Origin of the sequence: Streptomyces sp. NBC_00016 (assembly GCF_045040885.1) — a bacterium.
In the GTDB taxonomy this organism is placed as follows: domain Bacteria; phylum Actinomycetota; class Actinomycetes; order Streptomycetales; family Streptomycetaceae; genus Streptomyces; species Streptomyces coriariae.
Window position 1 is genome coordinate 3,498,036 of sequence record NZ_CP108304.1, and the last position, 57,102, is coordinate 3,555,137.

Genomic DNA, 57,102 nt, shown 5'->3' on the forward strand with positions numbered 1-57,102 from the left:
TTCACCCTCTTCATGGAGGTATCGCCATGCCCCTGCGTACCGCTCTCACCCGCCTCGCCATACTCGCCGCGGCCGGCACCCTCGCCGCCACCGCGGCCGTCGCCCCGGCCATCGCCGACGACTGGGACGGCGACAGCCTCACCACCCAGGACGACGGCTCGTCCGACTGGCTGAACCAGGGCGGCGAAGACGGCCAAGGGAACCAGAACCAGGGCGGCGGGGACGGCCAGGGCAACCAGAACCAGGGCGGGGGCCAAGGCAACCAGAACCAGGGCGGAGGCCAAGGCAACCAGAACCAAGGCGGAGGCCAGGGCAACCAGAACGGCCAGGGCAACCAGAACCAAGGTGCCGGCCAAGGCAACCAGAACCAAGGCGGAGGCCAGGGCAACCAGAACCAGGGCGGGGGCCAAGGCAACCAGAGCCAAGGCGGAGGCCAGGGCAACCAGAACCAAGGTGCCGGCCAAGGCAACCAGAACCAAGGCGGAGGCCAGGGCAACCAGAACCAGGGCGGGGGCCAAGGCAACCAGAACCAAGGCGGAGGCCAGGGCAACCAGAACCAGGGCGGGGGCCAAGGCAACCAGAACCAAGGCGGAGGCCAGGGCAACCAGAACCAAGGTGCCGGCCAAGGCAACCAGAACCAAGGCGGAGGCCAGGGCAACCAGAACCAAGGCGGGGGCCAAGGCAACCAGAACGGCCAGGGCAACCAGAACGGAAGCTGGCAGTCCGGCGGGGGTGACTGGCAGTCCGGTGGGGGCGATTGGCAGTCCGGCGGGAGTGACACCAACTGGCAGTCCGACGGGGGTGACTGGCAGTCCGGCGACGGCAACCAGAACGACTCCCGGCTCTACCGCGGGCGCGTCACCGCGAGCGAACTGCTCCTGCGCAGCGCGCCCACCCGAGCCAGCCAGGTGATCCGTGTGGCCCATCGCGGCGAGATCGTCTCGATCTTCTGCAAGACCCCGGGCCAGAACGTCCAGGGCGACTCCCTCTGGTACCTGCTCACGGACGGCACCTGGGCCTGGGGCTCGGCGCGTTACATCGACACCATCGGGACGGCACCTCGCTGGTGCTGATCCGGCACTGACACGAAAGCATCCAAGGCCCACAAGGGGTCATATTTGGGTAGGTTCCGGACATGACGAAAGCCGGAGTCGGACCAGGGACGGGAGCGGGAGCCGGGACGGGAGCCGGGACGGGAGCCGGGACGGAATCAGGGACAGGAGCAGGAGCCGGTGCGGGCACCACCAGCGCCGGAACCACCGTGGCGGCGGCCGACGCGCCCGCCCCCGCGGCGCTCCTCCCCCGGCGCCGAGGCGTCGAACTCTCCCTCATCGTCCTGGCCGTGCTGCTCTCCGTGTACGGCTACTGCGCTGTCGGCCTCGCGAAGGACGGCACCGTCCCGCCCGGCGCCGCCGGTTACGGCGCCGGGCTCGGCGTGCTCGCGCTGCTGGCGCACCTCGCGGTGCGGCTGCGCGCCCCCTGCGCCGACCCGCTGCTCCTCCCCATCGCGGTACTGCTCAACGGGATGGGCCTGGTGCTGATCTACCGGCTCGACCTGGAGACGCCGGGCGACCGGGCGGCACCCACCCAACTGGTGTGGTCCACGCTCGGGGTGGCCCTGTTCATCATGGTCGTCGCCGCGCTGCGCGACCACCGTCTGCTCCAGCGGTACGCGTACGTCTGTGTGGTCGCCGCGCTCGCCCTCCTCGCGCTGCCGATCCTCTTCCCGGCCGTGAACGGCGCCCGTATCTGGATCCGGATCGCCGGGTTCTCCATCCAGCCGGGCGAGTTCGCGAAGGTGCTGCTGGCGGTGTTCTTCGCCTCGTACCTGGCGGCCAACCGCACGGCGCTGGCGTACGCGGGCCGCAAGATCTGGCGTTTCGAACGGCTCCAGCTGCCCACCGGGCGCGTCCTCGGCCCGATCGTCACGATCTGGCTGCTGAGCGTCGGCGTGCTGGTGCTGGAGCGGGACCTCGGCACGTCGCTGCTCTTCTTCGGGCTGTTCGTCGTCATGCTCTACGTCGCCACCGGCCGCACCGGCTGGATCGCCGTCGGGCTGCTGCTCGCCTCGCTCGGGGCGGTCGCCGTCGGCCGCCTGGAGCCGCATGTGCACAGCAGGGTCGAGGACTGGCTGCACCCGTTCGCGACGATCGAGGCCGGTGAGGGCCCCAACCAGCTCGCGCAGTCGCTGTTCTCCTTCGCGGCCGGCGGGATGTCCGGCACCGGGCTCGGCCTCGGCCACTCCGTCCTCATCGGCTTCGCCGCGAAGTCGGACTTCATCCTGGCGACGGCGGGCGAGGAACTGGGCCTGGTGGGCCTTTCGGCCCTCTTCCTCCTCTACGGCCTGCTGGTGGAGCGCGGCTACCGGGCGGGCCTCTCCCTGCGCGACCCCTTCGGCCGGCTGCTGGCGACCGGCCTCGCCTCGATCGTGGCGCTCCAGGTGTTCGTGATCGCGGGTGGGGTGACCGGGCTGATCCCGCTGACCGGCATGGCGATGCCGTTCCTGGCGCAGGGCGGCTCCTCGGTCGTCACCAACTGGGCGATCGTGGCGCTGCTGATCCGGGTGAGCGACTCCGCGCGGCGGCCGCGCCACGCCGCCCACGACGCGCCGCGCCGGACCCCGCACGGCACACCGCACCCCACACCCCACGACCCACCCCACGCCCAACTCCACGCCACACTCCACGACGAGGACCCACGGAGGCCCGGTTGACCCGGCACATCCGGCACGCCGCCGCCTTCTGCGCCCTGCTGCTGGTGGCGCTCCTGGTCAACGCCCTGCGCGTCCAGGTCGTCCAGTCCGGCAGGTACGACGACAACCCGGCCAACCGGCGCGACTCCATCGCCCGTTACGCCCAGCCGCGCGGCGACATCCTGGTCGACGGCGCCCCCGTGACCGGCTCCCGGGACACCGGTGAGCAGCTGCGCTACGAGCGCACGTACCGCGACGGGCCGCTGTACGCGCCGGTGACCGGCTTCGCCTCGCAGGTGTACGGGACGACGCTCCTGGAGCACACCGGGGACGACGTGCTCTCGGGTACCGATCCGATGCTCTCGCCGTTCCCGCTGTGGAACGACGTCACGCACGGCCGGCCGCCCGGCGGCAACGTGGTGACGACCCTGAACCGCCGGGCCCAGCAGGCCGCGTACGAGGGGCTGGGCGGGCGCAAGGGCGCGGTGGCGGCGGTCGAGCCGTCGACGGGGCGGGTGCTGGCGCTGGTGTCCAGTCCCTCGTACGACCCCGCCGTGCTGTCCGGGAACGACGCCGCGGCCGAACGGGCCTGGGTGCGGCTGAACGGCGATCCGGACAAGCCGATGCTGAACCGGGCGGCGCGCCAGACGTATCCGCCGGGATCGACGTTCAAGGTGGTCACCGCGGCGGCGGCACTGGACGCGGGGGTGATCACCGACCTCGACGCGGCCACCGACTCCCCCGCCCCCTACCGGCTGCCCGGGACGACGACGGGCCTGACGAACGAGGGCCCCGGCTGCGAGGACGCGCCGCTGCGGGACGCCTTCGAGTGGTCGTGCAACACGGTGTTCGCGAAGCTCGGCGTGGACACGGGACTGGCCCGGATGACCCGGACGGCGCAGGCGTTCGGTTTCAACGACGCGGACGTGCGGATCCCGTTCGCCGTCGCGCCGAGCACCTTCGACACCTCGCTCGACCAGGCGCAGCTGGCGCTGTCCTCGATCGGCCAGTTCAACACCCGGGCGACCCCGCTGCAGATGGCGATGGTGTCGGCGGCCGTGGCCGACGGGGGGCAGGTGCGCACGCCGTACCTGGTGGAGCGGACGACACGGCGCGGCGGGGCCACGGTGGCCACGGCCGGTTCCCGCCCGTCCCGCCAGGCGATGCACCCCTCGACGGCGCGGTTGATGCGGGAGCTGATGGTGGACGTGGTGCGGGAGGGCACCGGCACGAACGCCGCGATCCCCGGCGCGGTCGTCGGCGGCAAGACCGGCACCGCCCAGCACGGTCTCGGCAACGCCGGGATCCCGTACGCCTGGTTCGTCTCCTGGGCGCGGGGTGAGCGGGACATGGAGCCGAGCGTGGCGGTCGCGGTGGTGGTCGAGGACGGGTCGGCCCGCCGCGGGGACATCACCGGGGGCGGGATGGCGGCGCCGATCGCCCGGGCGGTGATGGAGGCGGTGCTCAAGTCGTGAGACGGGGGGTACCGGGACCGCACAGGGGCGTCCTACGGTTCGCTCATGACTGCCACGAGAGCTGAGAACGTCACCGATACCGCCGCTTTCGAACTCGCCCAGGTCAACATCTCCCGCCTCAAGTTTCCCTTGGACTCACCGGAGTTGAAGGACTTCGTGGACGCTCTCGATCCGGTCAACGCCACCGCGGAGGCGGCGGACGGCTATGTCTGGCGGCTCCAGTCCGACGGGGGCAACGCGACCGACATCCAGGTCTTCGGGGACTCCTGGCTGATCATCAACATGACGGTGTGGCGGGACATCGACGCCCTGACCACGTTCATGTACCAGGGGCAGCACCGCGAGCTGCTCTCGCGCCGCCGGGAGTGGTTCGAGCGGGTGGCGGAGGCGATGACGGCCCTGTGGTGGGTCCCGGCGGGCCACCGCCCGACGGTCGCGGAGGCCGAGTCCCGCCTCCTCCATCTGCGCGCGAACGGCCCGACCCCGTACGCCTTCGGCCTGCGCACGGCCTTCCCCGCACAGGGCGCGGAGCCGACGACATTCTCGGTACCGGAGGACCTGGGCTGCTCGGTCTAGCCGGTCGGCCGGACCCGTCGGCCGGACCCGTCGGGCGGAGCAGCTGGGCGCCGGCCCGGCTGTTCCCCCGCCGGCCGGTCGGCCCGGCCGCTCCCCCGCCGCCGTTCGGCCGGCCGAGGGGCCAGGGGCCAGGGGCCAGGGGCTAGGGAAGCTCGATCCGGAACGGGCCGCCGGGCCGGGGCCTGTTGTGGCCGCAGTCGATCTCGTTGCCGTCGACGTCCCCGACGTAGGCGGGCAGCACCTCGGCGTACACGGTCACCGTCCCCGGACTGTGGTCCACTTCGAACGCCTCGGACGTCCCGGCCGCCTCGGACACCCCGTCGCCCGGCCACCCGAGCGTCCAGATCACGAAGGTCTCGCCGGGTCGCATCCAGTGATCGCTGCCGTACGGCTCGAGGATGAGTTCGAGCAGCTCACTGCCGGAGTTGCGCACCCGGAGCGCGGCAATGGGCTGCACCTCGGCGGTCATCGGTGCCCCGCCTTCCCGGGCAGGGGTTCCCGGCGCTCCAGCCACGCTGCGGGGACGGCGTCGACGCCGGTACGGGCGGCCACGATGCCGCCGGTGATGGCGCAGGTGGTGTCGACGTCGCCGAAGCCCTCGGCGGTGGCCCACAGCGCGGCGACGAGGTCGTCGGGATGGCGGGCGGCGCACCAGACGGCGAAGGGCACGGTGTCGTCGGCGCGGATGCGCTGGCCGTTGCCGAGGAGGTCGGAGGCCTTCCACGGCTCGGTGGTGAAGGGGAGTTCGGCGGCGCGGGCGAGGCCGTCGCGGGTGGCGCTGTCCGGGGTCAGCTCGGCCACCGCGGCGATGCTCAGCCGCCGACGCGTGGAGAGCGCCGCCGCCACCGCCACGGCGACCGCGCCCGCGATGCCCTCCGGGTGGGCGTGGGTGACCTCGGCGGAGCGGGTGGCCTGCTCGACGACCCGGCGAAGACTGGAGCGGAACCAGGCACCCAGCGGCGCCACCCGCATCGCGGACCCGTTGCCGAGGCTGCCCTCGCCGCCGAAGAGCTCGCGGCTGAACTCGGGCCACCGGTCGGGTTCCTGGAGCAGTCGGGGCAGCAGCTGGTGCATGCCGTGGCCGTAGCCGCGGGCCGGATCGGCGTCGAAGCCGAGCGCGAAGGCGAGGGCGAGGTCCCGCTGCCGCACCTCCCCGTACTGGTCGAGCACCCGGACGAGGCCGAGGGCCATCGCCGTGTCGTCGGTCCAGTGCCAGTCCGGTTCCTCGGGCATCCGGCGGGCGCGGACCTCCTCGTACGCCTGCCGGGGATCCCGGAAGAGCGGGAACCAGCGCTCCCCGAACGCGTCCCCGAGGGCCAGGCCCTCCAGACTGCGGCGGGCGGCGGCGCGGTCGGCGTCGTTTCCGTGCGCGGAGCTCAAGTCGGTTCCCCCTACGGCTCGTGGGGGCCGATTCTCGCAGACACCCGTTCGGGACCCGGATCAATAAATGGTGCGTGAGGGATTGACGGCCTTGCTGACAAGCAGTCTCATAAGAGCCATGACGACCCTCACCGATGCCGACGCGCTGGAAGGGCTGCGGGACGCGCTGGGCCTGCTCAAGGACCGGGAGCAGGTGGCCGAGCGGCTGCTCGCGTCCTCCGCCAAGCACTCGTTCGACCCAGACAAGGAGCTGGACTGGGACGCCCCCTTCGAGGAGGGCAAGTGGTTCTGGCCGCCGGAGCTGGTGTCGCTGTACGACACGCCGATGTGGCGGCGGATGAGCGAGGAACAGCGGATCCTGCTGTCCCGGCACGAGGCCGCCGCGCTCGCCTCGCTCGGGATCTGGTTCGAGCTGATCCTCATGCAGCTGCTCGTCCGGCACATCTACGACAAGGCGGCGACGAGCGCGCATGTGCGGTACGCGCTGACCGAGATAGAGGACGAGTGCCGTCACTCGAAGATGTTCGCCCGGCTGATCACCCAGGGCGGGACGCCCTACTACCCGGTGAGCCGCGCCCACCAGAACCTGGGCCGGTTGTTCAAGACGATCTCCACGACCCCCGGCTCCTTCACCGCGACCCTGCTCGGCGAGGAGGTCCTCGACTGGATGCAGCGGCTGACCTTCCCCGACGAGCGGGTCCAGCCGCTGGTCCGGGGCGTCACCCGGATCCACGTCGTGGAGGAGGCCCGGCACGTGCGCTACGCCCGTGAGGAGCTGCGCCGCCAGATGATGACGGCGCCGAAGTGGTCCCAGGAGTTCACCAGGGTCACGTCGGGCGAGTTCGCGCGGGTGTTCTCCGTGGCGTTCGTGAATCCGGACGTCTACACGAACGTGGGCCTGGACCAGCGGGAGGCCGTGGCGCAGGTGCGGGCGAGCGGGCACCGGCGGGAGGTCATGCAGACGGGATCCAAGAAGCTGACGGACTTCCTGGACGACATCGGGGTGCTGCGGGGCGTCGGGCGGCGGCTGTGGAGGTCGTCCGGACTGCTGGCGTGACCCGGCGGCGGGCACGGGGCGGGGGTGGGCGATTACGCTGCACGTCATGACCCCCGCCGCCCCCGCCTACCGTCGCCTCAGCGTCGAGGAGCGCCGCAGCCAGCTGCTCGAGGCCGCGCTCTCGCTCTTCGCGCACCGCGTCCCCGAGGACGTCTCGCTGGACGACGTGGCGGAGGCCGCCGGGGTGTCCCGGCCGCTCGTCTACCGGTACTTCCCCGGCGGCAAGCAGCAGCTCTACGAGGCCGCCCTGCGCTCCGCAGCCGAGGAGCTGCACCACTGCTTCGACGAGCCCCACGACGGCCCGCTGCTCCCCCGCCTCGCCCGCGCCCTCGACCGCTACCTGACGTTCGTCGGCCGTCACGACGCCGGCTTCAGCGCCCTGCTCCAGGGCGGCAGCGTCGTCGAGACGTCCCGGACGACCGCCATCGTCGACGGCGTACGGCGGGCCGCCGCCGAGCACATCTACAGCCACCTGGGGGTCCCGGATCCCGGGCCGCGGCTCCGGATGACCGTACGGATGTGGATCACCGCGGTCGAGGCGGCCTCCCTCATCTGGCTCGACGAGGACAAGCAGCCGCCCGCCGACGAGCTGCGGGACTGGCTGGTGGACCAGTTCGTGGCCCTCCTCACGGTGACCGGGGCGCGGGACGCGCAGACCGCCGAACTGGTCCGGGGTGCGCTCGCGGCGGAGACCTGATCGACACTGGTGCGGTGAAGAGCCAAGACACCCCCTTCGAGGGCGGCCCCATGGACGGCCGGGTGCTGCCCGTGCTGCTGGGCCCCACCGGGCACCCGCCGAAGACGTACCGCATCCCCGTCCCCGACGCGGCCGGCGGGCCGCCCACCGTCCTGGTCTACCGGCGCGTGCCGCGCGGCCACAGCAGGAAGCTCGGACTGCCCCAGGGCTGGAAGTACGAGTTCGCCGCCGAGGGCGACAAGGGCGCGGGCAGGTGGAGCGGCGGCCCGAGCGGACTGAAGTGGCCGTGGTCGAAACCCGGCACCACGTCCGGCACCGAGTCCGACACCACGTCCGGCACCGCGCCCGACGCCACGCCGGGCGGACGGCGGGACGACGCCGACGAGTGACCCCGTTGCGCCGAACCGCGCACCTCCAGCGCGCGGGCCGCGCACGCGCGCCTGATGCTCGCCCTACGGGATGGAGGGGCCACCCCGCAGCGGAGGTGATGGCGTGTCAGGAAGACTGCTGCGTCTGGCCTGTACGGTCGCGACGGCTGCGCTCGCCGTACAGGCCGTCCTGGGCCCCGGGCTCGCCGTGGCGGCACCGGAGCCCCCGGAGCCCGGCGCACGGACGGTGACGACACCGGAGAAGCCGGAGACACCGGAGAAGCCGGAGAAGCCGGACCCGGAGGAACCGTCGGCGGCCGCGACGGACAGTCCGGACGGCCCGGACGACGAAGAGCGGACCGTTGCCGAACTCCTGACGGAGCTTCAGCGGCTGTACCAGGAGGCCGAACGGGCCACCGAGGCCTTCAACGCCACCGAGGAACAGCTGAAGCGGCGGCGGGCCGAGACCGGGCGGCTGGACGCCGCCCTGGTGAAGGCCCGGCTCTCCCTGCACCGGAGCCGGGGCGCGGCCGGACGGCTGGCCCGCCAGCAGTACCAGGGCAGCACCGACATCTCCCCGTACGTACGGCTGCTGCTCGCCCGCGATCCGCAGCACGCCCTCGACCAGGGGCATCTGATCGGCCAGTTGGCGCGCGAACGGGCCGGGACGGTCGGACGGCTGGCGAGCGGCGAACGCCTGGCCGACGGGCTGGCCCGCAAGGCCCGCGCCGCACTCGACGAACAGCTCACCCTCACCGAACGCCGGAAGAAGGAGCGTGACGACGTGACCCGGCGCCTGGCCGACGTCGAGGAACTCCTCGCCTCCCTCACCGCCGAGCAGCTCGCCGCCCTCGCCGAACTGGAACGGAACGGCGTGGCGCGGGCGCAGGAGAAGCTCATGGCGTCCGGCGCGCTCGACGAGGACCACAAGCCGTCGAAGGAGGGCGAGAAGGCCGTGCGGTACGCCGTACGGCAGATCGGGAAGCCGTACGAGTGGGGCGCGGAAGGCCCGAGGTCGTACGACTGCTCGGGCCTGACGTCCGAGGCCTGGGGGCACGCCGGGACAGCGATCCCGCGGACCAGCGAGGAGCAGTGGGCGCGCCTGCCGAGGATCCCGCTGACCCGGCTGCGCCCCGGCGACCTGGTGATCTACTTCCCCGAGGCCACTCATGTCGCGATGTATCTGGGCGCGGGCAAGGTGGTCCAGGCGCCGCGAACCGGCGAACAGGTCAAGATCACCGAGATCGCGGCCCAACCGGTCCTCGGAGCCGTACGCCCGGACGCGCCGCCCGCTCCCGCTCCCGCTCGGGCTCCCGTCAAGAGCCCCGCTCAGGCCTCTGCTCAGGCCTCTGCTCAGGCCTCTGCTCAGGCCTCTGCTCAGGCTCCCGTGACCGAGGCCAGATAGGCGCCCGTCTTCTCGGGCTCGTAGAAGAAGTTCTCGAAGTCGGCCGGGTCGTTGAAGGCGTTGGCGAAACGATCAGCCACGGGGGGCAGCTGCCCGGCCGCGCCCAGCAGGTTGATGATGTGCTCCGGCGGCGGGGCCAGCATCGCGTTGGTCCACTTGGTGACGTGCTGGGCGGTGTCCCAGTACCGGTCGAAGGTGGCGCGCATCCACTCCTCGTCGAACTCCTTCTCGCCGCGCTCGAGGATCGAGGAGAGGTACGCGGCCGCGCACTTGGACGCCGAGTTGGAGCCCTGCCCGGTGATCGGGTCGTTGGCGACGACGACGTCGGCGACGCCGAGCACCAGACCGCCACCGGGGAGGCGGCCGACGGGGTTGCGGACGGTGGGCGCGTAGCGGCCGGCCAGGGTGCCGCCGGCGTCGGTCAGTTCGACCTTGGTGGCCCGCGCGTACTCCCAGGGCGTGAACTTCTCCATGAGCTCCAGGGTCAGGGAGAGGTGCTCGGCCGGGTCCTTGACGCCCTTGAAGGCGTCCAGCGGGCCGCCGGGTATGCCCTCCCAGAACAGGATGTCCGCGCGGCCGGAGGTGGTGAGCGTCGGCATGACGAACAGTTCGCCGACGCCGGGGACGAGGTTGCAGCGGACCGCGTCCAGGTCCGGGTGCTCCGGGCGCGGGCCCAGTCCGTGCACGTAGGCGACGGCGAGGGCGCGCTGCGGCTCGCTGTAGGGGGAGCGCTCCGGGTCGCGGCCGAACATCTGGACGAGCTCGCCCTTGCCGGCCGAGACCATGACCAGGTCGTAGGCGCGGGAGAAGTAGTCGAGGTCGGAGACCGCCGCGCCGTGGATCACCAGCTGCCCGCCGCGCTGGGCGAACGTCTCCATCCAGCCGGCCATCTTCACCCGCTGGTCGACGGACTGCGCGTACCCGTCGAGCCTGCCCAGCCAGTCGATCGCGCGCTGCGTGGGGCCCGGGTCGTGCGAACCGGGGGCCGCCACCGAGACGCCGAGCCCGCCGATCTTCGGGGCCTGCTGCTCCCAGAAGTTCAGCTGGAGGTCGCGCTCGTGCTGGAGGGCGGTGTGGAACATGCACTGCGTCGACATGACCCGGCCGGAGCGGATCTCGTCCGCCGTCCGGTTCGACATCAGGGTGACCTCGTACCCGTGCGACTGGAGGCCGAGGGCGAGCTGGAGACCGGACTGGCCGGCTCCGACGACGAGTATCTTCCGCATGCGGGGGACTCTCCTTGAAGGGCCTTACTCGGGGGTTTCGTCGAGCGCGTGGCCCACCAGGGCCAGGAGGGTCTCGATCACCGAGATCCGGCGCCGCGCATCCATGATCATGACAGGTATGTGCGCGGGGATCGTCAGCGCCTCCCGCACGTCCGCCGGCTCGAACGCCTCGCTGCCGTCGAAGTGGTTGACGGCGACGACGTACGGCAGCCCGCAGCTCTCGAAGTAGTCCAGCGCGGGGAAGCAGTCCTTCAGCCGGCGGGTGTCGGCCAGCACGACCGCGCCGATCGCGCCGCGCACCAGGTCGTCCCACATGAACCAGAACCGCTGCTGACCCGGCGTACCGAACAGGTAGAGCACCAGGTCGTCGTCGAGGGTGAGCCGGCCGTAGTCCATGGCGACCGTCGTGGTGACCTTCTCCGGGGTGCCGGTGAGGTCGTCGGTCCCCTCGCTGGCCTCGGTCATCAGCGCCTCCGTCTGGAGGGGCTCGATCTCCGAGACGGTGCCCACCAGCGTGGTCTTGCCGACGCCGAAACCGCCCGCCACCACGATCTTCGTGGCGATGGGGGCACGGGTGCGGTCCGTCTGCCAGGGCTGCAGGGGCTCGTCGGGTTCGGCCTCGACGAAGGGGGAGACGCCACGAGCGGCGTCAGAGACGACGGAGTCCACTCAGCACCCTTTCCAGCAGAGCGCGGTCGGGACGGCCCGTACCGTGAGCGGTACCGGTGCCGTACACACGGATCTTTCCCTGGTCCGCGAGGTCGCTGAGGAGCACCCGGACCACGCCGAGGGGCATCTTCAGCAGCGCGGCGATCTCGGCCACCGTGCGCATACGGCGGCACAGTTCGACGATGGCCCGCAGTTCCGGCATGACCGTGGCCTTGAGCGACCCTCCCCCATAGCTCAGCACATGGGAGGTGCCCCCAGTCAGTTCCTTGCGTTCTTCGGGGGCTTCGAGGGCCGCCACGAAGGTCTCCACCAGCAGGACGTGCCCGAAGCGGGTACGGCCGCCGGTGAGCGAGTAGGGGCGCACCCGGGCCGGCTTGCGGTCGCCGCCCCGCACGGGGAGCTGCTGCCGGTCACCCCGGGGCTGCTTCGGGACGGCGCTCATCGGACGCCCCCCGTCTCCTCGGACTCCAGTGACTGCCGTAGCTCGCTGCGCAGTTCCGGGGTCAGGACGTGTCCGGCACGGCCCACGAAGAGGGCCATGTGGTACGCCACCACGCTCATGTCGCAGTCGGCGGAGCCGTGCACGCCGAGGAGCGAGCCGTCGCTGATCGACATGACGAAGAGGCTGCCCTCGTCCATGGCGACCATGGTGTGCCTGACCCCGCCGAAGGCCATGAGCTTGGCGGCGCCGATGGTGAGGCTGCCGATGCCGGAGACGATGGTGGCGAGATCGGCGGAGGAGCCGCGCGGGCCGGAGGGTTTTGCCTCCCGGGCCTCGCGGGCCTCGAGGTTGCGGCCCGGGTCGGAGGACAGCAGGAGCAGGCCGTCCGAGGAGACGACGGCGACGGACTGGATGCCGGGTACTTCCTCCACGAGGTTGGTCAACAGCCAGTGCAGGTTACGGGCTTCACTGCTCAGTCCGAAGGTACTGGGCGCGGTCAACTGCTTGCCTCCTCGACTGTGCCCCCCGTGCTTTCTTCGGCGTGTGCGCGTGCTTCTTGAGTCGTTTTTCGAGCTGCTTCGGGGGACGGGACCTGGTTCTGGCCCGTCCGTTCGGCGATTTCGGCTTCCACGTCGCGGTAGCCGGCCTCCGCTCCCCGGCGGAAACCGCCCAGACGGCGGCGGAGGGCGTCCGCGTCGACGGAACCGGTCCGCTGGCGCGGGGCTTGGGTGGGTGCGGTGATCTTGGGAGTGCGCTTCGGGAGGCCCTTGTCCGTGACGAGCTCTTCCGGGGCGTCCGGTGTGCGGGTGTGTTCCGCGTGTTCCGCCTCGGCCTCGCCCGCGGGGTGTCCTTCGTCGGGTACGGGTGGGCCCGGTGGGATGTCCGCGCGGTCGGCGGTCGCCGGGTCGGGGGCGAGGACGGCGGCGGTGCTCTGCTCCCCCGCCGCGTCGGTCTCCCCCGCCCCGTCGGTCTCCTCGGCGTCCGCCGCGTCCTCGCCCTGCAGGCTCGGCAGCAGCAGTTCCATCGTCGTCTCGGCCGGCGTCTCGGCCGGCGTCCCTGCCGGGATCCGCGTCGGGGTCCCGGCCGAGGTCCGCGGCGGAGCCGGCGTCTCGGCCGGGAGTTCCGCCGGAGCCGGGGTGGGCGTCCCGGCCGGGGTCTCCGCCTGCCGTACCGCGCTCTCCGCCAGCGCGACCAGCGGGTCCGCGGGCTTACGGCCCGGCAGGACATTGGAGTTGGCTTCGGCGTCGGCGCCCGGCAGCGAGAAGGACTGGGGGGTGGCCGTCGGATTCGTCACCGGGACCGCGGCGGCCGGGGCCGCGGCGAGAAGCGCGGTCGGCAGGACGACGACCGCCGCCACCCCACCCTGCTTCTGCTCGCGCAGCCGCACCCGCGCCCCGTGCCGGTGGGCGAGCCGGGCCACCACGTACAGGCCGAGGCCGAGACCCTCCTCGCCCTCCTGGTCGTACGGCGTCTCCGGGTCGAACTCGGCGAGGCGGGCGTTGAGGCGGCTCATCCGGTCCTCGGCCATGCCGATGCCCTCGTCCTGGACGGAGAGCATGACCTCGCCGTTCTCCAGGAGCCAGCCGGAGACCTCGACGGGCAGGTCCGGCGGGGAGAACGAGGTGGCGTTCTCCATGAGTTCGGCCAGCAGGTGGGAGAGGTCGTCCGCGGCGAATCCCGCCACGTGCGCGTGCGGCGGGAGCGCGGAGATGCGTACCCGCTCGTACCGCTCGATCTCACTGACCGCCGCGCGGACCACGTCCACCAGCGGGATCGGGCCCGCGTGCTGCTGGACGTGTTCCGTACCGGCCAGGACCAGCAGGTTCTCGCTGTGGCGGCGCATGACCGTGGCGAAGTGGTCGAGCTTGAAGAGCGTGGCCAGCCGGTCGGGGTCCTGCTCGCGCTCCTCCAGCCCCTCGATGACCGCCAGTTGGCGCTCGACGAGGCCCAGAGTGCGCAGGGCGAGGTTGACGAAGGTGCCGCCGATGCTGTCCCGCAGGCCGTCCAACTGGGCCGCGGAGTCGGCGAGTTCGGTGCGCAGTTCCTCGCGGGCGTCGGCCATCCGCTGGCGCTGCCCGACGAGGTGCTTGCGATCGGACTCCAGGGTGCCGACGCGCTCGTGGAGCGCCACGGCGTGCTCGTGCAGGGCGTTGACGGAACGGACGACCTGCGCGAACTCGTCGTTGCGGCCGGTGAACCGGACCGGTTCCTCCGCCGCCGGGTGCTCGGCCCCCGCCAGTCGCGCCGATCCCCGGCGCAGGACGGACAGCGGGCGGGTGAGGCTGCGTGCCATGCCCGTGGCGACGACGACCGTCAGCAGCATCAGGGCCCCGAGGAGGGTGACGCGCAGCTCCAGGTCGGTGACGTCGTCGTCCCGCATCCGGGCCAGGTCCTCGGCGCGGTGGCCGTACAGCGAGGACTCGACCCCGCGCATCAGGTCGACCCGGGCGGAGAGCGCGGCGTCGAGCTTCTTGACGCTGGTGTCGAGTTCGCCGCCGCTCAGCTTCGGCTGGTCGGTGAGGGCGGCGAGGTAGGCCTCGGCGGTGTCGACGTCGCCGCCGGTGACCGTGGAGTCGTACGAGGCCACCGTCTCCTGCGGCGCGCCCTCCCGGAAGTCGGCGAGGGCCGCGTCGGAGCGCAGGCGGGCCTGCTGCGCGGCGGCGGTGAGCGCGTCGCGCTGCTTGGTGTCGGCGTCCGAGGAGACCTTCTCGGTGACCGACCGGCCGGTGACGGGGTCGTATTCGGTCTCGGTGCTGGTCGGCACGTTCAGCGCCGCGAGCAGCAGCCCCCGGGTCGCGGAGGCCTGCTGGACGACGGTGTCTAGCTCGGCGAGGGCGTACGCGCCGGAGCCCGCGCGGGGCGGCATCTCCTCCGCCAGCCGGTCGACGAGCACATGGAGGGCGGCGATGGCCCGGGAGTACGCCTCGTGCGCCTGGAGCGCGGTGCTCTTGCCGGTGAGGGCCGACTGGCGCACGGACGGCACGGAGGCGAGGGCCTCGCGCAGCGCCGCGGAGACGTCCGTCCCGGCGGTCAGCTCGCCCGCCTGCCGGTCCACCCGGGCGCTGCCCTGGGCGGAGGGCGCCTTGGACTTCACCCGGCCGGCCGCCACGTAGGCGGTGACCTCGTCGCGCTCGTCCGCCAGGGACTGGGCGAGCGCGAGGGCGTCCTGGGTCTGTTCGGCCAGGGTGACCAGGTCCTGGGAGTCCTTCAGCTGCCCTGAGGCGGCGAGGATCGAGGGGGCGCCCGCCCCGGCGACGGCGGCGGCCACGACGGCCACCGCGACGATCAGCCGGTTGCGTACATGGGTGGGACGGCCCTTGCCGACAGGGGTGCGCTCCGCGCCCCCCTCGGAGGCCGTCTGCCTGCCTGTACGCCGAGGCCGCGTCTTCTGCACCGGTGCTCGCATTCCTGACTCGTGTGCCATGGGCCGGATGTGACGCTCCGTCAACTGACGCGTACGTCCGGTACGGTTTCCGACCCTCCCAGTGCCGGTGGGCAGGGGCCTCGCATCGCTTGCCCCGCCACCCGAAGGAGTGAACATCGGGAGAGAGTTGGCGGGCAAGTTCCTCTGGCGCGTGCAGCGGCCCTGCACGGCAGGCCGGTTGGACGTGGGCGGCGGGCTTTGACAGTATTCGCCGCCACGCATTCCCGGAGTGCTTTATTCCTACCCAAACCAGGCGCCTGACCTGCGGCGGTACGTAAGTTCGGGGTGCGATGCCAGCCTTTTGCGAAGGCTGTGGAGGGGTCGTGCAGACTGTCCGAATGCGTACGGAACTTGTGTCGGAGGCCGGCGACCGGGCCCGTCCCAACGAGGACTTCGCGAGCGTCGGACTCCCCGCCTCCGGACAGGGCGGTTCGCTTGTCCTGCTGGACGGGGTGACACCGCCCCCGGGCGGCGCCGGCTGTCTGCATTCGGTCCCCTGGTTCACGGCGCGACTCGGCGGCGCCCTGACCGAACTGACCGTTTCACTCCCGGATGTTCCCCTGGCCGAGGCGCTCGCCCTCGGCATCGCACGTACCGCCGGGGCCCATGCGGAAACCTGTGACCTTTCTCACCCACGCACCCCACAGGCCACCGTGGTCCTCGCGCGTTGGTCGCCGCGATCCGTCGAGTACCTGGTCCTGTGCGACGCGACGCTGCTGCTGACCGCCCCGGACGGCACGGTCACCCCCGTCCGCGACGACCGGCTGGCCCGCCTGCCGCGCGCCCAGCTGCGGAGCGCCGAGGTCGTCGACGGCACGCTCCGCAACAAGGAGGGCGGGTTCTTCACGGCCGCGGCGGACCCCGCGGTGGCCGCCCGCGCGGTCACCGCGAGCGTGCCGCGCGCGGAGGTCAGCTCGCTGGCCGCGCTGTCGGACGGGGCCACCCGCTGGACGGAGCTCTTCCGGGAGGGCGACTGGACGGACCTGTTCACCCTCGTTCGTGAGGAGGGCGCGCAGGCGCTGGTGGAGCGGGTCCGGGCGCTGGAGCGGGCGGACGACGACGCCGGGCGGGCCCTGCTGGGCCGGGCGAAGACGCACGACGACGCGACGGTGGTGTGCGTGGAGCTGTGAACGGCGCCGTCGCGTCCCTCGGGGTCGTGTCCGCGTCGGCTACTTCTCCATCCCGATGTTCAGCTGGTGGAGCAGCCGGGCCAGCTCCGCGACCTCTTGGCGGTCCCAGTCGGAGAAGTGCGTGACGTACCGCTCGCGGCGGGCCTCGCGGACCCGCCTCACCCGGGTGCGGCCCTCCTCGGTGAGGTCGACGAGCCAGGCGCGGCCGTCCGCCGGGTCCGGCTCGCGGGCGACCAGCCCGAGTTGCTCCAGGGCGCGCAGCTGGCGGGACATGGTGGCCTTGCCGACGCCGATGTAGCCGGCGAGTTCCGTGGCGCGCTGGCGGCCGCACTCCTCCAGCCGGACGAGGAGCCCGTAGGCGGCGGACTCCAGGTCCGGGTGGACCTCACGGGCCATCTCCCCCTGGTTGGCGCGGGCGCGGCGCAGCAGCACCGTGAGTTCCCGCTCCAGGGACAGGAACTCCCGGTCGCCCTGCTCCACACCGCGCGACGACGTGTCGGACCCGCTGTCGCGTCCGTCGCCGTTTGTGTCCTCGTGCACGTCAGCACCCCTGATCTCGCCGGTCGCCGCCATCGGCGCAGCTCTTAAGTATTTCGCAGGCAGGGACCGGCGGCGCTTCCCAGGACCCCGATGCGGGTCCGCGGCGGAACCGGGAAGGCCCGGGCCTCCCTCACGGGACCCGGGCCTTCCCCTCTCCGGTCGCGTCCGTCACGCCGCGACCGGAACCTCCGGCGCCGCGCCGTTCGTGGCGGGCGCGAGCGCCAGTTCCAGGACCTGGCGGACGTCCGTGACGGCGTGGACGTCGAGCTTGTCCAGCACCTCCGCCGGGACGTCGTCCAGGTCGGGCTCGTTGCGCTTGGGGATGACGACGGTGGTGACGCCCGCCCGGTGCGCGGCGAGCAGCTTCTGCTTCACGCCGCCGATCGGCAGGACCCGGCCGGTCAGGGAGACCTCGCCGGTCATGGCCACGTCCGTGCGGACGAGCCGGCCGGACAGCAGGGAGGCGAGGGCCGTCGTCATCGTGACGCCCGCGCTGGGGCCGTCCTTCGGGACCGCGCCCGCCGGGAAGTGGATGTGCACGCCCCGGTCCTTCAGGTCGCCCACCGGCAGCTCCAGTTCGGCGCCGTGGCTGCGCAGGAAGCTGAGCGCGATCTGTGCCGACTCCTTCATCACGTCGCCGAGCTGACCGGTCAGGGTCAGGCCCGCCGCGCCGGTCTCCGGGTCGGCCAGCGACGCCTCGACGAAGAGGACGTCTCCGCCGGCGCCGGTGACCGCGAGACCGGTCGCGACACCGGGCACCGCGGTCCGGCGCTCGGCCGGGTCCTGGGCGGACTCGGGCACGTGGTGCGGCCGGCCGATCAGCCCGCGCAGATCCTCGTCCCCGATGGTGAACGGCAGCTTCCGCTCGCCCAGTTCGTGCTGGGCCGCGACCTTGCGCAGCAGCCGCGCGATGGACCGCTCCAGGGTGCGCACCCCCGCCTCGCGGGTGTACTCGCCGGCGAGCTTGCGCAGCGCGCTCTCGTCGAGGGCCACCTCGTCCTTGTCCAGGCCCGCCCGCTCCAGCTGGCGCGGGAGCAGGTGGTCGCGGGCGATGACGACCTTCTCGTCCTCGGTGTAGCCGTCGAGGCGGACCAGCTCCATACGGTCGAGCAGGGCCTCCGGGATGGCTTCGAGCACGTTGGCGGTGGCGAGGAAGACCACGTCCGACAGGTCGAGCTCGACCTCCAGGTAGTGGTCGCGGAACGTGTGGTTCTGCGCCGGGTCCAGGACCTCCAGCAGGGCGGCCGCCGGGTCGCCCCGGAAGTCGGATCCCACCTTGTCGATCTCGTCGAGGAGCACCACCGGGTTCAGCGACCCGGCCTCCTTGATCGCCCGCACGATCCGGCCGGGCAGCGCGCCGACGTACGTACGGCGGTGGCCGCGGATCTCGGCCTCGTCGCGGACGCCGCCGAGGGCGACGCGGACGAACTTTCGGCCCATGGCGTGGGCGACGGACTCGCCGAGGCTGGTCTTGCCGACGCCGGGCGGGCCGACGAGCGCGAGCACGGCACCGCCGCGCCGCCCGCCCACGACACCCAGGCCGCGCTCGCCGCGCCGCTTGCGCACCGCGAGGTACTCGGTGATCCGCTCCTTCACGTCGTCCAGGCCGGCGTGCTCGGCGTCGAGGACGGCGCGAGCGCCCTGGATGTCGTACCGGTCCTCGGTGCGCTCGTTCCACGGCAGTTCGAGGACGGTGTCCAGCCAGGTGCGGATCCAGGAGCCCTCCGGCGACTGGTCGCTGGACCGCTCCAGCTTGTCGACCTCCTTGAGGGCCGCCTCGCGGACCTTCTCGGGCAGGTCGGCGGCCTCGACGCGGGCGCGGTAGTCGTCGGACTCCTCGCCCTCCTGCTCGCCGTTGAGCTCGCGCAGCTCCTTGCGCACGGCCTCGAGCTGGCGCCGCAGCAGGAACTCGCGCTGCTGCTTGTCGACGCCCTCCTGGACGTCCTTGGCGATGGTCTCGGCGACGTCCTGCTCGGCGAGGTGGTCGCGCAGCTGCTGGGTGGCGAGCTTCAGACGGGCCACCGGGTCGGCGGTCTCCAGGAGCTCCACCTTCTGTTCGGTGGTCAGGAACGGCGAGTAACCGGAGTTGTCGGCGAGCGCGGAGACGTCGTCGATGGCCTGGACGCGGTCGACGACCTGCCAGGCGGCGCGCTTGCGCAGCCAGGCGGTGGCGAGCGCCTTGTACTCCTTGACGAGTTCGGCGACGTGACCGGGCAGCGGCTCGGGGACGGTCCGGTCGACCCTCGTCCCCTCGACCCACAGCGCCGCGCCGGGCCCGGTGGTGCCGGCGCCGATCTGCACGCGGCCGCGGCCGCGGATCAGCGCGCCCGGGTCGCCGTCGGCCAGCCGGCCGACCTGTTCGACGGTGCCGAGCACACCGGTGCTCGCGTAGGTCCCGTCGAGGCGCGGCACCAGGAGTACCTGAGGCTTGCCCGGTGTTGAACGGGCGGCGGCCTGGGCGGCCTCCACCGCGGCGCGAACGTCGGTGTCGTTGAGGTCCAGCGGAACCACCATGCCGGGGAGCACGACCTCGTCGTCGAGAGGCAGCACGGGCAGGGTGAGCGGAGCGGACGTCGATGCCATGATCTCCCCTTAGGCAGTCAAGTTGAGCTATGCCGACTCAATGCACGTGAGTCTCCGAATGTTCCCCGGGAGGCGGCCCGTTCGCTGTGGGCGATCACGACTGTTCCGGTGGGCGGCTTCGCCCTTACGGTCGGACGTAATGGTTCAACAAGCATTAAGGCTCTTACCGAGCCGCTCTGGGGGGGGGATTCCTGTGGATCGTTTCGTCCAGGCATGGGTGGACGGGTGGGTCGTGTCGCGCGGGGCGGCTCCGCCCGTGGCCGAGCCGTGGGGCTGGACCGTCGACGTGGGAGCGGGGATCCAGCACGCCAGTCGGCACGTGTTCGGCGCGACGGACAGCGCGGTGTCGGAGCCGGCCGTCCGGAAGGTGGCGGGCGCGGTGACCGGGGCCGGCGTGTGGCTGAAGGTGTTCGCCGACCCCGCCGTGGTCGGGCCCTGGCTGGGGCCCGGCTGGTGGATCGACCCCGAGCCCGGCTTCCTGATGACCGCCACGCTCCCCGACGTCGCGCCGGGTTCCGCCCCCGACGGCTACCGGACCCGCACCTGGTCGCGCGGCGGCGTGACCCGCACCATGATCGCCGCCCCGGACGGCTCCCTGGCCGCGCGCGGGCAGATCGCCCCGACCGGCGGCACGGCGGTCGTCGACCAGATCGAGACCTCCCCCGGCCACCGCCGCCGCGGGCTCGGCGCCCTCGTCATGCGGACCCTGCAGCACGCGGCGCTCGCACAGGGCGCCCGGACCGGGGTGCTGGGAGCCACACCACAGGGGCGGGCACTGTACGAGTCACTGGGCTGGCGCGTCGAGTCATCGCTGACCAGCGCGAAGTTCACGGGAGACGCACGGGGGTGACGTCCGGCGGCCGGGAGGGCGCACCCTTCGCCGCCGCACGACGGGGCACGCCCCTCGCGCCCCCTCTCCGTACCCCGCCCACTTCCGGCATTCACCCCGAAGTCACCCGCCGGCCCGACCACAATGCGCGTATGACCGATGACTGGAAGCGACGTCTCGACGCCCTCCACGCCGAACTGGTCCGCCGTGACGACCCCGTCGCCTGGGTGACGGAGGCCGACGCCGTCGAGGCCTCGCGCCGGTATCCGCAGATCGCGCTGCGCGGACCCGTCTTCGGTGTCGCCGCACGGGACCGGACGGCCGCCGAGCCGGGCTGGCGGCTGCTGAAGCCGGTGGTGGACGGCATGCCCCAGCAGGCCCGGGACGGGCTCAACTCGCACCTGTGGTTCAAGGCGAAGGACGGCACCGACGACCCGGCCGCCCGGCGCGAGCTGCTGGCGGCCGTGGCCGTGCTGGAGCGGGCCCCGGCCGACGAGGTGGAGGCGCTGGGCGTGCGCTACCGGGTGGTGCGCGGCGACGAGTTCGCCCGGACCGGCGACGACGGCCTGGAGCCGCCCCGGCCCACCGACCTCGAGCCGGTGAGCCCGTCGTGGGAGGACCCGGGCACCGCCCCGTCGCCGGACGTGGGGTACGTCCTGGACCCCGACCGGGACGAGGGCCCGATGGCGGGCGCCCTCCGGCTGGGCCTGCGCGACTTCACGTACACGGGTGACCGCTTCCCTCCCGATGTGCGCGCGGACTCCGAGTGGGCGGCCCGGACGCACCCGGACGTGGTGCGGCTGCCGGTCGGCTTCTCGGTGGCCGAACGCGACGGGTCCGACTGGACCCCGTGCGGGTCCCTGGCGGCGACCCCGCACGAGGCGCGCCGCTCGCTGTACGAGGGGATGGCCCGCGTCTGGGCGATGCTCTACCGCTTCGACGAGCACAAGAAGGCCCTGTACGCGCGGGCCGCGGAGACGTTCCGGTCGGCCGGCCGGGCCGACGAGGCCAGCGTGGAGGACCGCCTGTTCCGGATCTGCCGTGTCGAGCGGATGGTCCGCCTGGGGCCCGACGGGCCCGAGCCGCCCCGCCCGTCGGACCTCGACGAGTACGGCCCCATGAAGCTCCACCCGACCCTGCACACGGACGGCACGGTCCAGTACGACGACTGACCGGCGGAGACCGGCACCGACCGGCGGTTGAGGTGACGGTCAGCGACCGGGGCGACCGTCAGCGACCGGAGTGACCGTCGGCGCCGGAGTGACGGTCGGCGCCGGGGGAAGCGGCCGGGACCGCGGCAGGCGCCGGAGCCACGGCCAGGTGCCGACACCTATCGCCAGCGCGATCAGGTGTCCCCAGTTCGTCATCGGGTCGGTGAAGGCGATCAGGTCCTGGAGCAGCATCCCGCCGAAGGCGGCGAGCAGCGGCCAGCGCAGCCACGGCCCGAGCAGCCCCGCCAGGGCGCCCACACTCGCGGCGACACCGAAGCTGATGCCGTAGTCGAGGCGGTGCAGCGAACTGTCGGGCAGCCGGCCCACGAGCACCCCCAGGCCCACCGGCACCTCGGTCGCGAGGGTGGCCAGGACATGCCCGAGCAGGAAGACGACGGCCGTACGGACGCCGCCTATGCGCCGCTCCAGCGTCGTCAGGACGGCCAGGAAGCCGAGCGTGAAGGGGGAGGCGAAGCCGCCCGCCACCCAGAGCGCGCTGGCCACCAGCACCAGCACGGGCGTCCGCACCAGATGCGCGACATCGGTGCTGGAGCCCTGGTGCAGGGCGTGCACGAGGGAGGGGCCGACGTGCGCGGTGAGAAAGGAGGTGCCGGCGAGGACGGCCGCGTACGAGAGGGTGAACGGGACGGGGACCCGGTACCGGCGGCGGGGGGCCGCCTCGGCGGGCGGCTCGGCGGGCGGCTCGGCGCGGGGCGGCGGGCGCTGGCCCGGGATGCCGTCCAGCAGCCCGTGGACGTCGGGCAGCGGCGGGCTCGTGGGTGCGGCCGTGCGTTCCACCGTGCGGCGCTCCTTCCGTTCCACCCCACCTTTCGCGCCGCGCCGGTCCGCTGTCTGTGACCGACACCACGCCCGAGCCGATTCACAGCAAGCTCCGAGACTTTCCCCAGCCGGTTCCCACGCGCCCCGAAGCCGCTCGGAAGCCACTCCGAGCCCGTTCCGAACGGCTGTACGTCAACCTCATCCGCCGCCCACGGAAATCCCTCAACAAACCGTCAGGGAAGTGCCAGGATGGGCCGATGCCCATCCCGTACGACATCCCCGACGCGCCCGAAGTGCTGGACCGTCGCGAGGGCCCCTACGGTGAGGTCGTCCTGCGCCGGCACGGGGAGTTGCTCCAGATCATCGCCAACGGCTGCTTCCTGATGGACACCTCGGACGGCCGCTCGGAGCGGCTCCTGGTCGACGCCGCGCTGGACGCGCTGGACGGCCGCCTCTCGCCCGGTCTGCTGATCGGCGGCCTCGGCGTCGGCTTCTCCCTCGCGCATGCCGCCGCCGATCCCCGCTGGGGCGCCGTCACGGTCGTGGAGCGTGAGCGCGCCGTCATCGACTGGCATCTCGACGGCCCACTGGCCGCCCTCTCCGGGGACGCGCTCGCCGACCCCCGGTCGAAGATCGTCGAAGCGGATCTGCTCGACTACGTCAATGAGACATGCGACACGTTCGACGCGGTATGTCTCGACATCGACAACGGGCCCGACTGGACCGTCACCGAGGGCAACGACAGCCTCTATTCCACGGCCGGACTCGCAAGCTGCGCACGGGTGTTGAGACCCGGTGGGGTACTGGCCGTGTGGTCCGCCCGACCCTCTCCGGAATTCGAGGGAACCATGAGGAATGCCGGGTTCCAACAGGTGCGTACCGAAGAGATCCCGGTTGCCCGAGGCGTGCCGGACGCCGTACATCTTGCCGTCCGACCTGGATAGCAAAGCCGTGGTGACTCCCCGTACGCTGCACCCCTGACGCCGATCATTTACGCGTCAACCGCAGTCATGCGCAGACATGGGATCACCCCACTGGTTCCGGAAAGCACACTCAGGGGCGGGCGATGGAGCAGACACACACCGCACACAACAGCACGGCGACGGCGACGCCGGGCGCGCAGCGGCGCGTCCTGGTGGTCGAGGACGACCCGACGATCGTCGACGCCATCGCGGCCCGCCTGCGCGCCGAGGGATTCCTCGTGCAAACGGCGGGCGACGGCCCGGCGGCCGTCGACACGGCAGAGGCCTGGCAGCCCGACCTGCTGATCCTCGACATCATGCTGCCCGGCTTCGACGGTCTGGAGGTCTGCCGTCGTGTGCAGGCCTCCCGCCCGGTGCCGGTCATGATGCTCACCGCGCGCGACGACGAGACCGACATGCTGGTCGGGCTCGGCGTGGGCGCCGACGACTACATGACCAAGCCGTTCTCGATGCGGGAGCTGGCGGCACGCGTGCATGTGCTGCTGCGCCGGGTGGAGCGGGCCGCGATCGCGGCGACGACTCCGCGCAGCGGGATCCTGCGGCTCGGCGAGCTGGAGATCGACCACGCGCAGCGCCGGGTGCGGGTGCGCTCGGAGGACGTGCACCTCACGCCCACCGAGTTCGACCTGCTGGTCTGCCTGGCGAACACCCCGCGCGCGGTGCTCTCCCGTGAGCAGCTCCTCGCGGAGGTCTGGGACTGGGCGGACGCCTCCGGCACCCGTACCGTCGACAGCCACATCAAGGCGCTGCGGCGGAAGATCGGCGCGGAGCGGATCCGCACGGTGCACGGCGTGGGCTACGCGCTGGAGACCCCGACGCCATGAGTTCCGGGCCGGACGGGCCGAGAAGCCCCGGGGAGCCCTGGGGCCGGGTACGGCCGTTCTCGATCAAGACCAAGCTGGGTGCGCTGGTCGTCGTCTCGGTGCTGATCACCACCGGCCTGTCGGTGATCGCGGTGCACACCAAGACGGAGCTGCGCTTCATCACGGTCTTCTCGATGATCGCCACACTGCTGATCACGCAGTTCGTGGCGCATTCGCTCACCGCGCCGCTGGACGAGATGAACACGGTGGCCCGGTCCATCTCGCACGGCGACTACACCCGTCGGGTGAGCGAGAACCGTCGCGACGAGCTGGGCGACCTGGCCCAGACGATCAACGTCATGGCGGACGAGCTGGAGGCGCAGGACCGGCAGCGCAAGGAGCTGGTGGCCAACGTCTCGCACGAGCTGCGCACGCCCATCGCCGGCCTGCGCGCCGTCCTGGAGAACGTCGTCGACGGCATCGCCGAGGCGGACCCCGAGACGATGCGCACCGCCCTGAAGCAGACGGAGCGGCTCGGGCGGCTGGTGGAGACGCTGCTGGACCTGTCCCGCCTGGACAACGGCGTCGTCCCGCTGCGCAAGCGGCGCTTCGAGGTGTGGCCGTACCTGTCCGGGGTGCTGAAGGAGGCCAACATGGTCGCCTCGGCGCGCGCCACGATGGGCTCGGGCGGCAACCACACGCGCACCGACGTCCATCTGCACCTCGATGTGTCCCCGCCCGAGCTGACCGCGCACGCGGACCCGGAGCGGATCCACCAGGTCGTCGCGAACCTGATCGACAACGCGGTCAAGCACAGCCCGCCGCACGGACGGGTGACGGTGAAGGCGCGGCGCGGGCCGCTGCCGGAGTCGCTGGAGCTCGAGGTCCTGGACGAGGGGCCCGGCATTCCGCGCTCGGAGTGGCGCAGGGTGTTCGAGCGGTTCAACCGGGGAGCCGTCCGCCGGCCGCACGGACCGGGCAGCGACGGCGGTACCGGGCTCGGGCTGGCGATCGCCCGCTGGGCGGTCGATCTTCACGGCGGCCGGATCGGAGTGGCCGAATCCGAGCGGGGCTGCCGGATTCTTGTCACCCTTCCGGGAGAGTTTTCCGTCCCAAGTTGACGTAAAGTTCGAACCGGAGCCACAAGATCCACCGACGTTCGCGCAGTCGGACACGTGTGATCAGGCAGCGGACCGTCCCAGGTCGGCACGGGTCCGCACGCTCAGCGTGCGCGACCTGCATCAACGCACCCCTTTTGACGCGCAACCGCGCTTGTTTCCCGCCATTTACAGCCGTGAAACGCTCTTTCCGATGTGACTTACGCGACGATGCACCGGCCCGGCCTGACCTTCCCCCTCCAGGGGGCGTAGCCTTTATTCCCGCTGTCCATCACCTTGTGAAGCGGAAGAGGGCGGTTGCCGCCGTGTCGCCACAGTCCCCCAGTAACGCATCGAGCATCTCGACCGACGCAGACCAAGCGGGCAAGAATCCCGCTGCCGCGTTCGGGCCGAACGAGTGGCTCGTCGATGAGATCTATCAGCAGTACCTCCAGGACCCGAACTCGGTAGACCGTGCCTGGTGGGACTTCTTCGCCGACTACAAGCCGGGGGCCGCCACTCCCTCGGCTCCGGCGGGTACTGCGGCCGCGGGGGCCGCAGCGACCACCACGCCCCCGGCGCCCGCCGCACCGGCCGCTCCGGCCCAGCCGGCGCCCGCTGCTGCGGCGCCCGCCGCTCCGGCTCCCGCGCCGGCCGCCGCCCCGAAGCCCGCAGCCGCTGCTCCGGCCGCTGCTCCGGCTCCGGTGAAGGCGGCCCCGGCCGCCAAGCCGGCCGCCGCGAAGCCCGCGCCCGCCGCTGCCCCGGCCGCGCCGGCGCAGGGTCCGGAGTTCGTGACGCTGCGCGGTCCCGCCGCCGCGGTCGCCAAGAACATGAACGCCTCGCTGGAGCTGCCCACGGCCACGTCCGTGCGCGCGGTCCCGGTGAAGCTGCTGTTCGACAACCGCATCGTCATCAACAACCACCTCAAGCGCGCCCGGGGCGGGAAGATCTCCTTCACGCACCTGATCGGCTTCGCGATGGTGCAGGCCATCAAGGCCATGCCGTCGATGAACTGGCACTACGCGGAGAAGGACGGGAAGCCCACCCTCGTCAAGCCGCCGCACGTCAACTTCGGCCTGGCCATCGACCTGGTGAAGCCCAACGGCGACCGCCAGCTCGTCGTGGCCGGCATCAAGAAGGCCGAGACGCTGAACTTCTTCGAGTTCTGGCAGGCCTACGAGGACATCGTCCGCCGCGCCCGCGACGGCAAGCTGACGATGGACGACTTCACCGGCGTCACGGTCTCCCTGACCAACCCCGGCGGTCTCGGCACCGTGCACTCCGTGCCGCGTCTGATGCCCGGCCAGTCGGTGATCATGGGCGTCGGCTCGATGGACTACCCGGCGGAGTTCCAGGGCACCAGCCAGGACACCCTGAACAAGCTCGGCATCTCGAAGGTCATGACGCTCACGTCGACCTACGACCACCGGGTCATCCAGGGCGCCGCCTCCGGCGAGTTCCTCCGCGTCGTCGCCAACTTCCTCCTCGGGGAGAACGGCTTCTACGACGAGATCTTCGAGGCGCTGCGCATCCCCTACGAGCCGGTCCGCTGGCTCAAGGACATCGACGCCAGCCACGACGACGACGTCACCAAGGCCGCCCGGGTCTTCGAGCTGATCCACTCCTACCGGGTCCGCGGCCACGTCATGGCCGACACCGACCCGCTGGAGTACCGCCAGCGCAAGCACCCCGACCTGGACATCACCGAGCACGGCCTCACCCTGTGGGACCTCGAGCGCGAGTTCGCGGTCGGCGGCTTCGCGGGCAAGTCCCTGATGAAGCTGCGCGACATCCTGGGCGTGCTGCGCGACTCGTACTGCCGCACCACCGGCGTCGAGTTCATGCACATCCAGGACCCGAAGCAGCGCCGCTGGATCCAGGACCGCATCGAGCGCGCGCACAGCAAGCCGGAGCGCGAGGAGCAGCTGCGCATCCTGCGCCGGCTGAACGCGGCGGAGGCCTTCGAGACCTTCCTCCAGACGAAGTACGTCGGCCAGAAGCGCTTCTCCCTGGAGGGCGGCGAGTCCGTCATCCCGCTGCTCGACGCGGTGCTGGACAGCGCGGCCGAGTCGCGGCTGGACGAGGTCGTCATCGGCATGGCCCACCGCGGCCGGCTGAACGTCCTCGCGAACATCGTCGGCAAGTCGTACGCGCAGATCTTCCGTGAGTTCGAGGGCAACCTCGACCCGAAGTCGATGCACGGCTCCGGCGACGTGAAGTACCACCTGGGCGCCGAGGGGACCTTCACGGGCCTGGACGGCGAGCAGATCAAGGTCTCGCTGGCCGCGAACCCGTCCCACCTGGAGACGGTCGACCCGATCATCGAGGGCATCAGCCGCGCCAAGCAGGACATCATCAACAAGGGCGGCACGGACTTCACGGTCCTGCCGGTCGCCCTGCACGGCGACGCGGCCTTCGCGGGCCAGGGCGTGGTGGCCGAGACCCTGAACATGTCGCAGCTGCGCGGTTACCGCACGGGCGGCACGGTCCACATCGTCATCAACAACCAGGTCGGCTTCACCGCCGCCCCGGAGTCCTCGCGCTCCTCGATGTACGCCACGGACGTGGCGCGCATGATCGAGGCCCCGATCTTCCACGTGAACGGCGACGACCCCGAGGCCGTCGTCCGCGTCGCGCGGCTGGCCTTCGAGTTCCGTCAGGCGTTCAACAAGGACGTGGTGATCGACCTCATCTGCTACCGCCGCCGCGGTCACAACGAGTCGGACAACCCGGCCTTCACCCAGCCGCTGATGTACGACCTGATCGACAAGAAGCGCTCGGTGCGCAAGCTGTACACCGAGTCCCTCATCGGTCGCGGCGACATCACCCTGGAAGAGGCCGAGCAGGCGCTCCAGGACTACCAGGGCCAGCTGGAGAAGGTCTTCACGGAGGTCCGCGAGGCCACCGCGCAGCCCGCCGCCGGCGACGCCCACGAGCCGCAGGACAACTTCCCCGTAGCGGTGAACACCGCCGTCTCCGCCGAGGTCGTCAAGCGCATCGCCGAGTCCCAGGTCAACATCCCGGACTACTTCCACGTCCACCCGCGCCTGCTGCCGCAGCTCCAGCGCCGGGCGACGATGGTCGAGGACGGCACGATCGACTGGGGCATGGGCGAGACGCTGGCCGTCGGCTCGCTGCTGCTGGAAGGCACCCCGGTCCGGCTGTCCGGCCAGGACTCGCAGCGCGGCACCTTCGGCCAGCGCCACGCGGTGCTGATCGACCGCGAGACGGGCGAGGAGCACACCCCGCTCCAGTACCTCAACGACGAGCAGGCGCGCTACAACGTCTACAACTCCCTCCTCTCCGAGTACGCGGTGATGGGCTTCGAGTACGGCTACTCGCTGGCCCGCCCCGACGCGCTCGTGATGTGGGAGGCGCAGTTCGGCGACTTCGTCAACGGCGCGCAGACCGTGGTCGACGAGTACATCTCGGCGGCCGAGCAGAAGTGGGGTCAGACGAGCGGCGTCACGCTCCTCCTCCCCCACGGCTACGAGGGCCAGGGCCCGGACCACTCCTCGGCCCGCGTCGAGCGCTTCCTCCAGCTCTGCGCCCAGAACAACATGACGGTCGCGATGCCCACGCTCCCGTCGAACTACTTCCACCTCCTGCGGTGGCAGGTGCACAACCCGCACCACAAGCCGCTGGTCGTCTTCACCCCGAAGTCGATGCTGCGCCTCAAGGCCGCCGCGTCGAAGGCGGAGGAGTTCACGAGCGGCCAGTTCCGCCCGGTCATCGGCGACACGACGATCACCGACCCGGCGGCCGTCAAGAAGGTCGTCTTCTGCGCCGGCAAGGTCTACTACGACCTGGAGGCCGAGCGTCAGAAGCGCGGCGTCACGGACACGGCGATCATCCGCCTCGAGCGGCTGTACCCGCTGCCGGGTGCCGAGGTCCAGGCGGAGGTCAACAAGTACCCCAACGCCGAGAAGTACCTCTGGACCCAGGAGGAGCCGGCCAACCAGGGCGCCTGGCCGTTCATCGCCCTGAACCTGATCGACCACCTGGACCTCGCGGTCGGCGCGGACGTGCCGCACGGCGAGCGCCTGCGCCGCATCTCGCGCCCGCACGGCTCGTCCCCGGCGGTCGGCTCCGCCAAGCGGCACCAGGCGGAGCAGGAGCAGCTGGTGCGTGAGGTCTTCGAGGCCTGAGCCTGCGAAGCGCCTGACGAAACCGTCCGACGAACCTGTCCGGCGATCGTCTGACGGCGAAGGGCCCGCCCCCCGAGGTTTCGGGGGGCGGGCCCTTCGCCGTTCGTCCGGACCGTCGGCCGGTCGTCCGGGGTCAGGTCGTCCGGGGTCAGGTCGTCTGGGGTTCGAAGTCCCAGTACGGCCGGTTGCGGGAGCGTGCCGAGATGGTGTGCACGTGCTGCTTGCCCAGCGTCGCCTCGAGATCCGACAGGGCTTCCTGCTCGACCTTCTCCGCCTGGCGCCGGTCCCGCAGTCCGCGCAGATCGGCCGCGTACGCGATGCGGGCCGACAGGGTGAGCGGGTGGGTGCGCCCGAGCAGCTCGGCGGCCCGGGTCGCCGTGTCCCTGCTGAGCGCTGCCGCGCTCTCCGTGTCGCCGACGAGGTTGCGCAGGGCGGAGGCGTTGAGGGCGCACCCCAGACTCCAGGGATGGTTCTCCCCGACCGCCTCCGTCATGGCGGCCAGCGCCTGTTCGAGGAGGACGTGGGCATGCTCCCGTTCGCCCACGTTGCGCAGGATGAGCGCCTGGTTGGCGCGGGCTCCGGCGATGAAGGGATGGTCGTCGGCGAGCATCACCTCGTAGCGCGCGACGACGGCCTCGCTGAGCTCCCTGGCCTGGTCGATGTCGCCGTGCTCCCGGGCGAAGCAGCTCTGGGCACAGCCGAACATGAGGGTCCACGGGTGCGTCTCGCCCATGACCCGCTCGCCGTTCTCCAGCACGGTGCTGAAGAGCTCGCCGGCCCGCGCGCGATCGCCGTTGCGGTAGTGGCACAGCGCGAGGTTGTACTCGGCTTTCAGGGTCTGCGGGTTGCTGTCCCCCATCACGATCGCGTTGTCGCGGACGCTCTGCGCCTGGATCGATTCGGCCTCGGTGTAGCGGCCCAGCAGCCGCAGGTCGATGGAGTAGGAGATCTGCGAGTCGAGCGTCCACGGGTGACGCCCCTTCAGCACCAGCCGCCGCGCCTCCATGACCTGCCGGTCGATGTCCAGCGCCTCCGGGTACGCGCCGAGCAGGCGCAGCGAGACGGCCACGTTGTTGCGCGCGTTGAGGGTGCGTGAGTCCTGTTCGCCGAGGAGCTCGTGGTAGGCCAGCTGACTCCATCGGGACAGTTCGAGCGCCTCTTCGTAGCGGCCCAGGCCGCGCAGGTCGGCGGCGAGACCGCTGGCGAAGCGCAGGTGCTCCAGGTCCTGTGCTCCCCGTTCCTCCCGCAACTGGTCGACGGCCGCGCGGTTGAGGGCCTCGGTACGCGCGTACTCACCGCCGGCGCGCAGCACGTTGACGTAGTGGAACGTCAGTTCCCAGATCCTCGGGTGACTCTCGCCGAGAAGCGAACGCCAGGACTCCATGGCACGTTCGCCGAGCTTGATGCCGGCCACGTACTCGCCGGAGAAGTACATGTAGCGCAGACAGTTGAGGACCAGGCCCTGGACACCCGAGTCCCGGCTGTTGAGGACGTCCGCGTACTTCAGGTGCGGCACGATGTCGGCGTACCGCTGCCACAGGCGGGTGTCGGTGGGCCGGCGCGGATCGGCCGCGGCCAGCGCCCGGCGCACGACATCGATGAACTCGGCCCGGTCCGCGTCCGGCATGTCCTTCTGGACGATCTGGTGGACCATGCGGTGCAGGTAGAGAGACTCACCGGAGGAGACCACCTCGTCGCCGAGGGTCTCGTGGGACTCCAGGCGCACCACGGAGTACTGGCGGAGCTGACTGATCGCCTTGTTCCACAGCAGCGGGTCGTTGAGCAGCCTGGCGATCTGCTCGGGCAGGTCGCCGCTCGGCATCTCCTTGAGGAGGCGTACGGGGATGAAGCCGGGCGCGAAGAAGGTGCACAGCCGCAGGAGGTCGACGGACTCGGGGACGGTCTCGCGGAGTTTGTTCAGCAGTATCGACCAGGCGGTCTGGAAGGCGAGCGGGAAGTCCGCCGAGACCTTCACGACGTCCTGGTCGATGCCGCCTTCCAGCAGTCCGATGTACTCCTCGACCGACAGGTCGGAGTCGTTGAGCCAGCCCGCCGTCTGGTCCAGCAGCAACGGCAGGTCCTCCAGCGCCTCCGCGAGCAGGTCCGCCTCCGGCTCGGCGAGACGCGGCGCGCGGCGGCGGATGAACGCCACCGACTCGTCCCGCGCGTACACCGGCACTTCCAGCAGCATGCTGTTGTGCTCGCTCCACTCGGGGTTGCGCGAGGTGATGATCACGTGCCCGGGACCGGTGGGCACCAGGTCCCAGATCTGGTCGGGCTCGTCGGCGCCGTCCAGGATCAGCAGCCAGCGGGCGAAGGGGTCGCCCCGGCGCAGCGAGTCCCGCACCGCGCGCAGCCGCTCGCCGTACTCCTGCCCGGTCCGCAGGCCCAGTTTGGGGGCCAGTTCGGCCAGCAGCCGTCGGTAGGTGACCCGTTTCTCGGCGTTGACCCACCAGACGACGTCGTACTCGGAGCCGAAGCGGTAGACGTACTCGGCGGCGAGCTGGGTCTTGCCCACTCCCGACATGCCGTGGAACGTCACCACGCCCGCGCCCGGCGCCGCGCCCTGCAGCTGGTGGTAGGCGTCGTTGAGGAGGGACTCGCGGCCGGTGAAGCGCGTGTTGCGGCGCGGCACCCCGCCCCACACCTCGGGCATGGACGCGGGGAAGCGCGGCGCGCGGCGCTCGACCGCTGCCGTCTGCGGGAGCGGTCCGGCGGGCAGGCCGAGCCGGTCCAGCAGGCGCCGCTCGGCCTCGTCGGCGCCCACGTTGATCAGTTCGACCGGGGCGAGTACGGCGGCGGCGGTGGGCACGGACGCCGTGGTGACGGAGACGGCCGCGAACCGGGACGGGTCGGGGCCCACGACCTCTCCCAGCGCCGCGTTCCACTCCTCGCGGGTGCGCGGGCCCAGTTGGAAGTACCACTCGCTGACGAGCACGAGGATCCGGCCCTCGGCCATCTTCAGGTGACGCAGCAGGTCCACGAGCGGGACGTCCGCGGGCGAGTCCCATCGCTGGAACACCACGCGCAGCCCCCGGCGCTCCAGCCGGTCGCCGATCCAGGCCGCCCAAGCCCGGTTGAACCCGGCGAAGCTGATGGTGACGGTCTGATTCGCCGCCTCCCCCACGGTCGTCCCGACCGGCGTACGAGCTCCAGACATGCAGCGGCCTCCAGCGCGTAGTCCACGAAAATCCTAGAACCTCGGCGCATCGCTGGTAAGTGCGGCGGGCCCGCGAACGACACCTCGGCGCGACGATCTTTCCGCAGTGGACGGCTCGGCGCCGGTATCTTCACCCATTCGGCCGTGGCACGGACGGGGTCTGACGTCGCGTCCACAAGGTGCGCGTGGCCTTCAGGTACGCCTGGGCCCGGGCCGTGTGGCCCCGGGGCGCGGGATGGGCGCCCATGTCCTCGTAGGCGGCGGCCATGGCGTCGACGAACCGCCGCCCCCGGGCGGTGAGGTGCGTGGCCCCGACGAGCGCGGGCAGGGCCGCACCGACCTGGGCCCGGTAGCGGGCGTGCTGGGCCCATGCCGACTCCCGGTGCGCGGGGTCGGCGGTGAGGGCACGGCGTTGGAAGAAGTCCGCGAGCCCCAGATGGGCGTAGGCGCCCTGCAACAGGCCGTCGAACGGGCGGGGATCGGGCCTCCAGGGAGCGAAGTACCGGGCGTCCGGTCCTGCCTGATGGAGTGTCGTCAGGTCGCTCAGCGCCGCCAGTTTCGCGTGTTGGAGTTCGTGGACGAGAGTCCCGGCGAAGGCCACCGGCGAAGGCGGGGTGCTGCACAGCAGCGCGCCGAACGCGTCGCGCCGGGTCGCGCTGCAGCCACCGTCTCCGTCGTCCTCCGCGTCCGGCGGCATCTCCAGGGGAACCAGGCACCGCAGCAGCGCGAGCGCCTCCGCCACCCGGTGCGCTCCGCCCGAGCGCAGCGCGGCGGCCGTGCCCGACCAGGCCTGCAGCCACCGTTTGCGTTCCGGGTCGTCCAGTGTCGTCGGCGCGCTCAGCGCGCGGTGGCGGGGATCGCCCCGTGCCGTGCGGTACGGGTCGAGGTCGTCCAGGGGCAGCGGATCGGCCTCGGGCACGAGCCCGGGCAGCGCGTGGGCCGGTGTCCACGCAAGCGCCCCGGACCAGGCGCCGAGCCCGCGTTCCGGAAACACGATCACGTCCGCGGCATCGGGCTGGCGGAGCGTCACCCGGCCTTGGGTACAGGTCGCCCGGACCGGGACGTCGCCGGCTGTCGCCGTGCGCAGGGTCCCGAGGGAGGGAAGGTGGAGCACCCCGTCATGGCCGGTCAGCTCGGCGGTGAAGGGGATCCCGGCACGTGCGGCGGCCACGGCGGCGAGGCCGCTGAAGTGGGCCAGGGCGCGGCGGAGTTCGCGCGCGTTCTCCCGGGTGGGAGGTCGCTCCACCGGGTCCAGGCCGCGCAGACAGCTCAGGGCCCATGGTCCGGTGAGCGGGTACAGCAGGCGGGCGCGTGCGAAGGAGGGTTCCGGGCGGTCCGGGGTCTCGGGAGTTCGCAGGCCGGAGGGCACGGCGCGGTCCGCCTCGGCCAGCAGCGCCCAGTCGTCCCGCAACCGCGACTTCTCCGCCGCGGAGCAGACGGCCGGGTCCGCCGCCTGAGCCGCGTCGAGCACGGCACGCAGCAGCAGCAGCCGCCGGGCGTCCTGGTCTCGGGCCAGGAGTGCGAGCGTTTCGGGGCTGCCCTCGGACCGGCCGAGTTCGGCGAGGGCCCGGTCCGGGATCGCCGGGAGAATCACGGGATGCCCCCTTCAGGTGAGCTCGGGACGACGACGGCGGCGGCCATGGCAGAGGTGGTGGTGGCGGTGGTGGCGGTGGTGGCGGTGGTGGCGGAGGCCGTGGCGCCGAGCCGGGTGGCTACGTGGCGGATGAAGCGCTGGAGGTCGGCGCAGTACACGGAGGGGTTACGGAAGCCGTGCCCCGCCCGGTACCGGTGTACGTAGTGACCGCCTCCGCAGACCGAGACCAGCGGGCAGGCGCGGCACTGCTCGGCGAGGGCCGTCGCGCCCGCCTGCCGGGCGCGCACCCCCGGATGCCGCAGCGCCTCGTCGAACCCGTGCCGGAAGACGTCCAGCCCGGTGCGGGCCGCGCCCTCGTAGGCGGACTTCAGGGAGTCCACCTGCTCGATCGACCCGTCCGTCTCGACCACCACGGCGTCGAAGGGCTGCAGCCCCAGCGCCTCCGTGATCGCCGGCAGGCCGAGCAGCAGCGCGATGCACTCCTCGAACAGCCGCACCCGCGTCTCCCGGCGCCCGGCCTTCCACCAGCGGTCGAAGACGGTGCACAGCCAGCCGCCGTACGCCGTTCCCGTGCTGTCCCAGTGCGGCGGCGGCTCCGACCAGTTCCCGTGCGGCAGAAGCAGGTCCAGGGCCGGCGGGCGCAGGGCGAGCAGCGATTCGTACGTCTGCACCGGGTCCTGTGTGACGTCGACGACCGCCAGGATTCCGGCATACGACTCCGGGAAGCGGTCGGCGACGAGGCGCGCCCCGCGTGCGGCGGCGGGCCACGAGGGGCGCCCCGCGTGGTCGACGCGCCGTGCGTTGTGGGCGGCGAGACCTCCGTCGAGGCTGATGCCGACACCGATCCGGTGCCGGGCCAGGATCGCCAGGCGCGGTTCGGTCAGCAGGGTGGCATTGGTCTGGACGACGGCGCGGACCGTGCAGCCGGCCGGGGCGCGGTCGCGGACCAGGGCGGTGAACCGGCCGAGCGTCTCCGCTCCGGCCAGCAGCGGCTCGCCACCGTGCAGGATCAGCGAGAGGGCGGTCAGACCGTGGGTGCGCGCGTGCTCGGCGATGCGGGAGGCGGTGCGGTCCAGGACCTCCGGGGGCGCGGCGGCGGGGCGGCCGCGCCAGGTGTCGTCGGGGCCCTCGTAGAGGTAGCAGTACCGGCAGGCGAGGTTGCAACGCCCATGGACCTTGACGATGAACTGCCGGAAGGGCGCGTGCTGTTCCGCCACATCAGCACCCCCGTCGTATGCCCGCGCCACGAAACGGCTCGTACGGGAACCGCTTCCCGTCCCGGGGGACGGTCCAAACGCCGAGCGGGTGACGCTGGCCGATTCGGTGGACGACACGACCGAAACCGGTGTGGCGCGCGGGAAGCACCCCGTGGTGGGCCGGGCGGGCGTTCAGAAGGAGTTGGCCCATCCCCAGAGCATCTCGCTCGGCCGCCTGGCCCGCTCGCGCAGATCCGCCAACACCTCCTGGAGCAGCGGGTGCTGGACCGTCGCCAGCTCGGCCAGGCTCAGCTCCGTCAGGTCCGGCAGCGCCGACAGGTCTCCCGTTGTGGGTTCCACGCGGTCCGTGCCGTCCGTGCCGTCCGTACTGTCCGTGCCGTCCTTGTCCGTGCGGTCCTTGCTGTCCGTGCGGTCCGAGCTGTCCATCTCGTTCCCCTCTCGTGCCGACGTGACCCGTACCGCCGCGTTCAGCCCAGCTCGGCCAGCCGCCGCGCCGTCTGTTCCGCCGTCGGCTCGCCCGTGCCCAGGTAGTCCTCCGGCAGTCTCGACCACTCCGCGCGGGCCAGGCGGTAGGCCTCGCGGGCGGCACGCGGCCGGGCGGCCGCCTCGTAGGACATACCCCGCCAGTGATGCGCCTGCGCACACAACTCGACGGCCTCATGGCGCCGACGACCGGTTTCGGCCACCCCCTCCGCCTCCCGGGCCGCCTCCGCCGCGTCGCGGAAGGCGTCGACCGCGAGGTCGAGCCGGGCCGGGCGGCGCAGGCTGCGGTAGGCCTCGAACTGGACCTGGCCGAGGTCCAGTCGGCAGCGGGCGGCCAGCAGCGGATCGCCCGCCTCCGCCGCCGCGAGGCCGAAAAGGTGCTCGGCCTCGCGCAGGTCGACCCGGTCCCCGCGGGCCCGGTAGCGCAGCATCAGCGCGCGGCCGAGCAGCAGCAGCCGGTGGGCGACCTGGCGGCTGCCCGCCGCGGTCTCCATCCGGCAGTCCCGCAGCACGCGGATCGCCCGGGACAGCACGTCCTGCGCCCGTACCCCGGACTGGAGCCCGGCGAGCCGCAGCAGGGCCTCGCCCCACTCGGCGAGGACGTCGGCGTGCGCGGGCGCGTCGCGGGACATCCGCTGGGCGGCCTGCGCGAAGTGGTCCGCTGCCACCTCCAGCTCCGCCGGTTCGCCCGACTCGGCGTAGCGGGCCACGGCGATCCGGCCGGCCCGCGCCAGCAACGACGCGCGCCGGCCCTGTTCGCGCACCAGGGCGAGGGCCTCGTCGACCCGGGCCTGGGCGTCGTCCAGGGGGCCGCCCGCCTGGAGCAGCGCGTCGACCAGGTCGAGCAGGATGCGCACACGCGCGCGTGCCGACTCGGCGGTGTACGGCTCCGTGCCGGTGTCCAGGGCGTTGCGCAGCGACTGAGCGCCCTGTTCGGCGTAGAGGCGGGCCTGGACGGGATCGGCGGTGGCGCCGGACAGACGCAGCAGGATCCTGCCGTGTTCCAGGGGGAGTTCGGGCGGGCGCAGGCGCCGGTCGGGCCAGACGTCGGCGAAGGCCTCCAGCATGCCGACGGCGCCCTGGAGCAGCGCGCTGTCCCCGCCGAGCCGCCACTGTGCCTCCAGGGCGCGCACCCGTTCCAGGGTGAGTTTCAGCGCCTGGTTCTCGTCGAGCCCGGGCGCGGCGCAGGCGACGGCGTACTCGCGGTCGGCGCGGCGCAGCAGGTCCAGGGCGCCGGTGCGGTCGCCGCGCCGCCTGCGGTCGGTCGCGGCCGCGTGCAGCACCCGGGCCAGCACGGCCCGTTCGTGCAGCCGGCGCGGGTGTGCGGTCGCCCGTTCCGCGGCCGCCTCGGCCTCCTGGAGGAGGTCGTCGCCACCCTGCACCTCCCACAGCCGCAGGGTGCAGTGCGCGTACTCGGCCCACAGTTCGGGGTCCGCGCCCGTCCGCTCGCGTTCGGTGGCGCCGCGCAGCAGCTGCACCGCGTCGATGACGTCCTGGATCATGCCCTCGCTGTCGAAGCGCTCGATCAGCGCGCGGGCCCTGCGGACCGCCTGATGCGTCGGCCGTTCCGCGGGCTGGCCCGGTCCGGTCCGGATTCCGGGGCTCTCGAACTGCTCGGGCAGCGGCATGAACCGCCGCAGCACGCGGGCGGCGACCTCCGCGAAGGGCTGGGGCACGGAGGCCTCCTCGCCGTTGCCGCCGTTGTCCCCGTGGTCGGCGCGGTCGGCGCGGTCGGTGTTGTCCCGGTGATCGCCGTTGTCGCCGTTGTCGCCGTTGTCCGTGCGCTGGGTGGTGGGTGTGTACGGGCGGCCCGCGCCGCCGTCGCCGAGCTGGGCCAGGGCGAGGGCAGGAAAGTTGGGGCCGCCCTTGCCGAAGCGCTGCTCGATGTACTCCGAGCAGTGCTTGAGCACCAGCATGGCCTCGTCGCGGCCCAGCCGGGACAGCAGGGCGTCACGCACGTCGGGCTCGATGCGGTACCACTGGGCGCCGCCGTCGGCGTACTCCTCCGACGCGCGCGTGACCAGGCCGCCGACCAGCACCTCGGCGAGCTCGGCCGGCCCGGAGTCGGGCAGCATCGTGCGCTGGACGAGTTGCATCACGGGCAGGCACAGGGGTGCGGCGGCCAGGTACACGGCGAGCCGGCCGGCGGCCGGGGAGGCGCTGGAGCTGAACCTGCTGACCCGTTCGAACGGCGTGCGCCGGCGGTCGGCACGGGCCGCCGGGGCGGCCGGCTGGTCCGCGCGCACCCAGCCCACGGCCCCCGGGACGGGCCCGGCGCCGGCCCCGGACAGCAGTCTGGCCCAGGCGCCCAGAGCCACCGGCTCGGGCGGCAGCACCGGCACCGGCAGCGCTCCACGGCGCGCCTCCGCCGGGGTCCCCGCGGGGGTCCGTACGCGCAGTGCGGCCGCCCCGCCCAGCGTCTCGCCGCGGCTCAGCTCGCAGAACAGCACCGGCAGTCGGGTGCGGTTCCACAGGCGCTGCGGCAGCGGCTGGAGCACGGCGACCGGGCCCTGCCGGGAGAGGTGGTGCAGCAGCCGGTGCGCGTGGCCGCTGTGCCACAGGGGACCCGCGCAGTCGCTGACCAGCAGGACGATCCGGCGGCCGGTGGGATCGCTGAGCCGGTCCGCGGAGTGCAGCGGCGCCGCGTAGGCGTCGGGGCTGCGGCTGACGGCCGGCTCACCGTCCGGCCCCTGGTGCAGATGACTGACCTGGATGTCCGAGAAGGCGCCCAACTGGCCGAAAACCTGCTGAAGTTCGATGAACAGCCTGTCCCACACGCGCATCGAGGACGAGGCGTCCAGGACCAGTTGGAGCCGGGCGTCGCCCCGGGTGACGGCCCGGTACACGGGCAGGATCAGGCCGCCCGCCTGCGCGCTGCGCTCCGCCGTCGCCGTCTCGTCGAGCCGCATGCGCAGCGGCGGCGCGGGACTGCGGTAGCGCTGCAACCGCCTTAATGCGCGCTGGAGTTCGAGCGGGGCGGGCAGCACGGGGGCAGCGGGTACGCCCACCGGCAGCGCGGCGGCCCGTCCCGCGCCGCGGGTCCGCTCCACCCCGTCCTGCGGGACCGGGTACAGGCTCACCCGCCCGTCGGCCCCCACGTCCTGCGGCGACGGCTCCGGCCGTTCGGGGCGGTCCCCGCGCGGCCGTCCGTCCCCGTCCGGGCCACGTCCGCCGTCGGGCCGGGGCGTGGGCCGGCCACCGGTTCCGGCGGGCGGGTCCTCCTGGTCGGCGGCCTCGACCGGCCGGGTCCAGCGCGCCAGCCAGAGCGCGTCGCACAGTTGCGGCACGTCTGGGTCCAGTCCGACGTCACGCAACCGCGCGACGAGTTCGGCGAGCGGATCACCGCCGCGCGCCACGGGAGACGAGGCACCGCCGGGCTCGACGGAGCCGCCTCCGGCCGGGACGGCACCCGGGGGGCCGGGACGGCGGCCGTCGGGCGGGACGGGACCGTGGCGGGCCGCTGCGTCGGGCATCAGGCCCTCACCTCGGGCGGTCGAGTCGCTGGATGAGCAGGTCGGCCAGGCGGTCCCGACTGGGCGGCGCGGCCGCGTCGGTGAGGTAGATCGCGTTCAGCAACTGGTCCGCCGCGAGGAGTTCACTGCGCGACCGCTCCAGGAACCGCGTGATCAGGTCGTCCCCCGCGCGCGCCGCCTCGTCGCCGAGATGCGCGCGGACGAAGGTGGCGAGCCGGTTGTGGTCGGGGCGCCCCAGCTCCAGGTGGATGCACCGGCGCATCAGCGGGGCCGGGAAGTCGCGCTCCCCGTTGCTGGTGAGCACGACGAACGGGAAGGCGCGGCAGCGTACGCGGCCGTCCCGCACCCGGACCTTCACCCCGTCGGCGGTCAGCACCTCCGCCTCGCCGTCCGGCAGCCGGTCGGCGATGCGCTCCAGCTCGGGAATGGCGAACTCGCCCTCCTCCAGCACGTTCAGCAGATCGTTGGGCAGGTCGATGTCGCTCTTGTCCAGCTCGTCGATGAGCAGCACGCGCGGGGTGTCGGAGGGCAGCAGCGCGGTGCCGAGCGGTCCCAGCCGGATGTAGCTGCCGATGCCCTCGACCGCGCCCGGCGAGCCCGCCGCCGACCCGAACCCGCCCTGCGCGGCGATCTGCACGTCCTGGAGCCGGGCGATCGCGTCGTAGTGGTACAGCCCGTCCTGGAGCGCGGAACGGCTGACGATCGACCAGCGCAGCACGTTGCCGAGGCCGAGTTCGTACGCCACCGAGTGGGCGAGCGTGCTCTTGCCCGCGCCGGGACTGCCCGTGACGAGCAGGGGGCGGCGCAGATAGAGCGCCGCGTTGATCATCTCCAGCTCCTCGGCGCCCGGCCGGTGCAGTTCCGCCAGGTGCCGGTGGGCGCCGAGCCTGCGGTCCTGCGACCCGTCGCCGGAGCCGGCCGCGTCCCGGCTCGTGAAGTCCCGCCAGGGAGGCGGGTCGGGCAGCCGCTCGATGCCGTCGTGCGGTTCGCCGGCGCCTCGGTAGATGAGCCACTCACTGGATTCGGTCATGATCCGGTCCTCGTCACTCGTCCACCGCCGCGGCCGTCCGAACGTGCATCACGTTATCCATCCTGGAGGTGCCTGGTAAGGGGCCGACCGGCCCCGCGGGCGGGTGGGTTCAAGGGGCCTCCAGCAGGTCTCCAGTGCCGGGCAGCGGCTGGTGGGGATCGTCGTACAGCAGGGCGACGCCGTCGGCCCAGAACGACTCCGTGCGGCCCGCGCGCAGCCGCATCCGGAGCTCGTGCACGGCCTCGGGCAGGTGCTGCGCCGTGGGCGGTTCGGCGATGCCGTCGATCGTGCCGCGGTGGAACTCCCCGCAGACGGCGTCGGCCCGGCCGCGCCGCCGGCGCCACAGGGCCACGCCGTAACCGCCGAGCACGATCCGGGCGAGCGCCTCCGCGTCGTCCTCGTAACGGAGGTCGCCGTAGCGGCAGAGCACCGGGACGGTGCCGTGCGCCAGGGCGCGCAACTGCTCCACGGTCGGTACGGGTTTGCGCAACCCCTCGTCGCAGTCCAGGACTTCGGCCCTGGCGCGATGCGCGTGCAGCCAGCGCCAGCGGGCCCGGCGCTCCGCGTCCAGGTCGTCGAGGTAGTCCAGGTCGTCGGCGCCTTCGACGCCGCCGGCACCGTCGCCACCGCCGGCACCATCGGCTTCGCCCCTGTCGTCCGGTTCTCCGCCGCCGTACGCGCCGAACGCCTCGTCGGGCAGCCGGTCGCGGTCGGAGCAGCGCACGACGACCGGCCGCAGCGCCCCCAACGGCGCCTCTCCCGTCGCGAGTTGCCAGTTGTCGACCTCCAGGCCGAGCAGCGCGTGCGGCAGCGCCACCTGGAGGAGCGCCGGCCTGCCGGGCTCGTCGCAGTGCCGGAAGGCCTCCCCCAGCGGGCCGGCGAGGTGCGTGGGCAGGTCGGTCAGCAAAGTGCGCTCGGCCTCGTGCAGCCGGACCGCCTCACCGCCGGGCGAGGCCACGGAGACCGACCAGTCGCAGCGGTCCGGCTCCCAGCCCCGGCGCACCAGTTCGAGCAGGGCGGAGGGCCGGGCCACACTGCCGACGGAACGAGCACGCGCGCGTGCGTCGGGCCCACCACGCCGGCGCCCCCTGCGCCCGCCGGGCCCGTCCGTCGGGTGGATGCCGCCGGAGACCGTGTCGGGGGCGTCGCGCTCCGCCTCGTCCCGTCGGCGCAGCCGCTCGATGCGCTGCTCGGCGAGACCGGACCGGTAGCGGGCGCCGAGCCGCTGCGCGGCCTGCCACACCCAGACCCACAGGGCCTTCTCGGCGTCCGGGGTGCTCGGCACGACGAACGGGCGCGGAGCGGACATCGCGCGCATCGCGTAGTCGAGGACGAGTTCCAGCGCCCCGTCGTCGCTCGCGCTCTCGTACAGCGCTCCGAGGCCGTCGCGCCAGCCGCGCGGCGCGGGCAGCGGGGTGAGGGCCTGGAAGTCGGGGAGGGAGTCGAGGATGTCCAGCAGGCCGCGGGTGCTCTCGGGCGGCGGGAGTTCGGCGAGCCGGCCCAGCAGCTGGATCCGCTCGTCCGGGCTGAGAGTGCGGCCCGGCCGCGCGCCGAGCCTGCCCTGGACGTCGGTCCAGGTCTGCCGCCGGGAGGCCGGGTGGCGCTGGCGGTCGCGGTGGTAGCGGTCGTGGGCGTGGAAGACCGCCTGGTAGAGGTCGCTGTGCTCGGCCACCGCCTCCGCGGGGACCCGCAGGGTGCGCAACTGCTCGATCCCCGTGGACGTGCCGCCGGGCCGGTGGTCCGAGCGCGCCTTCAGCACGCCGATCACCTCGCCGCGCTCGGGGTCGATCACCGGGCCGCCCGAGACGCCGTACGGCAGGTCGTTGTCGCCCAGCCGCATCTGCACGTCCGAGGACCAGCCACCGATGGTGCCCTGCACGGTGAGCGTGCCGTCCAGGACCTGTAAGCGGCCCTCGTTCTCGGTCCAGCCGGCGTACAGCACCCGGCCCTCGCCGTAATAGGCCGCCGGACGTTCGGAGACGTACACGCACTCGTGGTCGTCGACGGGCTCGGTCAGCTGGACCAGGGCGAGGTCCGGGGCGGGCCAGTTGCCCGCGGGCAGGAGCCGCCCGGCACCGTCGGCCCGGTCGGGAAGGGTCGCCACCACGCGGCCGGGGGCGGCGGAGGTGCCCCGCCCCGGCGCCGTCTCGTACACCACCGCGACCTCGCCCCCCTCCCCGCCGCAAGCCACATGTGCGCAGGTCAGAACCCAGTTCGGGGCGACGAAGAAGCCGCTCCCGAGGAACGTGCCGGGCTCCTCCAGGGCATACCCGACGACCGGGCGATGAATGCGCACGGTCGCCGCCACGACGAGTCCACGCAGTGCACGACGGGCCGCATCGAACGCGTTCGATGCGCCCGGGGCGTGCCCGCCCGTCATTCCGCGCCCCCGCCCGCACGGCCGTCGGCGCCCCCGTGCATCGGCGCGCCGGGAGACGCGCCCGCGTGCCGGACCCCGTCCTCGTCGGACGGCGAGCCGTCCCGCGCGCGGGCGCGCGTGCCGGAGCGTTCGGGAGGTGGTGCGTCGATGTCCGGTGGCCCGCTGTTCCAGGTGAGGGTGACCGTGATGCCGGCCTTGGCCTCCCCGTCGGCGAGCAGACCCACGACCTTCCCGGCCTTGGCGGTCAGCTCGATGCCGAACTCGACGCTGACCTCGTCCGGCCGCACCGCGCGCAGCGGTTCCGCCAGCGACCGCGCGACCCCGGTGACGAGCGCGTGCAGGCTCTCCACGCTCGCCTCCACCCGCTCGGCGAAGCCGGTGTCGCTGTACGACAGCCGCCCGGACGGCGCCGACAGCTCCCCCGCCCCCGAGATCCGGGCCCAGACGGGCGTCCCGTCCGGCAGCGCGATGCGCGCCACCCGCGTCACGTCCTCAGCACTCATGACACTCCCCCGCTGTCCCCAGTCCCCCCGGCCCCGCCCGTCGGTGCGCGGGCCCGCCACGGGGTTCCGACCGCGCGAGGGCCCCGGCGGCCCGCGGGACGCCGTCCCCCTGCGCCTATCCTTTTCCTGTCCCCTCCCCATCGGAGAGCGGATCTCTTCCTCCCCTCGCAGGAACAAGGGTCCTTCCCCCGAGGGGGGATCCCTATCCCTGCGACCGACCCACGGAGCACGATCCATGTACTTCACCGATCGCGGAATCGAGGAACTCGAGAAGCGGCGCGGCGAGGAGGAAGTCACCTTCGAGTGGCTCGCCGAGCAGCTGCGGACGTTCGTCGACCTGAATCCGGACTTCGAGGTGCCGGTGGAGCGGCTGGCGACCTGGCTGGCACGGCTGGACGACGAGGACGACGAGTAGTCCGGTCGACGGCAGGCCGGCGGCCGGTCGGCGGCGATTCGCGTGGAGGGGCGCCCTGGGGCGCCCCTTTTGCGTGTGCGGAAGTGATCACCGGAACGGGTGTCTTGACTTTCCCCCACCGCGATATATCGTGTTTGACGGGAGACGCGATATGGCGTGTCGTGTCGCTGTCGTGGAGGAGGTCCGCACCATGTCCGAGTGGTCCGTCGCCGAGCCGAGGAAGCTCTCTTTCGACGAGCCCGTGAGCGAACTGCGCGTGCGCATCGTCGACGGCACCGTGAACATCGTGGGCACCGACGAGGGCCCCGCCCGCCTGGAGATCTCACGGATCGAGGGACCGCCCCTGGTGGTGAGCCATCGCGACGGGAACCTGACGGTGGCGTACGAGGACCTCCCCTGGAAGGGCTTCCTCAAGTGGCTCGACCGCAAGGGCTGGCGGCGCAGCGCCGTGGTCTCGTTGGCCGTACCGGCCGGCACCCGCGTGGAGGTGGGCGTGGTCAGCGCCGGCGCGGTGGTCTCCGGCATCGAGGGCCGGGCCGAGGTGAAGGGGGTCAACGGCGACACGACCCTGGTGGGGCTCGCGGGCCCGGTGCGCACGGACACCGTCTCCGGAAGCGTGGAGGCCCAGGCCCTCACCGGCGACCTGCACTTCAACTCCGTGTCCGGCGATCTGACGATGGTGGAGGCCGGCTCCTCCGTGAAGGCCGACTCCGTGAGCGGGTCGATGATCGTCGACCTCGATCCGACGAGCCGCCCCACGACCATCGACCTGACCAGCGTCTCGGGCGAGATCGCCATCCGGCTGCCCCATCCGGCGGACGCGCGGGTGGAGGCGAACACCGCGAGCGGCTCGGTCTCCAACGCCTTCGAGGACCTCCGGGTCAGCGGCCAGTGGGGTGCCAAGCGCATCACCGGCCGCCTGGGCGCGGGCAACGGCAGCCTGAAGGCGACGACGATCTCCGGCTCGATCGCCCTGCTGCGCAGGCCCCCGACGGAAGACTCGGCGGACTACGCGGCGGACGACGCCCGGCCTGACGAGCGGGAGGAACGGGAGGAGCGGGAGACGAAGACGGCGACGGCGACCGGCACACCGAAGCAGGCACCGGCACCAACGGCGGCAGCGGAACCGACCTCGGCCCCGACCGCGGTTCCGGCGGCCGGTCCGGAGGGTGAAGCGCGCTCGAACCGGCCCATCGACTCGGGGGACAATGCCGTTTCCGGCCCGGGCGGCGAGAGCTCCTCCGGCGACCCGGCCGACAGCACGACCGACAAGAAGGTGCTCTGACATGCCTCCCGTCTTCGCCCACGGCCGTCTCCGCCTCTACCTGCTGAAGCTGCTGGACGAAGCGCCGCGGCACGGCTACGAGGTGATCCGCCTCCTCGAAGAACGCTTCCAGGGGCTCTACGCGCCGTCGGCGGGCACGGTCTACCCCCGGCTGGCCAAGCTGGAGACCGAGGGCCTGGTCACCCACACCACCGAGGGCGGCCGCAAGGTCTACGCCATCACCGACGCCGGCCGGGCCGAACTGGCGGACCGCAGCGGCGAACTGGCCGACCTTGAGCTGGAGATCCGCGAGTCGGTCGCCGAGCTGGCCGCCGAGATCCGGGCCGACGTACGCGGGGCGGCGGGCGATCTGCGGCGCGAGATGCGGGCGGCCGCCACCGAGGCACGCCAGGGCACCGGGGCGGGCGCCACGGAGCCCGGCGAACAGGGTGAGTACGGGGAGTACGGCGACAAGGAGTCGTGGCGCGCCGCCAAGGAGGAGATGCGCCGCGTCAAGCAGGAGTGGAAGGAGCAGGCCCGCCGGGCCAAGGACGAGAGCCGCCGCGCCCGCGAGGAGGCCCAGCGGGCCCGCCGCCAGGCCAAGGAGGCACAGGAGCGGGCCCGCACCCAGGCCCAGGAAGAGGTGCAGCGCATCGCCCGCCGGGTCCAGGAGCAGGTCCAGGACCACTTCACCCGGGGCGACTGGCCGACCGGCGTCCGCGAGGGCCTGACGGAACTCGCCAAGGAGTTCGGGGACTTCGGCAGGGAGTACGGCAGGGACTTCGGCTTCGGCCGCACGGGTACGACGGGCTCCACGACGACCACGGCGGGCTCGACGGCGACCACGCATCCGGAGGACTCCCGCCCCGCGGACGACTCCCGCACCACGGAGAAGTCCCGCGCCGCGGACGCCTCCCGCGCCGCCGAATACTCCCGCACCCCGGAGGACTTCCCCGCCGAGTACGAACCGGCCTGGGCCCACGAGGACACCGGCGGCGAACCGGCCCGCGACCTGGACCGCCTGCTCGACCGCTTCCGGGACGACATCCGTGACGCGGCCCGCGACCACGGCGTCACCGGAGAGCAGCTCCGCGAAGCGCGCCGCCACCTGTCCACGGCGGCGGCACACATCGGGGTGATCCTGCGAGCGCCGAAACCCTGACGCCCCCGGCCGACCCACCGCAGACCGACGACCGCCGGACAGGCAAGCAGACGTGCAGGCAGGCAGACAGGGAGCCAGAGAGACAGGGAGACAGGGAGCCGGACAGGCAGGCAGGCTCGCTCAGCCGGCCTTGGCCTCGGTCGCGGTCCCGGGCTCGCCTCCTCGGCCGGCGCCGTACAGCACCCGGGTGAGGGACGCGTAGGTGACGCCGTGGTCGGCAAGGATCTCCGAGGGGACGCCCCGGCGGGTGGTGAGGGCCAGCAGCAGATGCTCGTCGCCGATGTGCCGCTCACCCTGGGCTATGACGACGCGCAGGGTGCCGGTGAGCAGGTCCTTGGCCCCGCGGCTGAACGCCCGCCGGCCGGACCACCCGCCGAACAGACCGCCCCGGCCGGCGGCGGCCAGTGCTCCTTCGCCGTGTGTCTCCTCGACCCGGGACACGATCTCCGACAGGTCGATGCCCAGCCCGGACAGGGCGTCCGCGTCGGCCCGGGAGAGTCCGCCGCGGCGGCGCGTCTCGTCCAGGTCCCGCACCAGCCCCGCCCGCCCACCGGGCGGCAGACCCAGCGAGGCCAGCGCGAAGGAACCGCGGCTGCCCTCGCGGTCGAGCAGGGACAGCAGCACATGGGTCTCCTCGACCCGCGCCGCCCCCTCCCGCTCGGCGTGCCCCACCGCACCCTCGACCACTGCACGGGCGTCCTTCGTGAACCGCTCGAACATCAATGCCTCCCGTACTTCTTGTGCACGGCCTGCCTGCTGACTCCGAGCTCCGCGGCGATCTCCTGCCACGACCAGCCCTGGTTGCGCGCACTGCGCACCTGCACCGCCTCCAACTGCTCCAGCAGCCGGCGCAGTGCGGCGACGGCGCGCAGTCCGACCCGTGGATCGCGGTCTCCTGCGCGCTCGGCGAGATCCGTTGCTTCGGTCATGCTGTCAACGTACGTTGACACGAGAGGCATGTCAACCACAGTTGACACAAGCGGTGAACGGCACGCAAAAGGCGGGCCCGGAACCCCGGACCCGCCTCACAACAGATCAGCCGTTGGTGAGCACGATCTTGCCGAACTGGTCGCCGGACGCGAGCCGCTCGAAGCCCTCGCGGGCTCGGTCGAGCGGCAGCACCTCGTCGATGACGGGGCGCACACCGGTGGCGGCACAGAAGGAGAGCAGGTCCTCCAGTTCGTCCTTGGTGCCCATGGTGGAGCCGACGACCTTCAGCTCCAGGAAGAAGATCCGGGTCAGCTCGGCGTGCGAGGGCCGGTCCCCGCTGGTGGCGCCGGAGATGACGAGCGTGCCGCCGGGCCGCAGGGACTTCACCGAGTGCGACCAGGTGGCCGCGCCGACGGTCTCGATGACGGCGTCCACCCGCTGCGGCAGCCGCGCGCCGGGCTCCACCGCCTCGACGGCACCGAGCTCCAGGGCCCGCTTCCGCTTGGCCTCGTCCCTGCTGGTGGCGAAGACCCGCAGTCCGGCCGCCCGGCCCAGCACGATGGCCGCCGTGGCGACACCGCCGCCGGCGCCCTGGACGAGAACGGAGTCACCGGGCCGTACGCCCGCGTTGGTGAAGAGCATCCGGTACGCCGTCAGCCAGGCCGTGGGCAGACAGGCGGCCTCCTCGAAGGAGAGCTCCTTGGGCTTGGGCAGGATGTTCCAGGTCGGCACGGCGACCTGCTCGGCGAAGGTGCCCTGGTACCTCTCGGTGAGGATGGAACGAGGCTCGTCGGGCCCGACACCGTGCCCGGTCTGGCCGATGACGGAGTGCAGGACGACCTCGTTGCCGTCCTCGTCGACGCCGGCGGCGTCGCAGCCGAGGATCATCGGCAGCCGGCCCTCGGGGAGTCCGACACCCCGGAGCGACCAGAGATCGTGATGGTTGAGGGAGGCGGCCCTGACATGGACGGTGCTCCAGCCCGGCCGGGCCTCGGGGGCCGGGCGCTCCCCCAACTCCAGGCCGGAAAGCGGCTGGTCGCGGTCGATTCGGGCGGCGTAGACGGCGAACATGCAGCCGACGATAGGGTCCGACGCCGACAAGCGAAACCGGACGCCACTGTGAGACATACCCTCTTGCGCATCCACCCCACCCCGGGCCCGGCCCCACGGCACCGATCGAGCGTCGCTCGGGTGTTTCCAGCCCGTCCGGCAATTGAGGACGAGGCCACCTGATCAAGCGCCGGTCGGGTATTTCCAGCCCGTCCGGCGATCGAGGACGAGGCCCGTTCAGGGCCGAAGCGGGGGTACGGGGGCGGCAGCCCCCTGGGACGGCGCCCTCGTCATCACCTAATCCAGCGCCGGTCGGATATTTCCAGCCCGTCCGGCGACTGAGGACGAGGCCCGTTCAGGGCCGAAGCGGGGGTACGGGGGCGGCAGCCCCCGGGGGACGGCGCCCCCGTCATCACCCGATCGGGCGGGTGGGTGGGCAAAGAAGTGGCCCCGCCGAAATCGACGGGGCCACCCACACACACGTCAGCGACGCGCAACCCCTTCGGCCCGAGCAGCCGCAGCAACCGCCGCAGTCACCGCGGGAGCAACCCGCTCGTCGAACGGCGACGGAATCACGTAGTCGGCGGCGAGATCGTCACCGACGACCCCCGCCAGCGCCTCGGCCGCCGCGATCTTCATGCCCTCGGTGATCCGCGACGCCCGCACCTGAAGCGCGCCCGCGAAGATCCCCGGGAACGCCAGCACGTTGTTGATCTGGTTCGGGAAGTCCGACCGCCCGGTCGCGACGACGGCCGCGTACTTGTGGGCGACGTCCGGGTGCACCTCGGGCGTCGGGTTGGCCATCGCGAAGACGAACGCGCCCTTCGCCATCGAGGCCACCGCCTCCTCCGGGACCGTCCCGCCGGAGACGCCGATGAAGACGTCGGCGCCGGCCAGCGCGACCTCCAGCGACCCGCTCAGCCCGGCCTTGTTGGTGAACCCGGCCAGCTCGCGCTTGACGTCGGTGAGGTCCTCGCGGTCCGCCGAGACGATGCCCTTGCGGTCGGTGACCGCGACGTCCCCGATGCCGGCCTCCACCAGCATCTTGGCGATGGCGACACCGGCCGCGCCGGCGCCCGAGATGACCGCGCGCAGCTCGCCGATGCCCCGGCCGCTCAGCCGCGCGGCGTTGCGCAGCGCCGCCAGCGTCACGATCGCCGTGCCGTGCTGGTCGTCGTGGAAGACCGGGATGTCGAGGGCGTCCTGGAGCCTGCGCTCGATCTCGAAGCAGCGCGGCGCCGAGATGTCCTCCAGGTTCACACCGCCGAACGAGGGCGCGAGGCGCACCACGGTCTCGATGATCTCGTCCACGTCCGTGCAGGCGAGCGCGATCGGAACCGCGTCCACACCGCCGAACTGCTTGAACAGAATCGCCTTGCCTTCCATGACCGGGAGGGAGGCCTCCGGGCCGATGTCGCCGAGCCCGAGCACGGCCGTGCCGTCGGTGACGACGGCGACGACGGACGACTTCCACGTGTAGTCGTTCACCAGCTCCGGCCGCTCGGCGATCGCGGTGCACACGCGAGCGACGCCGGGCGTGTAGGCGAGGGACAGGTCGTCCTTGTCGCGAACCGGGACGGTGGCCTGCACGGCCATCTTTCCGCCGCGGTGCAGCGCGAACACCGGGTCGAACGAGTCGAGGGGCTCCGCACCGCCCTCCTGGCCCGTTCGGTCGGCGCTCTCGCTGCGAGGATTGACGATCTCCGCTGCCACTGTGTCTTACCCCTTAGGTCTGCATGGTTTGAGGGTGGCCACTCCTGATTGAGAAGTGGGCGGGCATCGCGCTGGCCCCAGAGGTGATGCGTACGGGCGCCTGCGCGTCGGGCGCGCCGCACACGCGCCCTGAGCCCCGGATGAGGGGTGTAAAAATCCTTCTTACCGGACGGAGACCACAGCCGACGAGTCCATTCCGTGCAAGGTCACATGGCTCACTCTGTGGACCTTGGACAGAGGTCACCTTGAGTGACATGACTCATGCGCGAAGTCTCGCCAAGCTGCCGCGAACCCTTGACACGGGCTCGAGTCGACGAAACGGCGCGCGCGCCGGGCGACCACAGCATGAGATCAACCGAAGATCTTTCGGCCGGAACGGGGGATTCCCGCAGATGGTCCGGCTCCGTCCGGTCGTGATGTACCGGAGTGATGCGGTTCGGGGGTCGCCCGTTATCCGATTTTGACATGGCTGGCCCCCTGAATGGCGTAGTCCGAATGGCAAGATGCCGGTAATCACACGAGGTCGCGACACCCGAAGGTGTGTGTTCTCGTCGACCCATCGGCATTTGTCGACCCATCGGCATCTCCATCCATCCGCCGGAGGAATCCACCATGACCGCAAGCTCCACCCGTCGCACGACCGCCGCGCGCACCCGCCTGGCAGCGGTCGGATCCCTCGCGGTCGCGGGCGCCTTGCTGCTCACCGCCTGCGGCGACCAGACCGAGGGCGGCAGCAGCACCTCCGAGTCGTCGAGCGGCTCCGACAAGGCCCCCCTCTTCTCGAAGCTCCCGGCCGACATCCAGAAGGCGGGTGTCATCAAGGTCGGCACCAACGCCGAGTACGCCCCGATGGAGTCCGTCGAGGGCGGCAAGATCGTGGGCGTCGACCCCGACATCGCCGCCGCGCTCGGCAAGCAGCTCGGCGTCGACTTCCAGTTCACCTCGGGCGGCTTCGACACCCTGATCACCTCGGTCAACACCGGCCGCTACGACGTGGCCATGTCGTCGATCACGGACAACAAGCAGCGCCAGGAAGGCCTGGACGACAGCGGCAAGAAGCTCGGCACGGGCGTCGACTTCGTCGACTACTTCACCGCCGGCACGGCCATCTACGTCCAGAAGGGCAACCCCAAGGGCATCAAGACGATCGACGACCTCTGTGGTCAGACGGTCGCCGTGCAGCGGGGCACCACCTACGAAGAGGCCCTCCAGGCGCAGTCCAAGACGTGCACCGAGGGCGGCAAGAAGGCCCTCAAGATCGAGTCCTTCGAGAACGACACCGAGGCCCAGACCCGGGTGAAGTCCGGCGGCGCCGTGGCCGGCGTCAACGACTACCCGGTCGCCGTGGACATGGCCCGCAAGGCGGGCGACGGCAACACCTTCGAGGTCCTCGACAAGCAGTACGAGGCCGCTCCGTTCGGCATCGTCGTCAACAAGAAGAACACCCAGCTGCGTGACGCCCTGAAGGAGGCCGTCGACGCGATCATCAAGGACGGCTCCTACCAGAAGGTGCTGGAGAAGTGGGGCGCCGAGAGCGGCGCGATCAAGGCCTCCGCGATCAACGGCGGCAAGTGATCCACCCGCACCTCTTGAAGTCTTCGAAGGGCAGTCCCCATGACTGACAAGCTCGACAAGTCCTCCGCGGGCGGCGCACCACCCGAGGACACCCCGCCGGTGGCCAAGGACTCGGCGTTCTCCGGCCCGCCGGAGGCCATCAAGGCCATCCCGGTGCGCCACTACGGCCGCTGGATCAGCGCCGTGATCGTCATCGCGCTCCTGGCGCTGCTGGTCAACGCCTTCGCGAACGGCGACATCCAGTGGGACACGGTCGGCGACCAGCTGTTCAACTCGACCGTCATCGCGGGCGCCGGACGCACCCTGCTGATCAGCGTCCTGTCCATGGTGCTGGGCGTGGTCCTGGGCGTTCTGCTGGCCGTGATGCGGCTGTCGAAGAACCCGGTGACCAGCACGGTCGCCTGGCTGTACATCTGGTTCTTCCGCGGCACCCCGGTGTATGTGCAGCTGCTGATGTGGTTCAACCTGGCGCTGATCTTCCCCGTCCTGAACCTCGGTCCGATCTACAAGGACGAGATGACGGACGTCATGACGCCGTTCATGTGCGCCCTGCTCGGACTGGGTCTGAACGAGGCCGCGTACATGGCGGAGATCTGCCGGGCCGGCCTGCTGGCCGTGGACGAGGGACAGACCGAGGCCTCGCACGCGCTCGGCATGAGCCACGCCAAGACGCTGCGCCGGATCGTCATCCCGCAGGCGATGCGGGTGATCGTGCCGCCGACCGGCAACGAGTTCATCAACATGCTGAAGACCTCGTCGCTGGTGTACGTGGTGACGTACAACGAACTGCTCCGCTCGACCTCGGTGATCGGCTCCTCGTCGTTCGCCGTGATGGAGCTGCTGTTCGTCGCCTCCATCTGGTACCTGGTCATGACCAGCGTCTTCAGCGTCTTCCAGTACTACCTGGAGCGGTACTACGCCCGCGGTTCGAGCCACAGCCTCCCGCCCACGGTCTTCCAGAAGATCCGGGCGAACCTGCTCTCGATCGGCCGCGAAAGGAGTGCGTCATGACCGCGATGGTGAAGGCCGAGGGCGTTCACAAGTCCTTCGGCGCGGTCGAGGTCCTCAAGGGCATCGACCTGGAGGTCAAGAACGGCGAGGTGTTCTGCCTCATCGGCCCCTCCGGCTCCGGCAAGTCGACCTTCCTGCGGTGCATCAACCACCTGGAGAAGATCAACGCCGGGCGGCTGTACGTCGACGGCGAGCTGGTCGGCTACCGCCAGAAGGGCGACAAGCTGTACGAGCTCAAGGACAGCGAGGTCGCGCTGAAGCGCCGGGACATCGGCATGGTGTTCCAGCGGTTCAACCTGTTCCCGCACATGACGGCGGCGGACAACGTCATCGAGGCCCCGGTCCAGGTCAAGGGCATCAGCAAGGCCAAGGCGAAAGAGCGCGCGAAGGAGCTCCTGGACCGCGTCGGCCTCGCCGACAAGGCCGGGGCCTACCCCTCGCAGCTCTCCGGCGGCCAGCAGCAGCGCGTCGCCATCGCCCGGGCCCTGGCGATGGACCCGAAGCTGATGCTGTTCGACGAGCCGACCTCGGCGCTCGACCCGGAGCTGGTCGGTGACGTCCTCGACGTCATGCGCGACCTGGCCGAGTCCGGCATGACGATGGTCGTCGTCACCCACGAGATGGGCTTCGCCCGCGAGGTGGGCGACAGCCTGGTCTTCATGGACGGCGGCGTGGTCGTGGAGTCCGGCAACCCGCGCGACGTCCTGACCAACCCGCAGCACGAGCGGACGCAGGCGTTCCTGTCCAAGGTGCTGTAGCGGCACGGCGGACGAGAAGGGGCGGTACGGGATTCCCGTACCGCCCCTTTCCGCCGTTCGGGACGGATCAGTGCCGGCTGGCCGGATCCCGTCGGTACGGTGACGCGGTCACTTCAACGCCAGCAACAGAGTGTCGGAGGGTGACGACCACACGGGCCGAGCCTCGCTGAAGCCCTGTTCGAGCAGCACGCGAGCGTGCCAGGAGGCGGAGGGCATGTCGCCGTCGGCGTGCTCGCCGTAGATCTCGAAGCGGCGGGCGGTCGGCCCGGCGAGGACGGGGTCCTTGGCGGCGAGCTGCCACCACTCGGCCCAGTCGAGTACCCCTTCGGTTCTGGCCTGATCCATGCGGGTGTGGCGCTGTGCGCGCTCCGCCGCGTTGATCCGGGGCGTCGTGTCGTCGATCATGTGGTCCGCGTTCATGAAGACACCGCCGTCGCGGACGAGTTCCGCGACCTGACCGTAGAGGGCAGCGAGGGGTTCGCTGTGCAGCCAGTGCAGGGCCGTGGCGGTCAGGACGGCGTCGTACGTGTCGTACGGCAGCCGGGCCGGCCAGTCCGGGTCCTTGAGGTCCGCCGTGACGAGGGTGACGCGGTCGTCGCCGTCGAAGGTGCCCTCGGCGATGGCGAGGAGCGCCGGGTCGAGGTCGACGCCGGTGCTGGTGGCGTCGGGGAGGCGGGCGAGCAGCCGGGCGGTGATGGTGCCGGTGCCGCAGGCGAGGTCGAGGACGCGCGGGGCGGGCCCGACGAGCCCCTCGACCATGTCGAGCATGATCCGGAAGCGTTCCTCGCGGTCGGGCATGTACCACTCCTGCTGGCGGTCCCAGCTCCGCTGCCAGGCAGCCCAGTCGGCGCCGGTCGTGGCACCCGTCGTGACACCGTTCATGGCACCGGTCGTGGTCGTCTGCGCGTCCGTCATCGCAACCCTCCGCCGCGTTCGTCACGTAATACCCTGGAAGCACGAACGGCTGTTACCCCCGCCCGCACCCCGACCATAGAGCGCCACCGTAAGGACTACAAGTGGAACTGGCCTATTACTCGGACTACGCCGTGCGCCTCGTCAACAGCGAGGAACCGGCCCGGGGCAAGGACGCGCTGACCTCGGTCGAGGCGGTCCGCGCCCTCTTCGGCGGCAACCAGTCGGCGGGCCGTCGGGCCACCGACGCGGACGTCACCCGGTTCCGCTCGGTCCGGGCCCGCCTGCGCGCGGTCTTCGAGGCGGCCGACGGCGGCGACGAGACCCTCGCGGTGGACCTGCTGAACTCGCTCCTGCTGGAGTTCCCGGTGAGCCCGCAGATCTCCGGCCACGACTTCCGCGACGACGACGGCCGCCCGCTGTGGCACATGCACCTGGCCGACCACCCGTCGAACGCGACGGCGGGCTACGCGGCCATCGCGGCCATGGGCCTGGCGTTCCATCTCACCGAGTACGGCGTCGACCGCCTGGGCCTGTGCGAGGCCGGCCCCTGCCGCAACGCCTACCTCGACACCTCGACCAACCGCTCCCGGCGCTACTGCTCCGACCGCTGCGCCACTCGTGCCAACGTGGCCGCCTACCGCGCCCGCAAGCGCCTGGAGGCGGACCGGACGGCCAGCACCGGCCTGGCCGCCGACAGCGCCCAGCGCACCACCGCCAGCGGCGAACGCTGACCGGGCTTCAGCGGGCGGTAGCGCAGCCGCACCTTGCCCAGGATCAGCTCGTCGGGCACGGTCCCGTAGTCGGTGCTGTCGCCACCGGCGTAGGTGTTGTCCCCACGGACCCACCACCCGCCCTCACGACGCTCCGCGGCCCGTTTGACGACGAGCAGGTCCTGCTGGAACGGATGCCGCAGCACGATCACGTCACCGACCCGGACCCGGGCGCCGTACTGCACCACCAGCCGGTCCCCCTGGTACAGCGTGGGCACCATGGACGGGCCGGTCACCTCGGCCAGTCCGAAGAGCGCGGCCGCTCTCGCGCGCTCGGTCTCCTGCGACAGCTCCGGCATCGCCGGCACCTCCCCGGTCTGTTCCTCCACCAGTCTCAGTCTGACCCCGGACTTTTGTCCTAAGCCCATGGGGGCACTCGCGAAAAGCCGTCTCCCAGGGAGTAATGTCCCACCTGAGAAGACGATCACGAGGAAGGAACGCTCCATGCTTTCCCGCCTGTTTGCCCCCAAGGTCAAGGTCAGCGCACACTGCGACCTGCCCTGCGGTGTGTACGACCCGGCCCAGGCCCGCATCGAGGCGGAGTCGGTGAAGGCCGTCCAGGAAAAGATGGCCGCCAACGACGACCCGCACTTCCAGGCGCGCGCCACCGTCATCAAGGAGCAGCGTGCCGAGCTCGCGAAGCACCACGTCTCCGTGCTGTGGAGCGACTACTTCAAGCCGCCGCACTTCGAGAAGTACCCCCAGCTGCACCAGCTGGTCAACGACACCCTGAAGGCCCTGTCGGCCGCCAAGGCCTCGACGGACCCGAAGACCGGCGAGAAGGCCCTGGAGCTCATCGCCGAGATCGACAAGATCTTCTGGGAGACCAAGAAGGCCTGATCAAGGCCTGAAGTTCGTCCCGGGCCGTCCGACCTGCGCCGGCGCAGGTCGCGACGCCCACCTGTCCGCACCCGGTCCGCGGGCCGCCGAACACGGCGACCCCGACGGCCCGGGTGCGGTCTCCTTTTCTCCCCCGCCCGGATGCCGCCCTCCGTGCGATGCTGGCCCCGTGACCCTCGAGGACCTGAAACGGCTGCGGCAGGCACGTGACCGGATGGACCGTGAGTACGCGGAGCCACTCGATGTCGCGGCGCTCGCGAGCACCGCGCTGATGTCCCCGGGCCACTTCCAGCGCAGCTTCCGCGAGGCCTACGGCGAGACGCCCTACGGCTACCTCATGACCCGGCGGATCGAGCGCGCCAAGACCCTCCTGCGCCGCGGCGACCTGACCGTGACGGAGGTCTGCATGGCGGTCGGCTGCACCTCGCTCGGCTCGTTCAGCTCCCGCTTCACCGAACTGGTCGGCGAGACCCCGAGCGCGTACCGGGCGCGGTCGCACGAGGCCGGCGCGGTGATCCCGTCCTGTGTGGCCCGGACGTACACCCGTCCGCTGCGCGGCAGGCACACCTAGGCTGGACGCCATGGACCTCAAACTCCACCAGTGTTTCGTCGCCGTCGACGACCACGACAAGGCCCTGCACTTCTACGTCGAGGTGCTCGGTCTCGAAGTCCGCAACGACGTCTCCTTCGAGGGGATGCGCTGGGTGACCGTCGGTTCGCCGCTCCAGCCGGACGTGAACCTCGTACTGGAGCCGCCGGGCGCGAACCCGGACTTCTCCCCCGCCGACCGGGAGGCGATGGCCCGGCTGCTCGCCAAGGGCGTGCTGCGCGGGGTCATCTTCACCACCGCGGACTGCGACGCGCTGCACGCGCGGGTGCAGGAGGCCGGCGTCGAGGTGCTCCAGGAGCCGACGGACCAGCCCTACGGGGTGCGCGACTGCGCGTTCCGTGACCCGGCGGGGAACATGCTGCGGTTCATGGAGCGGACCGGATGAGCGGACCGGTCCGCTGGGCCCACGTCTTCGTCGACCGGCCCACCCCGAGCTTCGCGCGGGCCTGCGACTTCTGGACCGCCGTCACGGACACGTCCCTCTCCGCCCCCAGGGGCGAGGACGGGGAGTTCGTCACCCTGCTGCCGAAGGGCGCCGACGCCGACGCCTGTGTGAAGGCGCAGGCGGTCACGGACGGCGAGGGCGGCGCGCATCTCGACCTCTCCGTGCAGGATGTGCCCGGTTTCGTCGCGTCGGCACGGGAACTGGGCGCGGAGACGGCCGCCGCGCACGACGGCTGGGCCGTACTGCGCTCCCCCGCCGGACAGTTGTTCTGCGCGGTGCCGTGGCACGG

At 72.0% G+C, this 57,102-nt stretch carries 50 protein-coding genes (1 of these 50 cut by a window edge); 26 read left to right on the forward strand and 24 right to left on the reverse strand.

The window, feature by feature from the left end; all coding sequences use genetic code 11:
• Nucleotides 1-26 precede the first annotated feature (26 nt).
• The 4 genes from OG933_RS15305 to OG933_RS15320 all read left to right on the forward strand — a co-directional run bounded on the left by OG933_RS15305 (nt 27) and on the right by OG933_RS15320 (nt 4,743).
• On the forward strand, nt 27-1,073 hold the full coding sequence (locus tag OG933_RS15305) for an SH3 domain-containing protein (protein WP_405627491.1): 1,047 nt from the start codon (nt 27-29) through the stop codon (nt 1,071-1,073).
• 62 nt (nt 1,074-1,135) lie between these two features.
• Nucleotides 1,136-2,713 (forward strand): FtsW/RodA/SpoVE family cell cycle protein, encoded by a 1,578-nt coding sequence (locus OG933_RS15310; protein ID WP_405627492.1) that lies wholly within the window; start codon nt 1,136-1,138, stop codon nt 2,711-2,713.
• Nucleotides 2,710-4,167 (forward strand): penicillin-binding protein 2, encoded by a 1,458-nt coding sequence (locus tag OG933_RS15315; RefSeq protein ID WP_362526114.1) that lies wholly within the window; start codon nt 2,710-2,712, stop codon nt 4,165-4,167. The genes OG933_RS15310 and OG933_RS15315 overlap by 4 nt, the downstream gene beginning before the upstream one ends.
• Before the next feature lie 45 nt (nt 4,168-4,212).
• On the forward strand, nt 4,213-4,743 hold the full coding sequence (locus OG933_RS15320) for a DUF3291 domain-containing protein (RefSeq protein WP_405627494.1): 531 nt from the start codon (nt 4,213-4,215) through the stop codon (nt 4,741-4,743).
• A 142-nt stretch (nt 4,744-4,885) separates the two neighbouring features.
• On the opposite strand, the gene OG933_RS15325 is transcribed toward OG933_RS15320, so the two are convergent.
• Nucleotides 4,886-5,212 carry a hypothetical protein gene (locus tag OG933_RS15325; protein WP_362526112.1) on the reverse strand — a complete coding sequence of 109 codons (327 nt, stop codon included), beginning with the start codon at nt 5,210-5,212 and terminating at the stop codon, nt 4,886-4,888.
• Nucleotides 5,209-6,123: an ADP-ribosylglycohydrolase family protein gene (locus tag OG933_RS15330; protein ID WP_405627495.1), complete on the reverse strand. Its 915-nt coding sequence runs from the start codon at nt 6,121-6,123 to the stop codon at nt 5,209-5,211. The genes OG933_RS15325 and OG933_RS15330 overlap by 4 nt, the downstream gene beginning before the upstream one ends.
• A gap of 118 nt (nt 6,124-6,241) precedes the next feature.
• Between OG933_RS15330 and OG933_RS15335 the strand changes: the two genes are divergently transcribed.
• The 4 genes from OG933_RS15335 (at nt 6,242) to OG933_RS15350 (ending at nt 9,650) form a co-directional block, all read left to right on the forward strand.
• On the forward strand, nt 6,242-7,180 hold the full coding sequence (locus OG933_RS15335; RefSeq protein ID WP_405627496.1) for a diiron oxygenase: 939 nt from the start codon (nt 6,242-6,244) through the stop codon (nt 7,178-7,180).
• 46 nt (nt 7,181-7,226) lie between these two features.
• Nucleotides 7,227-7,877, forward strand: a complete 651-nt coding sequence (locus tag OG933_RS15340; protein WP_405627498.1) for a TetR/AcrR family transcriptional regulator — start codon at nt 7,227-7,229, stop codon at nt 7,875-7,877.
• A gap of 14 nt (nt 7,878-7,891) precedes the next feature.
• The gene (locus tag OG933_RS15345; RefSeq protein ID WP_405627499.1) at nt 7,892-8,266 is read left to right on the forward strand and encodes a hypothetical protein; all 375 of its coding nucleotides are present in this window, start codon (nt 7,892-7,894) and stop codon (nt 8,264-8,266) included.
• A gap of 103 nt (nt 8,267-8,369) precedes the next feature.
• Nucleotides 8,370-9,650, forward strand: a complete 1,281-nt coding sequence (locus tag OG933_RS15350; RefSeq protein WP_405627501.1) for an NlpC/P60 family protein — start codon at nt 8,370-8,372, stop codon at nt 9,648-9,650.
• On the opposite strand, the gene OG933_RS15355 is transcribed toward OG933_RS15350, so the two are convergent.
• The 5 genes from OG933_RS15355 to OG933_RS15375 are packed head-to-tail and all read right to left on the reverse strand — an operon-like array spanning nt 9,623 to nt 15,381.
• Nucleotides 9,623-10,876, reverse strand: coding sequence for a styrene monooxygenase/indole monooxygenase family protein (locus OG933_RS15355; protein WP_362526100.1), 1,254 nt, complete (start codon nt 10,874-10,876; stop codon nt 9,623-9,625). The two genes, OG933_RS15350 and OG933_RS15355, sit on opposite strands and share 28 nt — an antisense overlap.
• A gap of 24 nt (nt 10,877-10,900) precedes the next feature.
• Nucleotides 10,901-11,545 (reverse strand): ATP/GTP-binding protein, encoded by a 645-nt coding sequence (locus OG933_RS15360; protein WP_054239954.1) that lies wholly within the window; start codon nt 11,543-11,545, stop codon nt 10,901-10,903.
• Nucleotides 11,526-11,987 (reverse strand): DUF742 domain-containing protein, encoded by a 462-nt coding sequence (locus OG933_RS15365; protein ID WP_362526096.1) that lies wholly within the window; start codon nt 11,985-11,987, stop codon nt 11,526-11,528. Before OG933_RS15365 ends, OG933_RS15360 begins: the two co-directional genes overlap by 20 nt.
• Entirely contained in the window at nt 11,984-12,487 is a 504-nt protein-coding gene (locus tag OG933_RS15370; protein WP_054239956.1) for a hypothetical protein, read from the reverse strand. The genes OG933_RS15365 and OG933_RS15370 overlap by 4 nt, the downstream gene beginning before the upstream one ends.
• Nucleotides 12,484-15,381, reverse strand: coding sequence for a nitrate- and nitrite sensing domain-containing protein (locus OG933_RS15375; protein WP_405627503.1), 2,898 nt, complete (start codon nt 15,379-15,381; stop codon nt 12,484-12,486). Before OG933_RS15375 ends, OG933_RS15370 begins: the two co-directional genes overlap by 4 nt.
• A gap of 368 nt (nt 15,382-15,749) precedes the next feature.
• Here OG933_RS15375 and OG933_RS15380 point away from each other — a divergent pair, with 368 nt between their 5' ends.
• Nucleotides 15,750-16,541 carry a hypothetical protein gene (locus tag OG933_RS15380; RefSeq protein WP_362526092.1) on the forward strand — a complete coding sequence of 264 codons (792 nt, stop codon included), beginning with the start codon at nt 15,750-15,752 and terminating at the stop codon, nt 16,539-16,541.
• A gap of 39 nt (nt 16,542-16,580) precedes the next feature.
• Here OG933_RS15380 and OG933_RS15385 read toward each other — a convergent pair whose 3' ends face one another.
• Complete coding sequence (locus OG933_RS15385; RefSeq protein ID WP_362272633.1) at nt 16,581-17,081, reverse strand: MarR family transcriptional regulator; 501 nt, start codon at nt 17,079-17,081, stop codon at nt 16,581-16,583.
• A 168-nt stretch (nt 17,082-17,249) separates the two neighbouring features.
• The gene (lon, locus tag OG933_RS15390; RefSeq protein ID WP_362526090.1) at nt 17,250-19,664 is read right to left on the reverse strand and encodes an endopeptidase La; all 2,415 of its coding nucleotides are present in this window, start codon (nt 19,662-19,664) and stop codon (nt 17,250-17,252) included.
• Nucleotides 19,665-19,857: 193 nt separating this feature from the next.
• Here lon and OG933_RS15395 point away from each other — a divergent pair, with 193 nt between their 5' ends.
• On the forward strand, nt 19,858-20,514 hold the full coding sequence (locus tag OG933_RS15395; protein ID WP_405627505.1) for a GNAT family N-acetyltransferase: 657 nt from the start codon (nt 19,858-19,860) through the stop codon (nt 20,512-20,514).
• Nucleotides 20,515-20,645: 131 nt separating this feature from the next.
• Entirely contained in the window at nt 20,646-21,665 is a 1,020-nt protein-coding gene (locus OG933_RS15400) for a DUF5954 family protein (RefSeq protein WP_362526084.1), read from the forward strand.
• A gap of 39 nt (nt 21,666-21,704) precedes the next feature.
• Here the strand turns inward: OG933_RS15400 and OG933_RS15405 are convergent, their stop codons facing one another.
• A complete protein-coding gene (locus tag OG933_RS15405) occupies nt 21,705-22,526 on the reverse strand; it encodes a rhomboid-like protein (RefSeq protein ID WP_405627506.1) in 822 nt (273 codons plus the stop codon).
• Nucleotides 22,527-22,741: 215 nt separating this feature from the next.
• On the opposite strand from OG933_RS15405, the gene OG933_RS15410 reads away from it, so the two are divergent.
• From OG933_RS15410 to OG933_RS15425, 4 genes are all read left to right on the forward strand, one after another.
• Nucleotides 22,742-23,428 carry a spermidine synthase gene (locus OG933_RS15410; protein ID WP_405627508.1) on the forward strand — a complete coding sequence of 229 codons (687 nt, stop codon included), beginning with the start codon at nt 22,742-22,744 and terminating at the stop codon, nt 23,426-23,428.
• Between the two features lie 122 nt (nt 23,429-23,550).
• Nucleotides 23,551-24,291 carry a response regulator transcription factor gene (locus OG933_RS15415; protein WP_020130720.1) on the forward strand — a complete coding sequence of 247 codons (741 nt, stop codon included), beginning with the start codon at nt 23,551-23,553 and terminating at the stop codon, nt 24,289-24,291.
• A complete protein-coding gene (locus tag OG933_RS15420; protein ID WP_020130721.1) occupies nt 24,288-25,391 on the forward strand; it encodes an ATP-binding protein in 1,104 nt (367 codons plus the stop codon). The genes OG933_RS15415 and OG933_RS15420 overlap by 4 nt, the downstream gene beginning before the upstream one ends.
• 302 nt (nt 25,392-25,693) lie before the next feature.
• On the forward strand, nt 25,694-29,515 hold the full coding sequence (locus OG933_RS15425; RefSeq protein ID WP_362526077.1) for a multifunctional oxoglutarate decarboxylase/oxoglutarate dehydrogenase thiamine pyrophosphate-binding subunit/dihydrolipoyllysine-residue succinyltransferase subunit: 3,822 nt from the start codon (nt 25,694-25,696) through the stop codon (nt 29,513-29,515).
• A gap of 148 nt (nt 29,516-29,663) precedes the next feature.
• Here OG933_RS15425 and fxsT read toward each other — a convergent pair whose 3' ends face one another.
• The 8 genes from fxsT to OG933_RS15465 form a co-directional block, all read right to left on the reverse strand.
• Nucleotides 29,664-32,675, reverse strand: coding sequence for an FxSxx-COOH system tetratricopeptide repeat protein (fxsT, locus tag OG933_RS15430; protein ID WP_362526075.1), 3,012 nt, complete (start codon nt 32,673-32,675; stop codon nt 29,664-29,666).
• Nucleotides 32,676-32,805: 130 nt separating this feature from the next.
• Complete coding sequence (locus OG933_RS15435; protein WP_405633400.1) at nt 32,806-34,266, reverse strand: aKG-HExxH-type peptide beta-hydroxylase; 1,461 nt, start codon at nt 34,264-34,266, stop codon at nt 32,806-32,808.
• The gene (locus OG933_RS15440) at nt 34,266-35,486 is read right to left on the reverse strand and encodes an FxsB family cyclophane-forming radical SAM/SPASM peptide maturase (protein ID WP_405627510.1); all 1,221 of its coding nucleotides are present in this window, start codon (nt 35,484-35,486) and stop codon (nt 34,266-34,268) included. The genes OG933_RS15435 and OG933_RS15440 overlap by 1 nt, the downstream gene beginning before the upstream one ends.
• A gap of 171 nt (nt 35,487-35,657) precedes the next feature.
• On the reverse strand, nt 35,658-35,912 hold the full coding sequence (fxsA, locus tag OG933_RS15445; RefSeq protein WP_405627511.1) for an FxSxx-COOH cyclophane-containing RiPP peptide: 255 nt from the start codon (nt 35,910-35,912) through the stop codon (nt 35,658-35,660).
• Between the two features lie 41 nt (nt 35,913-35,953).
• Nucleotides 35,954-39,442, reverse strand: a complete 3,489-nt coding sequence (locus tag OG933_RS15450; protein ID WP_405627512.1) for an SAV_2336 N-terminal domain-related protein — start codon at nt 39,440-39,442, stop codon at nt 35,954-35,956.
• Nucleotides 39,443-39,449: 7 nt separating this feature from the next.
• Complete coding sequence (locus tag OG933_RS15455; RefSeq protein ID WP_020130728.1) at nt 39,450-40,472, reverse strand: MoxR family ATPase; 1,023 nt, start codon at nt 40,470-40,472, stop codon at nt 39,450-39,452.
• Nucleotides 40,473-40,581: 109 nt separating this feature from the next.
• Nucleotides 40,582-42,768: a trypsin-like peptidase domain-containing protein gene (locus OG933_RS15460; RefSeq protein WP_405627513.1), complete on the reverse strand. Its 2,187-nt coding sequence runs from the start codon at nt 42,766-42,768 to the stop codon at nt 40,582-40,584.
• Nucleotides 42,769-42,848: 80 nt separating this feature from the next.
• Complete coding sequence (locus OG933_RS15465; protein ID WP_405627515.1) at nt 42,849-43,355, reverse strand: CU044_2847 family protein; 507 nt, start codon at nt 43,353-43,355, stop codon at nt 42,849-42,851.
• Between the two features lie 235 nt (nt 43,356-43,590).
• Here OG933_RS15465 and OG933_RS15470 point away from each other — a divergent pair, with 235 nt between their 5' ends.
• The 3 genes from OG933_RS15470 to OG933_RS15480 all read left to right on the forward strand — a co-directional run bounded on the left by OG933_RS15470 (nt 43,591) and on the right by OG933_RS15480 (nt 46,196).
• Nucleotides 43,591-43,770, forward strand: coding sequence for a DUF6104 family protein (locus OG933_RS15470; protein ID WP_003992906.1), 180 nt, complete (start codon nt 43,591-43,593; stop codon nt 43,768-43,770).
• A gap of 190 nt (nt 43,771-43,960) precedes the next feature.
• The gene (locus OG933_RS15475) at nt 43,961-45,055 is read left to right on the forward strand and encodes a DUF4097 family beta strand repeat-containing protein (protein ID WP_405627517.1); all 1,095 of its coding nucleotides are present in this window, start codon (nt 43,961-43,963) and stop codon (nt 45,053-45,055) included.
• A 1-nt stretch (nt 45,056) separates the two neighbouring features.
• Nucleotides 45,057-46,196, forward strand: a complete 1,140-nt coding sequence (locus OG933_RS15480; RefSeq protein ID WP_362526055.1) for a helix-turn-helix transcriptional regulator — start codon at nt 45,057-45,059, stop codon at nt 46,194-46,196.
• 120 nt (nt 46,197-46,316) lie between these two features.
• On the opposite strand, the gene OG933_RS15485 is transcribed toward OG933_RS15480, so the two are convergent.
• The 4 genes from OG933_RS15485 to OG933_RS15500 all read right to left on the reverse strand — a co-directional run bounded on the left by OG933_RS15485 (nt 46,317) and on the right by OG933_RS15500 (nt 49,889).
• Nucleotides 46,317-46,916, reverse strand: coding sequence for a Clp protease N-terminal domain-containing protein (locus OG933_RS15485; protein WP_405627519.1), 600 nt, complete (start codon nt 46,914-46,916; stop codon nt 46,317-46,319).
• Nucleotides 46,916-47,125 carry a helix-turn-helix domain-containing protein gene (locus tag OG933_RS15490; RefSeq protein WP_016437953.1) on the reverse strand — a complete coding sequence of 70 codons (210 nt, stop codon included), beginning with the start codon at nt 47,123-47,125 and terminating at the stop codon, nt 46,916-46,918. The genes OG933_RS15485 and OG933_RS15490 overlap by 1 nt, the downstream gene beginning before the upstream one ends.
• A 106-nt stretch (nt 47,126-47,231) precedes the next feature.
• Nucleotides 47,232-48,197, reverse strand: a complete 966-nt coding sequence (locus OG933_RS15495) for a zinc-binding dehydrogenase (RefSeq protein ID WP_355704048.1) — start codon at nt 48,195-48,197, stop codon at nt 47,232-47,234.
• A 462-nt stretch (nt 48,198-48,659) separates the two neighbouring features.
• On the reverse strand, nt 48,660-49,889 hold the full coding sequence (locus OG933_RS15500; protein WP_020130735.1) for an NADP-dependent malic enzyme: 1,230 nt from the start codon (nt 49,887-49,889) through the stop codon (nt 48,660-48,662).
• A 612-nt stretch (nt 49,890-50,501) separates the two neighbouring features.
• Here OG933_RS15500 and OG933_RS15505 point away from each other — a divergent pair.
• From OG933_RS15505 to OG933_RS15515, 3 genes are read left to right on the forward strand one after another with little or no spacing between them, the layout of a single operon-like run.
• Nucleotides 50,502-51,464 (forward strand): ABC transporter substrate-binding protein, encoded by a 963-nt coding sequence (locus tag OG933_RS15505; RefSeq protein ID WP_362530228.1) that lies wholly within the window; start codon nt 50,502-50,504, stop codon nt 51,462-51,464.
• Nucleotides 51,465-51,503: 39 nt separating this feature from the next.
• A complete protein-coding gene (locus OG933_RS15510) occupies nt 51,504-52,475 on the forward strand; it encodes an amino acid ABC transporter permease (RefSeq protein WP_362530231.1) in 972 nt (323 codons plus the stop codon).
• Entirely contained in the window at nt 52,472-53,233 is a 762-nt protein-coding gene (locus OG933_RS15515; protein WP_020130738.1) for an amino acid ABC transporter ATP-binding protein, read from the forward strand. The genes OG933_RS15510 and OG933_RS15515 overlap by 4 nt, the downstream gene beginning before the upstream one ends.
• A 108-nt stretch (nt 53,234-53,341) precedes the next feature.
• On the opposite strand, the gene OG933_RS15520 is transcribed toward OG933_RS15515, so the two are convergent.
• Nucleotides 53,342-54,148, reverse strand: a complete 807-nt coding sequence (locus OG933_RS15520) for a class I SAM-dependent methyltransferase (protein WP_405627521.1) — start codon at nt 54,146-54,148, stop codon at nt 53,342-53,344.
• A 101-nt stretch (nt 54,149-54,249) separates the two neighbouring features.
• Here OG933_RS15520 and OG933_RS15525 point away from each other — a divergent pair, with 101 nt between their 5' ends.
• Nucleotides 54,250-54,879, forward strand: a complete 630-nt coding sequence (locus OG933_RS15525) for an ABATE domain-containing protein (RefSeq protein WP_054242787.1) — start codon at nt 54,250-54,252, stop codon at nt 54,877-54,879.
• Here OG933_RS15525 and sodX read toward each other — a convergent pair.
• Entirely contained in the window at nt 54,783-55,217 is a 435-nt protein-coding gene (sodX, locus tag OG933_RS15530) for a nickel-type superoxide dismutase maturation protease (RefSeq protein ID WP_054243050.1), read from the reverse strand. The two genes, OG933_RS15525 and sodX, sit on opposite strands and share 97 nt — an antisense overlap.
• A 145-nt stretch (nt 55,218-55,362) precedes the next feature.
• Between sodX and sodN the strand changes: the two genes are divergently transcribed.
• The 4 genes from sodN to OG933_RS15550 form a co-directional block, all read left to right on the forward strand.
• Nucleotides 55,363-55,758 carry a superoxide dismutase, Ni gene (sodN, locus tag OG933_RS15535; protein WP_020130742.1) on the forward strand — a complete coding sequence of 132 codons (396 nt, stop codon included), beginning with the start codon at nt 55,363-55,365 and terminating at the stop codon, nt 55,756-55,758.
• A 169-nt stretch (nt 55,759-55,927) separates the two neighbouring features.
• On the forward strand, nt 55,928-56,329 hold the full coding sequence (locus tag OG933_RS15540) for a helix-turn-helix transcriptional regulator (protein WP_362272595.1): 402 nt from the start codon (nt 55,928-55,930) through the stop codon (nt 56,327-56,329).
• 10 nt (nt 56,330-56,339) lie between these two features.
• The gene (locus tag OG933_RS15545) at nt 56,340-56,753 is read left to right on the forward strand and encodes a VOC family protein (RefSeq protein ID WP_327185037.1); all 414 of its coding nucleotides are present in this window, start codon (nt 56,340-56,342) and stop codon (nt 56,751-56,753) included.
• On the forward strand, nt 56,750-57,102 hold the 5' portion of the coding sequence (locus tag OG933_RS15550; protein ID WP_405627522.1) for a VOC family protein. The gene runs 433 nt beyond the window's last position; only the first 353 of its 786 coding nucleotides appear in the window; the start codon lies at nt 56,750-56,752; the stop codon falls past the right edge of the window. The genes OG933_RS15545 and OG933_RS15550 overlap by 4 nt, the downstream gene beginning before the upstream one ends.

Coding starts and splice junctions, on each gene's coding strand:
- OG933_RS15335 (WP_405627496.1), top strand. CDS start 6,242: ATGACGACCCTCACCGATGCCGACGCGCTGGAAGGGCTGCGGGACGCG.
- lon (WP_362526090.1), bottom strand. CDS start 19,664: ATGGCATCGACGTCCGCTCCGCTCACCCTGCCCGTGCTGCCTCTCGAC.
- OG933_RS15305 (WP_405627491.1), top strand. CDS start 27: ATGCCCCTGCGTACCGCTCTCACCCGCCTCGCCATACTCGCCGCGGCC.
- OG933_RS15355 (WP_362526100.1), bottom strand. CDS start 10,876: ATGCGGAAGATACTCGTCGTCGGAGCCGGCCAGTCCGGTCTCCAGCTC.
- OG933_RS15520 (WP_405627521.1), bottom strand. CDS start 54,148: ATGACGGACGCGCAGACGACCACGACCGGTGCCATGAACGGTGTCACG.
- OG933_RS15485 (WP_405627519.1), bottom strand. CDS start 46,916: ATGTTCGAGCGGTTCACGAAGGACGCCCGTGCAGTGGTCGAGGGTGCG.
- OG933_RS15505 (WP_362530228.1), top strand. CDS start 50,502: ATGACCGCAAGCTCCACCCGTCGCACGACCGCCGCGCGCACCCGCCTG.
- OG933_RS15365 (WP_362526096.1), bottom strand. CDS start 11,987: ATGAGCGCCGTCCCGAAGCAGCCCCGGGGTGACCGGCAGCAGCTCCCC.
- OG933_RS15400 (WP_362526084.1), top strand. CDS start 20,646: ATGACCGATGACTGGAAGCGACGTCTCGACGCCCTCCACGCCGAACTG.
- OG933_RS15495 (WP_355704048.1), bottom strand. CDS start 48,197: ATGTTCGCCGTCTACGCCGCCCGAATCGACCGCGACCAGCCGCTTTCC.
- OG933_RS15415 (WP_020130720.1), top strand. CDS start 23,551: ATGGAGCAGACACACACCGCACACAACAGCACGGCGACGGCGACGCCG.
- OG933_RS15490 (WP_016437953.1), bottom strand. CDS start 47,125: ATGACCGAAGCAACGGATCTCGCCGAGCGCGCAGGAGACCGCGATCCA.
- OG933_RS15465 (WP_405627515.1), bottom strand. CDS start 43,355: ATGAGTGCTGAGGACGTGACGCGGGTGGCGCGCATCGCGCTGCCGGAC.
- OG933_RS15410 (WP_405627508.1), top strand. CDS start 22,742: ATGCCCATCCCGTACGACATCCCCGACGCGCCCGAAGTGCTGGACCGT.
- OG933_RS15480 (WP_362526055.1), top strand. CDS start 45,057: ATGCCTCCCGTCTTCGCCCACGGCCGTCTCCGCCTCTACCTGCTGAAG.
- OG933_RS15420 (WP_020130721.1), top strand. CDS start 24,288: ATGAGTTCCGGGCCGGACGGGCCGAGAAGCCCCGGGGAGCCCTGGGGC.
- OG933_RS15470 (WP_003992906.1), top strand. CDS start 43,591: ATGTACTTCACCGATCGCGGAATCGAGGAACTCGAGAAGCGGCGCGGC.
- OG933_RS15545 (WP_327185037.1), top strand. CDS start 56,340: ATGGACCTCAAACTCCACCAGTGTTTCGTCGCCGTCGACGACCACGAC.
- OG933_RS15325 (WP_362526112.1), bottom strand. CDS start 5,212: ATGACCGCCGAGGTGCAGCCCATTGCCGCGCTCCGGGTGCGCAACTCC.
- OG933_RS15310 (WP_405627492.1), top strand. CDS start 1,136: ATGACGAAAGCCGGAGTCGGACCAGGGACGGGAGCGGGAGCCGGGACG.
- OG933_RS15320 (WP_405627494.1), top strand. CDS start 4,213: ATGACTGCCACGAGAGCTGAGAACGTCACCGATACCGCCGCTTTCGAA.
- OG933_RS15340 (WP_405627498.1), top strand. CDS start 7,227: ATGACCCCCGCCGCCCCCGCCTACCGTCGCCTCAGCGTCGAGGAGCGC.
- OG933_RS15455 (WP_020130728.1), bottom strand. CDS start 40,472: ATGACCGAATCCAGTGAGTGGCTCATCTACCGAGGCGCCGGCGAACCG.
- fxsA (WP_405627511.1), bottom strand. CDS start 35,912: ATGGACAGCTCGGACCGCACGGACAGCAAGGACCGCACGGACAAGGAC.
- OG933_RS15515 (WP_020130738.1), top strand. CDS start 52,472: ATGACCGCGATGGTGAAGGCCGAGGGCGTTCACAAGTCCTTCGGCGCG.
- OG933_RS15510 (WP_362530231.1), top strand. CDS start 51,504: ATGACTGACAAGCTCGACAAGTCCTCCGCGGGCGGCGCACCACCCGAG.
- sodN (WP_020130742.1), top strand. CDS start 55,363: ATGCTTTCCCGCCTGTTTGCCCCCAAGGTCAAGGTCAGCGCACACTGC.
- OG933_RS15380 (WP_362526092.1), top strand. CDS start 15,750: ATGCGTACGGAACTTGTGTCGGAGGCCGGCGACCGGGCCCGTCCCAAC.
- fxsT (WP_362526075.1), bottom strand. CDS start 32,675: ATGTCTGGAGCTCGTACGCCGGTCGGGACGACCGTGGGGGAGGCGGCG.
- sodX (WP_054243050.1), bottom strand. CDS start 55,217: ATGCCGGAGCTGTCGCAGGAGACCGAGCGCGCGAGAGCGGCCGCGCTC.
- OG933_RS15450 (WP_405627512.1), bottom strand. CDS start 39,442: ATGCCCGACGCAGCGGCCCGCCACGGTCCCGTCCCGCCCGACGGCCGC.
- OG933_RS15475 (WP_405627517.1), top strand. CDS start 43,961: ATGTCCGAGTGGTCCGTCGCCGAGCCGAGGAAGCTCTCTTTCGACGAG.